Source organism: Collinsella sp. AF25-2LB, assembly GCF_003458415.1.
Taxonomy (GTDB): Bacteria; Actinomycetota; Coriobacteriia; order Coriobacteriales; family Coriobacteriaceae; genus Collinsella.
The window spans coordinates 1-57252 of the sequence record NZ_QRUF01000011.1 but is presented as its reverse complement, the minus strand read 5'-3'; the positions used below and the strand labels follow the sequence as shown (position 1 = coordinate 57252).

At 60.5% G+C, this 57252-nt stretch carries 51 protein-coding genes (1 of these 51 only partly in view); 20 read left to right on the top strand and 31 right to left on the bottom strand.

Annotated features, from left to right (window positions below; genetic code table 11):
* The 3 genes from DWY51_RS06520 to DWY51_RS06510 form a co-directional block, all read right to left on the bottom strand.
* Positions 1 to 119 carry the 5' portion of a hypothetical protein gene (locus DWY51_RS06520; RefSeq protein WP_226790497.1) on the bottom strand. Its footprint begins 76 nt before the window's first position, so only the first 119 of its 195 coding nucleotides appear in the window; its start codon is at positions 117 to 119; the stop codon falls past the left edge of the window.
* 131 nt (positions 120 to 250) lie between these two features.
* Positions 251 to 2878: an ATP-dependent chaperone ClpB gene (gene clpB / locus DWY51_RS06515; protein ID WP_117770270.1), complete on the bottom strand. Its 2628-nt coding sequence runs from the start codon at positions 2876 to 2878 to the stop codon at positions 251 to 253.
* A gap of 183 nt (positions 2879 to 3061) precedes the next feature.
* Positions 3062 to 3733 carry a hypothetical protein gene (locus tag DWY51_RS06510; RefSeq protein WP_147333364.1) on the bottom strand — a complete coding sequence of 224 codons (672 nt, stop codon included), beginning with the start codon at positions 3731 to 3733 and terminating at the stop codon, positions 3062 to 3064.
* Positions 3734 to 3967: 234 nt separating this feature from the next.
* Here DWY51_RS06510 and DWY51_RS06505 point away from each other — a divergent pair, with 234 nt between their 5' ends.
* Complete coding sequence (locus DWY51_RS06505; protein WP_117770268.1) at positions 3968 to 4636, top strand: hypothetical protein; 669 nt, start codon at positions 3968 to 3970, stop codon at positions 4634 to 4636.
* A gap of 540 nt (positions 4637 to 5176) precedes the next feature.
* Positions 5177 to 5824 carry a hypothetical protein gene (locus DWY51_RS06500; RefSeq protein WP_117770267.1) on the top strand — a complete coding sequence of 216 codons (648 nt, stop codon included), beginning with the start codon at positions 5177 to 5179 and terminating at the stop codon, positions 5822 to 5824.
* 412 nt (positions 5825 to 6236) lie between these two features.
* Here DWY51_RS06500 and DWY51_RS06495 read toward each other — a convergent pair whose 3' ends face one another.
* The 5 genes from DWY51_RS06495 to dnaK form a co-directional block, all read right to left on the bottom strand.
* On the bottom strand, positions 6237 to 8537 hold the full coding sequence (locus tag DWY51_RS06495) for a hydratase (RefSeq protein ID WP_117770266.1): 2301 nt from the start codon (positions 8535 to 8537) through the stop codon (positions 6237 to 6239).
* A 380-nt stretch (positions 8538 to 8917) separates the two neighbouring features.
* Positions 8918 to 9334, bottom strand: a complete 417-nt coding sequence (locus DWY51_RS06490) for a heat shock protein transcriptional repressor HspR (protein WP_006235210.1) — start codon at positions 9332 to 9334, stop codon at positions 8918 to 8920.
* A 72-nt stretch (positions 9335 to 9406) separates the two neighbouring features.
* The gene (locus tag DWY51_RS06485; RefSeq protein ID WP_117770265.1) at positions 9407 to 10372 is read right to left on the bottom strand and encodes a DnaJ C-terminal domain-containing protein; all 966 of its coding nucleotides are present in this window, start codon (positions 10370 to 10372) and stop codon (positions 9407 to 9409) included.
* Between the two features lie 107 nt (positions 10373 to 10479).
* Positions 10480 to 11322, bottom strand: coding sequence for a nucleotide exchange factor GrpE (locus DWY51_RS06480; RefSeq protein ID WP_117770264.1), 843 nt, complete (start codon positions 11320 to 11322; stop codon positions 10480 to 10482).
* A gap of 2 nt (positions 11323 to 11324) precedes the next feature.
* Complete coding sequence (gene dnaK / locus DWY51_RS06475; protein ID WP_117770263.1) at positions 11325 to 13217, bottom strand: molecular chaperone DnaK; 1893 nt, start codon at positions 13215 to 13217, stop codon at positions 11325 to 11327.
* Between the two features lie 657 nt (positions 13218 to 13874).
* On the opposite strand from dnaK, the gene DWY51_RS06470 reads away from it, so the two are divergent.
* Positions 13875 to 14060, top strand: a complete 186-nt coding sequence (locus tag DWY51_RS06470; protein WP_006235216.1) for a DUF362 domain-containing protein — start codon at positions 13875 to 13877, stop codon at positions 14058 to 14060.
* Positions 14061 to 14146: 86 nt separating this feature from the next.
* On the opposite strand, the gene DWY51_RS06465 is transcribed toward DWY51_RS06470, so the two are convergent.
* Genes DWY51_RS06465 through nadA form a run of 4 tightly spaced genes read right to left on the bottom strand, consistent with a single transcriptional unit; the run spans position 14147 to position 18013 of the window.
* Positions 14147 to 14692, bottom strand: a complete 546-nt coding sequence (locus DWY51_RS06465) for a transcription repressor NadR (RefSeq protein WP_117770262.1) — start codon at positions 14690 to 14692, stop codon at positions 14147 to 14149.
* Complete coding sequence (gene nadC / locus DWY51_RS06460; RefSeq protein WP_117770261.1) at positions 14692 to 15552, bottom strand: carboxylating nicotinate-nucleotide diphosphorylase; 861 nt, start codon at positions 15550 to 15552, stop codon at positions 14692 to 14694. The genes DWY51_RS06465 and nadC overlap by 1 nt, the downstream gene beginning before the upstream one ends.
* Before the next feature lie 3 nt (positions 15553 to 15555).
* On the bottom strand, positions 15556 to 16959 hold the full coding sequence (locus DWY51_RS06455) for an FAD-binding protein (protein WP_199579816.1): 1404 nt from the start codon (positions 16957 to 16959) through the stop codon (positions 15556 to 15558).
* A gap of 28 nt (positions 16960 to 16987) precedes the next feature.
* The gene (nadA, locus tag DWY51_RS06450; RefSeq protein ID WP_117770260.1) at positions 16988 to 18013 is read right to left on the bottom strand and encodes a quinolinate synthase NadA; all 1026 of its coding nucleotides are present in this window, start codon (positions 18011 to 18013) and stop codon (positions 16988 to 16990) included.
* Between the two features lie 293 nt (positions 18014 to 18306).
* Between nadA and DWY51_RS06445 the strand changes: the two genes are divergently transcribed.
* Positions 18307 to 19029: a LytTR family DNA-binding domain-containing protein gene (locus tag DWY51_RS06445; RefSeq protein ID WP_117770259.1), complete on the top strand. Its 723-nt coding sequence runs from the start codon at positions 18307 to 18309 to the stop codon at positions 19027 to 19029.
* Positions 19029 to 20306, top strand: coding sequence for a GHKL domain-containing protein (locus tag DWY51_RS06440; protein ID WP_117770258.1), 1278 nt, complete (start codon positions 19029 to 19031; stop codon positions 20304 to 20306). The genes DWY51_RS06445 and DWY51_RS06440 overlap by 1 nt, the downstream gene beginning before the upstream one ends.
* A 74-nt stretch (positions 20307 to 20380) precedes the next feature.
* Here the strand turns inward: DWY51_RS06440 and DWY51_RS06435 are convergent, their stop codons facing one another.
* Positions 20381 to 20956 carry a hypothetical protein gene (locus tag DWY51_RS06435; RefSeq protein ID WP_055285316.1) on the bottom strand — a complete coding sequence of 192 codons (576 nt, stop codon included), beginning with the start codon at positions 20954 to 20956 and terminating at the stop codon, positions 20381 to 20383.
* Between the two features lie 136 nt (positions 20957 to 21092).
* Between DWY51_RS06435 and trxA the strand changes: the two genes are divergently transcribed.
* The 7 genes from trxA (at position 21093) to hypE (ending at position 27488) form a co-directional block, all read left to right on the top strand.
* A complete protein-coding gene (gene trxA, locus DWY51_RS06430) occupies positions 21093 to 21413 on the top strand; it encodes a thioredoxin (RefSeq protein WP_022093990.1) in 321 nt (106 codons plus the stop codon).
* A 221-nt stretch (positions 21414 to 21634) separates the two neighbouring features.
* Positions 21635 to 21883 (top strand): hypothetical protein, encoded by a 249-nt coding sequence (locus DWY51_RS06425; RefSeq protein ID WP_006235225.1) that lies wholly within the window; start codon positions 21635 to 21637, stop codon positions 21881 to 21883.
* 1 nt (position 21884) lies between these two features.
* Positions 21885 to 22397: a nickel-responsive transcriptional regulator NikR gene (gene nikR, locus DWY51_RS06420; protein ID WP_118205863.1), complete on the top strand. Its 513-nt coding sequence runs from the start codon at positions 21885 to 21887 to the stop codon at positions 22395 to 22397.
* A gap of 29 nt (positions 22398 to 22426) precedes the next feature.
* Positions 22427 to 24898 carry a carbamoyltransferase HypF gene (hypF, locus tag DWY51_RS06415; RefSeq protein WP_117770257.1) on the top strand — a complete coding sequence of 824 codons (2472 nt, stop codon included), beginning with the start codon at positions 22427 to 22429 and terminating at the stop codon, positions 24896 to 24898.
* A gap of 134 nt (positions 24899 to 25032) precedes the next feature.
* A complete protein-coding gene (locus DWY51_RS06410) occupies positions 25033 to 25293 on the top strand; it encodes a HypC/HybG/HupF family hydrogenase formation chaperone (RefSeq protein ID WP_055310039.1) in 261 nt (86 codons plus the stop codon).
* A complete protein-coding gene (gene hypD, locus DWY51_RS06405; protein WP_233504644.1) occupies positions 25293 to 26405 on the top strand; it encodes a hydrogenase formation protein HypD in 1113 nt (370 codons plus the stop codon). Before DWY51_RS06410 ends, hypD begins: the two co-directional genes overlap by 1 nt.
* A 48-nt stretch (positions 26406 to 26453) precedes the next feature.
* Positions 26454 to 27488: a hydrogenase expression/formation protein HypE gene (hypE, locus tag DWY51_RS06400; RefSeq protein WP_117770256.1), complete on the top strand. Its 1035-nt coding sequence runs from the start codon at positions 26454 to 26456 to the stop codon at positions 27486 to 27488.
* 122 nt (positions 27489 to 27610) lie between these two features.
* Here the strand turns inward: hypE and DWY51_RS09735 are convergent, their stop codons facing one another.
* The 6 genes from DWY51_RS09735 to DWY51_RS06375 all read right to left on the bottom strand — a co-directional run bounded on the left by DWY51_RS09735 (position 27611) and on the right by DWY51_RS06375 (position 31718).
* Positions 27611 to 27733: a hypothetical protein gene (locus DWY51_RS09735; protein WP_255413495.1), complete on the bottom strand. Its 123-nt coding sequence runs from the start codon at positions 27731 to 27733 to the stop codon at positions 27611 to 27613.
* Between the two features lie 19 nt (positions 27734 to 27752).
* Entirely contained in the window at positions 27753 to 28019 is a 267-nt protein-coding gene (locus tag DWY51_RS06395; protein WP_117583648.1) for an HPr family phosphocarrier protein, read from the bottom strand.
* A gap of 9 nt (positions 28020 to 28028) precedes the next feature.
* Positions 28029 to 29561: a glycoside hydrolase family 1 protein gene (locus DWY51_RS06390; RefSeq protein WP_117770255.1), complete on the bottom strand. Its 1533-nt coding sequence runs from the start codon at positions 29559 to 29561 to the stop codon at positions 28029 to 28031.
* A gap of 89 nt (positions 29562 to 29650) precedes the next feature.
* The gene (locus tag DWY51_RS06385) at positions 29651 to 29983 is read right to left on the bottom strand and encodes a PTS lactose/cellobiose transporter subunit IIA (protein WP_117583650.1); all 333 of its coding nucleotides are present in this window, start codon (positions 29981 to 29983) and stop codon (positions 29651 to 29653) included.
* Complete coding sequence (locus DWY51_RS06380; RefSeq protein WP_117770254.1) at positions 29976 to 31364, bottom strand: PTS sugar transporter subunit IIC; 1389 nt, start codon at positions 31362 to 31364, stop codon at positions 29976 to 29978. The genes DWY51_RS06385 and DWY51_RS06380 overlap by 8 nt, the downstream gene beginning before the upstream one ends.
* Positions 31365 to 31376: 12 nt before the next feature.
* Positions 31377 to 31718: a PTS sugar transporter subunit IIB gene (locus DWY51_RS06375; protein ID WP_117583652.1), complete on the bottom strand. Its 342-nt coding sequence runs from the start codon at positions 31716 to 31718 to the stop codon at positions 31377 to 31379.
* 301 nt (positions 31719 to 32019) lie between these two features.
* Here DWY51_RS06375 and DWY51_RS06365 point away from each other — a divergent pair, with 301 nt between their 5' ends.
* Together DWY51_RS06365 and DWY51_RS06360 are read left to right on the top strand one after the other, a co-directional pair.
* Positions 32020 to 33990, top strand: a complete 1971-nt coding sequence (locus DWY51_RS06365) for a PTS sugar transporter subunit IIA (RefSeq protein WP_158556923.1) — start codon at positions 32020 to 32022, stop codon at positions 33988 to 33990.
* Between the two features lie 182 nt (positions 33991 to 34172).
* Positions 34173 to 34841, top strand: a complete 669-nt coding sequence (locus DWY51_RS06360; protein WP_117770252.1) for an HAD family hydrolase — start codon at positions 34173 to 34175, stop codon at positions 34839 to 34841.
* Positions 34842 to 35150: 309 nt separating this feature from the next.
* Here the strand turns inward: DWY51_RS06360 and DWY51_RS06355 are convergent, their stop codons facing one another.
* A complete protein-coding gene (locus DWY51_RS06355) occupies positions 35151 to 35708 on the bottom strand; it encodes a hypothetical protein (protein ID WP_117770251.1) in 558 nt (185 codons plus the stop codon).
* Between the two features lie 236 nt (positions 35709 to 35944).
* Positions 35945 to 36481: a PTS glucose transporter subunit IIA gene (locus DWY51_RS06350; RefSeq protein WP_117770250.1), complete on the bottom strand. Its 537-nt coding sequence runs from the start codon at positions 36479 to 36481 to the stop codon at positions 35945 to 35947.
* Positions 36482 to 36807: 326 nt separating this feature from the next.
* Here DWY51_RS06350 and DWY51_RS06345 point away from each other — a divergent pair, with 326 nt between their 5' ends.
* Positions 36808 to 37662 (top strand): MurR/RpiR family transcriptional regulator, encoded by an 855-nt coding sequence (locus tag DWY51_RS06345; RefSeq protein ID WP_117770249.1) that lies wholly within the window; start codon positions 36808 to 36810, stop codon positions 37660 to 37662.
* A 516-nt stretch (positions 37663 to 38178) separates the two neighbouring features.
* Here the strand turns inward: DWY51_RS06345 and pyrE are convergent.
* Positions 38179 to 38862, bottom strand: a complete 684-nt coding sequence (pyrE, locus tag DWY51_RS06340) for an orotate phosphoribosyltransferase (protein WP_006236284.1) — start codon at positions 38860 to 38862, stop codon at positions 38179 to 38181.
* A gap of 437 nt (positions 38863 to 39299) precedes the next feature.
* Between pyrE and mgtA the strand changes: the two genes are divergently transcribed.
* On the top strand, positions 39300 to 42068 hold the full coding sequence (gene mgtA, locus DWY51_RS06335) for a magnesium-translocating P-type ATPase (protein ID WP_117770248.1): 2769 nt from the start codon (positions 39300 to 39302) through the stop codon (positions 42066 to 42068).
* 110 nt (positions 42069 to 42178) lie between these two features.
* On the opposite strand, the gene DWY51_RS06330 is transcribed toward mgtA, so the two are convergent.
* A complete protein-coding gene (locus DWY51_RS06330; RefSeq protein ID WP_158556922.1) occupies positions 42179 to 43723 on the bottom strand; it encodes a helix-turn-helix transcriptional regulator in 1545 nt (514 codons plus the stop codon).
* 406 nt (positions 43724 to 44129) lie between these two features.
* On the opposite strand from DWY51_RS06330, the gene DWY51_RS06325 reads away from it, so the two are divergent.
* From DWY51_RS06325 to DWY51_RS06310, 4 genes are all read left to right on the top strand, one after another.
* Entirely contained in the window at positions 44130 to 44867 is a 738-nt protein-coding gene (locus tag DWY51_RS06325) for a DUF4428 domain-containing protein (RefSeq protein WP_117758603.1), read from the top strand.
* A 24-nt stretch (positions 44868 to 44891) separates the two neighbouring features.
* Positions 44892 to 46214, top strand: coding sequence for a hypothetical protein (locus DWY51_RS06320; protein ID WP_117770246.1), 1323 nt, complete (start codon positions 44892 to 44894; stop codon positions 46212 to 46214).
* Between the two features lie 48 nt (positions 46215 to 46262).
* Positions 46263 to 47504: an SPFH domain-containing protein gene (locus DWY51_RS06315; protein WP_117770245.1), complete on the top strand. Its 1242-nt coding sequence runs from the start codon at positions 46263 to 46265 to the stop codon at positions 47502 to 47504.
* Positions 47505 to 47584: 80 nt separating this feature from the next.
* Positions 47585 to 48427 carry a hypothetical protein gene (locus DWY51_RS06310; RefSeq protein ID WP_117770244.1) on the top strand — a complete coding sequence of 281 codons (843 nt, stop codon included), beginning with the start codon at positions 47585 to 47587 and terminating at the stop codon, positions 48425 to 48427.
* A 109-nt stretch (positions 48428 to 48536) separates the two neighbouring features.
* On the opposite strand, the gene DWY51_RS06305 is transcribed toward DWY51_RS06310, so the two are convergent.
* The 8 genes from DWY51_RS06305 to DWY51_RS06270 form a co-directional block, all read right to left on the bottom strand.
* Positions 48537 to 49157, bottom strand: coding sequence for a response regulator transcription factor (locus tag DWY51_RS06305; RefSeq protein ID WP_117758600.1), 621 nt, complete (start codon positions 49155 to 49157; stop codon positions 48537 to 48539).
* Complete coding sequence (locus tag DWY51_RS06300; RefSeq protein ID WP_147333363.1) at positions 49154 to 50647, bottom strand: sensor histidine kinase; 1494 nt, start codon at positions 50645 to 50647, stop codon at positions 49154 to 49156. The genes DWY51_RS06305 and DWY51_RS06300 overlap by 4 nt, the downstream gene beginning before the upstream one ends.
* Positions 50648 to 50649: 2 nt before the next feature.
* Entirely contained in the window at positions 50650 to 52449 is a 1800-nt protein-coding gene (locus tag DWY51_RS06295) for a histidine kinase N-terminal 7TM domain-containing protein (protein WP_158556921.1), read from the bottom strand.
* Between the two features lie 425 nt (positions 52450 to 52874).
* Complete coding sequence (locus tag DWY51_RS06290) at positions 52875 to 54305, bottom strand: 6-phospho-beta-glucosidase (protein WP_117634553.1); 1431 nt, start codon at positions 54303 to 54305, stop codon at positions 52875 to 52877.
* A gap of 344 nt (positions 54306 to 54649) precedes the next feature.
* Positions 54650 to 55294: a DUF4867 family protein gene (locus DWY51_RS06285; protein WP_117770241.1), complete on the bottom strand. Its 645-nt coding sequence runs from the start codon at positions 55292 to 55294 to the stop codon at positions 54650 to 54652.
* A gap of 144 nt (positions 55295 to 55438) precedes the next feature.
* On the bottom strand, positions 55439 to 55927 hold the full coding sequence (locus tag DWY51_RS06280; RefSeq protein WP_117770240.1) for an S-ribosylhomocysteine lyase: 489 nt from the start codon (positions 55925 to 55927) through the stop codon (positions 55439 to 55441).
* Positions 55928 to 56063: 136 nt separating this feature from the next.
* Positions 56064 to 56969, bottom strand: a complete 906-nt coding sequence (locus DWY51_RS06275) for an IS3 family transposase (RefSeq protein ID WP_233504648.1) — start codon at positions 56967 to 56969, stop codon at positions 56064 to 56066.
* Positions 56970 to 56973: 4 nt separating this feature from the next.
* Positions 56974 to 57219 carry a hypothetical protein gene (locus DWY51_RS06270; RefSeq protein ID WP_233504647.1) on the bottom strand — a complete coding sequence of 82 codons (246 nt, stop codon included), beginning with the start codon at positions 57217 to 57219 and terminating at the stop codon, positions 56974 to 56976.
* Between the last annotated feature and the right edge of the window lie 33 nt (positions 57220 to 57252).

The following is a 57252-nucleotide window of genomic DNA, read 5'->3' as shown; positions in this document are numbered from 1 at the left end:
TCCTCGTTCTCGGCACGGATGTAGGGGTCGCGCGGCTTGGGCGCCGGCTTAGGCACAGGCTTGGGTGCGGCGGGTGCGGCATCGGTCGCCGGCGCGCTTGTCTTGATCTCGTCTTTCATCTGCATAGCTCCTCGCATCGCATCCGTTCAATATCATCGATTGTCGCACGAAAAAGGGCGGCGGACCCAATTGGATCCGCCGCCCTTGGCGTTTAGAGACGGCTGGTAGATTTTAAGGCATGGCCCAAAACCTACTCGGCGTCGGGGACCTCGTAGGTGGCCGCCGGCGTGTTGTCGCACACGACGGTAAAGCCGCCGTCCTTGTCGGCATCGACCGTCACCTGATCGCCCTCGCGCACCGTGCCGTCGATGATAGCGGCGGCGATGGCATCCACGACCTCGCGCTGAACCAGGCGCTTGAGCGGACGGGCACCGAACACGGGGTCCAGGCCACCCACGGCGAGCATCTGCTTGGCCGCCGGGGTGATGGCAAGCGTCATGCGCTCCTTGGCCAGGCGTGCGCGAACGTCGGCAAGCTGGATGTCGACAATCTTCTCGATCTGCGCCATGCCGAGCGGATGGAACACCACGATATCGTCGATACGGTTGAGGAACTCGGGGCGGAAGGTCTGAGCCATGGCGGCGTCGACCTGATGGCGCATCTCCTCCTCGTCCTTACCGGACAGATCGGCGATGGCCTTGGAGCCCACGTTGGACGTCATGATGATAATCGTGTTCTTGAAGGACACCTGGCGACCCTGGCCATCGGTCAGACGGCCGTCGTCGAGCACCTGCAGCAGCACGTTGAAGACATCAGGATGAGCCTTCTCCATCTCGTCGAGCAAGATCACGGAGTACGGACGACGGCGCACGGCCTCAGTGAGCTGGCCGCCCTCGTCGTAACCCACGTATCCTGGGGGCGCACCGATCAGACGCTGGACGCTGAACTTCTCCATGTACTCGGACATGTCGATACGCACGAGCGCGCGCTCGTCGTCGAACAGGCACTCGGCAAGTGCCTTGGCGAGCTCGGTCTTGCCCACGCCGGTGGGGCCCAGGAAGAAGAAGCTGCCGATGGGCTTGTCCGGATCGGAGAGGCCCGCACGGCTGCGGCGCACAGCCGCGGCGACGGCGGAGACGGCCTCGTCCTGGCCGATGACGCGCTTATGCAGCTCACCCTCCAGGCCCTTCAGCTTGTCGAGCTCGCCCTGCATCATCTTGGACACGGGCACGCCGGTCCAGGCACTCACGACCTCGGCGATCTCATCGGAGGTCACCTGCTCGTTGAGACCCTCGCCGTCCTTCTGCTTTTGTGCCTCGAGCGCAGCCTCGGAATCCTGAATCTGCTGCTGCAGACCCGGAATCACGGAGTAGCGCAGCTCGGACGCACGGCCCAGGTCGCCGTTGCGCGTCGCGCGCTCCTCTTCGCTTCTGGCCTCGTCGAGCTGTCCCTTAAGCTCCTGCACGTGGTCGATGGCGTTCTTCTGGTTGAGCCAGCCGGCCTTTTGCACGTTGAGCTTTTCTTGGACCTCGGCGATCTCTTGGCGCAGGGCCTCCAGACGCTCCTTGGAGGCGTCGTCGGTCTCCTTCATGAGCGCCTGCTCCTCGATCTGCAGCTGGGTGAGCTGACGCGTGGTGGCGTCAATCTCGACCGGCATGCTGTCGAGTTCCATGCGCAGGCGGCTTGCGGCCTCATCGACCAGGTCGATGGCCTTGTCGGGCAGAAAGCGGTCGGCGATATAGCGATCGGAGAGGTCAGCAGCGGCCACGAGCGCGCTATCGGTGATGTGCACACCGTGGAAGATCTCGTACTTCTCCTTGAGGCCACGCAGGATCGAGATGGTGTCCTCGACGGTAGGCTCGCTCACCATAACGGTCTGGAAACGACGGGCGAGCGCCGCGTCCTTCTCGATGTACTTGCGATACTCGTCGAGCGTGGTCGCGCCGATCGCGTGCAAGTCGCCACGGGCAAGCGCCGGCTTGAGGATGTTGCCGGCGTCCATGGAGCCCTCGGTGGCACCAGCGCCCACGATGGTGTGGAGCTCATCGATGAACAGGATGACCTTGCCTTCGGACTTCTGTACCTCCTTGAGCACAGCCTTCAAGCGGTCCTCGAACTCGCCGCGGTACTTAGCGCCGGCGACCAGCGCGCTCATGTCGAGCTCGATAAGGTCGCGGTCGCGCAGGGTACTCGGCACGTCGCCGGCCACGATACGCTGGGCGATGCCCTCGACGATGGCCGTCTTGCCGACACCCGGCTCGCCGATGAGCACGGGGTTGTTCTTGGTGCGGCGGGACAGGACCTGAATGGTGCGACGGATCTCGTCGGTACGGCCAATGACCGGGTCGAGCTTGCCGGCGCGGGCAAGGTCGCAGATATTGCGGCCGTACTGTTCCAGCGCCTCAAACTGGGTCTTGTCCTCGGCGGACGTCACGCGGTCATCGCCGCGCAGCTCCTCGTAGACCTGCTCGATGCGCTCCTTGGTGACGCCGGCGTCGCGCAGCACACGGCCCGCCTCGCCCTTGTCCTCGGCAAGCGCCATCAGCAGATGCTCGGTCACCACAAAGCTGTCGCCCATCTTGGTGGCCTTCTTCTCGGCCTTCTCGATGACGCGGACGAGCTCGTTGGACAGGCCCATCTGCTGACCCTCGCCCGAAACCTTGGGCGCGCGGTCGACGGCATCCTGCGTGGAGCGTGCGAGCTGGGCCGGATCAGCGCCGATGCGCTCGATGATCACGGAGATATTGCGCTCGCCGGCACCGAGCAGGGCAGACAGCAGGTGAATCGGCTCCACCGCGCCGGCCTGCGCATCGGCAGCCGTGCTCATGGCGGTCTGCAACGCCTCGCGCGACGTCATTGCTAGCTTATCGATTCTCATGGAATCACCTCTCTTGGGGCGGCCGCCCTACGGGGCGGCTTCACGTTGTTTGAGAAGTATTGTTGCCAGCTTTGTGCGATCTTATACATAAATCTAAGTCTCTATATATAAGATTTTCTGAGTGTTCCCACGACATGCAAACCACCACAAAGGGGACAGACACCTTTGTGGTGGTCGCGGTCTCTACTCCTTCGCCGGACCCGTACTTCCCGATTCGACGGTCCAGGGCATCTCATCCTCGAACAGCCATGTACGGGCAGACCCACTATCGCGTGCAGCCTGCGGGTCAGGCAAGCAGGTCTGTTTATAGGCATCTTGGATACACTGGCCCATAAAATCGTTGAGCTCGGTCTGGTCGCCCTCCATGACATAGGCGACATCGCCGTCCATGATGTAGATGCCCGGACCCTCATTGTCCTCGTAGCCCGGATCGTACGAGACATCACATAACTTTGCGCCGTTTGCAGTGTCCAGCTCGATGGAAGAGTGGCATCCGCCAACCATGTCGTTCGCTTTTGCCCGATAGGACGCATATCCATACCAGCGCTTAAAGATTTTGCCCTTGAGCAGCTCGGACGCCCTGTCGATCAGACCAGAATCCGTGGTATAGCGCATAGCCCCAAGCTGAATGCGTGGATAATTACTAATGCCCAGCGCAGCCGGTTGCTCATCAAAATCAACGGTAATGGTCTCAGGCTTGTCGTCGCCGGTCAGAAGTTCGACAGATTGAGTCACAGGCTTGACCACCGGCTCCGTCACCGCAGCAGGTAGAAATGCCATACCGACAGCGCCCGCGCCAACCACAGCGATCGCAAGCGCCAAGACAATCAATCCAATACGGGCAGGACTTCTCACAGCAAAGCACCTCACAATGCAAACCCGCGCCATTTGTCCTAATGATACCGCCGGCTAACACTATCACCAAAAGAAGCCGCGCGCTCCCCACCACCACAAAGGGGACAGGCACCTTTGTGGTGGTTTTCGACGCTAACGGTCGACCATCTCACGCCATGAGATTAAACTTGAATTGTTCTCTGAACATATCCATTTCTGCCTATCCTCAACAGCTCTTTGTCTCGAGGAGCGCATATGAAGCCGTCTCATTCCACCGGTCGCAACGTCATCGCCATTCTCGCCATACCCATCGTGATGCTCTTCCTTATCGTCATCACGCCCTTTTCTTTTGGTATCGCCTCGCCCTTCGATCTTTGCGGGATGATCGACGCCGGCTCGCGTGCCACCTCGCTCTCCTTTGTCTGCCGTGGCGTGTTCTACGAATATGCAATTCCCACCGGAAGTTGGCAGTCCAAGTTACCGTTGCTCGGCAAGGTCGACGGATGCTCTCCTTATTTCTGCCTCGAACCTCAGACAATGAATTATCTGATCGACGACCAGCCCCTTGACTCCATCACCCTCGCCTACGACTACGCACCAAACACCGATGAGCGCCACATGAACCAAGTCCTCGACAAGCTGCTTGGACAGTGCGGGCTCACCGCGGAAGCCGGTCGAACCATCTATAGCAACCAGAAATTAAAGCGAACAGAACTCCGCCGTGTCGGAAAAATCAAAGGGCGAAACGGGGCCGCCTACTGGGATGCCTGGGCAACACGCGACAAGGGCGAATTCGGACACAGCACCTATATGGTCACTGTCTACACCAAAGACGGAATTAAGGACAATGTTGACGATTTCGCGTCATCCAAACTCGGCATCCCCAAAACAACCAAACCCGCCAGCCCAGATGAAATTCTGTAGAGGTGCCCATTAACATGCCGCTCAACGATCACAACAACATCGAGCTCGTCCCCACCGCCACAAAGGTGCCTGTCCCCTTTGTGGCGGTTTTCGACAAAAAGAAGCCGCCCCGATAACAGAGGCGGCATCAAGCAAGCCTATTTATTAGCGTCCCTCAAGACCCAACGAAAACGCAGCGATGGAATCGAGAACCGACAATAGCCCGTTCGCACAGATAGAGGCGGAGATTCAAGGTCAGAGTCCGGCTTAAACGGCTTAGCTATCGCACGTCACAACGTTCTCGTCGTCCTCCCTATCGTATTTATAGTGCTTACTGTGAAAATAGTGAGTTTAGTGAGAATAGTATCGCTCAAGACTCGTGAACTGAATTATTGACCTCTCGCCCAGAATGAGTGGGGCAAATATTCCTATTAGAGGTCAAATCGAAGCCCAATAGGGCCTTTTCGCCCCGTCATTTCGACCGATCGCTTTCTTTTGAATATTGTCGTAAGCTGGTATCACTTATCTTAATGAATGCATACTGTTTGCGAGGTACCCGCCGTGAAACGCTCCACCTATATCGGCCTGCTCGTCTTAGCGTTTGCGATTACCGCAGTCGGCGTAGGAATTATCTATCTCGCATTTCTCCCTGCCTCGGCAACGCAGGCGGCGGTTGAAACCGTAAGCTACCCCATCGAAATCCTCACCGATATCGTCAAACCCGATTCGATCACCGTCGATTTCGACGGTACGCCCGCAGCGCTTGGGGTCAGTAACTATCCCCGAATCGAACTTGGAGCCACGCGCTATACCCAAGATGAGCAGCTTATCGGTAAGGCAACCAGTTTACTCAAAGGCAAGACGTTTAAGCGGTGGTACGGCGCCGCAACATATCGAGCCAAGAACGGCCAAATGGTTGGCGGGTATCATTCGACCCTTGAGCTCGATGCGGCAAACGGGAGCAAATTGTGCAACGTCTCATACGACCCCGGCTGCGTGGACAATGAAGGACCGGGGGTCTATATCTCGGATGGCGACGTAATCTACGTCATGGAGGGCGACCAGACGGCAGTCGTCGATTTTATGGATCGGTGTACCGAGGATGCCTACGAACAAACCTGCGAGCCCGATCCGCAGACAGCGCGCAACAGTGGCTCGGCACGCACTTGGCTATTTGACGATGAAATAACCTGGACCCCATCGAAATAAGGACCCGCCGGGCAGGCACCTTTGTGGTGGTTTCGGCTCCGATGTTCCACTGTCTCGATCTGTAACATCTAGCGGCCCTTTTCGATCCTAGATGTTACAGATTGAGATGAAATGATCGGCGGCGATCGTTTGTCTCAATCTGTAACAACCGCTCGTCAAATAGGGGCCCAGATGTTACAGGTCGAGACAAACGGAACCACCGCAAAGGCGCCTACCCCTTCATGGTGGTTTTCGACAAAAGAAGCCGCCCCGATAACAGAGGCGGCATCAAGCAAGTCTATTTATTAGCGTCCCTCAAGACCCAACGAGAACGCAGAAATGTAGCCCGGGGCTTACCCTTTCCCGAACGCGACCCTCGCGAAGCGCGTGAGCGGGCGGGAAAGGGTAAGCCCCGGGCGGACAATTAAGTGCGTTACTCGGCAGCGGCCTTGAACTTGTTGTAGTTGATCAGGCAGCCGGCCTTGACGATGGCACGCTCCTCTGCCGTCATATCGGCAATGTAGAGCTCAATCTGCTCGACCGTGCCGTCGGCGCGCGCCACGTAGGCGGCGATGTTCTTGAGGTCGCCATCGAGCGCGGCACGGATACCCGGCACAAAGACGTAGTCGCCCACCTCAAAGTTGGGCTCCGTCTCCATCTGGAAGGGCACCATGCCCCAGTTCATCACGTTGGAGCGATAGCGCTTGGTGGCGTACTCGTGGACGATGTTGGCCAGGCCGCCAATTACGCGCTGGCAGCTCGCGGCCTGCTCGCGGGCAGAACCGTCGCCCGGCTTCTTGGCGTAGAGCATGGAGCCATACTCGGTCGCCTTGGCATCGGCCGCGATGCCCGCGCCGGCCAGCGCCTCAAACACGCCGGCAAGCTCGGCATCGAGCGCCGCCAGGTCGCCCGTGGCCTCGCCGGCCACGCGGCGCTTTTCTACCGCGTCAACCTCCTTGGAACGGCCCACGTAGGCCGGGTCGCGGCGGCTCAGCGTAAACTCGGCCAGGCCCAGCGGGTTGGAGCGGAAGGAGCTCGTCTCGCCCGAGGGAATGAGCTCGTCGGTCGTAGTGACCGGGTCCATGATCTTGGAGCAAACCTTGAGCAGGATATCGTCGCCGAGCGGCTCCATCGCGGGCCACGGCTTGATGTTGGGGCCCTCGACCAGCTCGTCGGCGGGCTCAGCCTTGCCAAAGCCCCAGTACACGCGCTTCTTGTAGGGAGCGTCGTCGAAGGTGTACTCGCAGGCCTCGTCCCAAGTCTCCTCGGGTAGGTCGGTCGCCGGCGTCAGGACGCCGCCGTTGGCAGCCGTCGCCGCAATGGAGCGAGCGTCCATCAGAGCCACGGCGCTCAACTGGCCATTGCCCGGCTTGGAGCCCTCACGGTTGGGGAAATTGCGCGTGGTGTGGCGGATGGACAGGCCGTTGTTGGCAGGCGTGTCGCCGGCGCCAAAGCACGGGCCGCAGAACGCCGTGCGCACGATCGCGCCGGCCTCCATAAGGTCGTAAATGTAGCCACGGCGCGTGAGTTCGAGCGCCACGGGCTGGCTCGTGGGATAGACCGACAGCGAGAACTCGCCGCAGCCGGTGTTGGCGCCCTTGAGCACGCGGGCAGCCTGGACCACGGAGTCGTAGTTGCCGCCCGAGCAGCCGGCGATAACGCCCTGCTGCACGCGCAGTTTGCCGTCGACGATCTTGTCGAGCAGGCTAAAGTGTGTCTTGCCCTCGCCGATCTTGGCGGCCTCGAGCTCGACCTCGTGCAGGATGTCCTCGAGGTTCTCGTTGAGCTCGTCGATCTCAAAGCCGTTGGAAGGATGGAACGGCAGCGCGATCATGGGCTTGATGCTCGACAGATCGACCTCGACGCAGCCGTCGTAGTAGGCGACATCGGCGGGCTTGAGCTCGCGGTAGTCGTCGCCGCGGCCGTGCATGGTCAGGAATGCATGCGTGTCCTCGTCAGTGGCCCAGATGCTCGACAGGCAGGTGGTCTCGGTGGTCATGACGTCGACGCCGTTGCGGTAATCGGTCGTCATGCTCGCGATGCCGGGGCCCACAAACTCCATGACCTTGTTCTTGACGTAACCCTTGGCAAAGACAGCGCGGATGATGGCGAGCGCAACGTCGTGCGGGCCGACGCCGGGGCGCGGGGCGCCCGTGAGGTAGATGGCGACAACGCCGGGATAGGCGACGTCGTAGGTGTCGCGCAGCAGTTGCTTTGCCAGCTCGCCGCCGCCCTCGCCCACGGCCATAGTGCCCAGAGCGCCGTAGCGGGTGTGCGAGTCGGAACCCAAGATCATCTTGCCGCAACCGGCAAAGTTCTCGCGCATAAAGGAGTGGATGACGGCGATGTGCGGCGGGACGAAGATGCCGCCGTACTTCTTGGCCGCAGAGAGGCCAAAGACGTGGTCGTCCTCGTTGATGGTGCCGCCCACGGCGCACAGCGAATTATGGCAGTTGGTGAGCACGTAGGGCAGCGGGAACTGCTCCATGCCCGAGGCGCGCGCCGTCTGGATGATGCCGACAAAGGTGATGTCGTGGCTCGCCATGGCGTCGAAGCGAATCTTGAGCGCCTCGGGGTCGCCGGACGTATTGTGTGCCTGAAGGATCGAATACGCGATGGTGCCGCGCTTGGCATCCTCGGGCGTCTGCGTAATGCCGCGCTCAGCGGCCTCGGCTGCAGGCACAACCTCGCTGCCGCCGCGCAGGTAGATGCCGTCCTCGTACAGCTTAACCATACTGTCTCCCACTCTGCCCGAAAGGCTCGGGCGCATAGCATACATTCGTTCAATATCGTGCCATAGAACGGTTGCGAGCGGGTTACGAATCTGCGCGTTCACTTTATCTCAGTAAAGCAAAGGACGAGCCCGGTGTGGGCCGACAGATTTGGCGCAAGAGTGTCCCTTTCGACTAGTCATTTAAGAACGTCCCCAATGACTACCGCATCCGGAGCAAGGCAACGCCGCAGGTAGAGGACGGACAGCGAGCGACGTCCGGAGCGAACAAGTTGGCATGAAAAAGGCAAGGCATAGACCTTCTGGTCATGCCTTGCCCTTTGAATGACAAATTGTCGCTCCGGACGTCGCGCAGCGTCGGCCGTTCGGTAGAACGGCGGAACCTAGAGATCTCCGCCGGCGCCCAGTAGCTTGCGCATGACTTGCTCGGGGTTAACCGAGCCATCGCGCGGGGCCAGGGCGGTGATCTTCTTCTGCATCTTGTACTCGTGCAGCTCATCCTCGAGCTGGCGCACGCGAGCGCGGAGCTTCTCGTTCTCGCGCTCGCGCTCCTCGGCACGCTCCTTCATATCGAGAATGCGCACCACGCCGGCAAGGTTGATACCCTCGTCAGTCAGCTGGTTGATGAGCTCCAGACGCTCGATATCGGCACGCGAATACAGGCGTGTGTTACCGCCCGAGCGCTGGGGGTTCACCAGGCCCTTAGACTCGTAGACGCGCAGAGTCTGCGGATGCATGCCGGTCAGCTCGGCCGCCACGCTGATCATGTACAGCGGTTTGTTCCTATTGTCCTCGGCCATGCTACCTGACCCCTTTCCGTCTCGTTATCGTCCATCATAAGCCCGCGGGCGCGGGCGCGCGCCGCGACCGCCCTAGTACGTCGCCTTGTAACGGTTGACCTTCTCGCGATAGTCGCGCGTGTCGGCCTCGCGCAGCTTGGTCATGGCATCGCGCTCGTCATCGGATAGGTTCGTGGGGACCTGCACCTTGATCTCGACGAGCAGCGCGCCCGTACGGCCACGGTGCTTAACGTCGGGCGCTCCCATCTCCTTAAAGCGGAACTTCTTGCCCGTCTGGGTACCCGCGGGCACTTTCAAACGGACCGTCGCACCGCCGGGCGTGGGCACGTCCACCGTGCAGCCGAGCGCCGCCTCGTAGACCGAGACCGGTACCTCCATGGTCACGTCGGCGCCTTTGCGCCTAAACAGCGGATGCTCCTCCACATGCGTGGTCACGACCAGGTCGCCGCGCTCGCCGCCGGCAACGCCATACTCGCCGCGACGTTTGTAACGCAGCTTGCCGCCGTCGACCGCGCCTGCAGGCACCGAGACCGTAATGGTCTGCTGCTCGCCTGTCGAGGGAATGCGGTAGGTGACCTTGTGCGTCACACCGCGAAACGCGTCCTCGGCCGTCACATCGACGGTCAGCGACAGGTCGCCGCCCTTGCGAGCGCGGCTGCGGCCAGCGCCGGCACCGGCAGCGCCCGCAGCCCCGGCAAAGCCCGAGCCCCAATCGCTGCCCCAGGCGCCGTTGCCGCTAAAGATGCTGTCGAAGATGTCGCCCCAGCCGCTGGCACCAGCGCCGGCACCGTAGCCGCCGCCATACGCGCCGCCCGCGCCCGGCATGCCGCCAAACATGAGCATCTGGTCGTACTCTTTGCGCTTCTTCTCGTCCGAAAGCGTCTCGTAGGCCTCGCTAATCTCCTTGAACTTGGCCTCGTCGCCTCCGGCATCGGGGTGATATTTTTGCGCGAGCTTGCGAAACGCGCTCTTGATCTCTTTGTCGGAGGCGCTCTTGGATACGCCCAGGATGTCATAGAAGGTTTTGCCTGCAGCCATCGTAGCTCCTCTCCTGTTTCATCCGCCGCCCAGCGGGCGGCGGCTCATGCTTTCATATGGCACTAGGCCAGAAAGGGCCCCGGGTGTTGCCCCGGGGCCCTTCTCAATTACTCCTCGGTGCTCTCGGCCGTATCGGCCGTAGCATCCTCGGGCGCCGCTTCGGGCTCCGGTGCGGGGCGCTTCTCGCCACCGTAGGTCACCGTCACCATCGCGGAACGCAGGATGCGATCCGCCATGCGGTAGCCCTTCTGGTACACGTCGTTGACAGTCTCGTCGTACTGCGATGCGTCCTCGACACGCCCCACGGCCTGGTGCTCGAGCGGATCGAACGCCTCGCCCTTGGGGTCGATGGGCTCAACGCCCTCGTGCGCAAACACATCGAGCAGCTTGGCATGCACCGCATCGACGCCATCGACGAACTGCTTAAAGTCGTCGGAAAGCTCCTGGCTACGGGCATGGTCGATCGCGCGCTCGATATCGTCAATCACCGGCAACAGCGCGGTAACAAGCTTCTCGGTCGCGCGCTCGCGCTCGGCGATACGCTCATTGGCGGTGCGGCGACGGAAGTTCTCCCAGTCGGCCTGCAGACGGGCGGTACGCTCGGTGGCGTCCTTTGCCTTGTCCTCGGCGGCCTTCTGAGCCTCTGCCGCAGCATCGAGCTCATTGCGCACGTCGGCAAGCTCTTTCTGAGCCTGCTCGAACTTGAGCTTAAAGTCGTTGTCGGCGGCTTCCTCACCGGCGCGGATAGCGGCTTCCACCATCTCGTCCTCGGTCATCGTCGCCTCCTTGTTGGAATCCTCTACCTGGTTCTCGGCAGCCTCGGCGGCCGGGGCCTCGTTGGCCACGGTATCGTCAACGGCCTCTACGGGAATCTTCACGTCCTTCTCCTCAGAGTCAACGGGGGCGGCGCCAGCGGCGGCCGCCTCCGTGCGAGCTTTACGGGCGGACATGATTACTTGTCCTCGTCGTCCACAACCTCGTAGTCGGCGTCGACAACGTCATCGTCGGCAGGCTGGGCGCCAGCGGCACCGTCGGTCTGCTGCTGAGCGTCGGCGTAGACAACCTGGGCCAGCTCGTAGGCCACGGACTGCAGGGACTCGCCGGCGGCCTTGATAGCCTCGACGTCAGAACCCTCGAGCGCCTTCTTGGCGTCGGCGATAGCGGCCTCGGCCTTGGACTTCACGTCGGCGGAAACCTTGTCGCCCAGCTCGTTGAGGGTCTGCTCGGTGGAGTAGCACAGGCTATCGGTCTGGTTACGGACCTCGACCTCTTCCTTCTGCTTCTTGTCCTCCTCGGCATGAGCCTCGGCGTCCTTGACCATACGATCGACTTCGTCGTCGGACAGGGCGGTGGAGCCGGAGATGGTGATCTGCTGCTCCTTGCCGGTGCCCTTGTCCTTAGCGGAGACCTTGACGATGCCGTTGGCGTCGATGTCGAAGGTGACCTCGATCTGCGGCACGCCGCGACGGGCAGCCGGGATACCGGTCAGCTGGAACTTACCGAGCGACTTGTTGTCGCGGGCAAGCTCGCGCTCGCCCTGGAGCACGTTGATCTCGACGCTGGTCTGGTTGTCGGCAGCGGTGGAGTAGACCTCGGTCTTGGAGGTCGGGATCGTGGTGTTGCGGTCGATCATCTTGGTCATGATGCCGCCCATGGTCTCGACACCCAGCGACAGCGGGGTAACGTCGAGCAGCAGGATGCCCTCGACGTCGCCGGTGAGCACGCCGCCCTGGACGGCAGCGCCGTCGGCAACGACCTCGTCGGGGTTCACGGACATGTTGGGCTGCTTGCCGGTCATGGTCTTGACGAGCTCCTGGACGGCGGGCATACGAGTGGAGCCGCCGACGAGGATGACCTCGGTCAGATCGGAGAGCTTGAGCTTAGCATCGCGCAGGGCGTTGGTGACAGGCTGCTTGCAGCGCTCGAGCAGGTCACGGGTGATCTTCTCGAACTCGGCGCGGGTCAGCGTGTAGTTGAGGTGCAGCGGGCCAGACTGGTTCATGGTGATGAACGGCAGGTTGATGGTGGACTGCTGGGCTGCGGAGAGCTCCTTCTTGGCGTTCTCGGCGGCCTCCTTCAGACGCTGCAGGGCCATGGGGTCCTGACGCAGGTCGACACCGTTCTCCTGCTGGAACTTATCGGCCATCCAATCGATGACACGCTGATCCCAGTCGTCGCCGCCCAGGTGGTTGTCGCCCGAGGTGGACAGAACCTCAAACACGCCGTCGGCGAGGTCGAGGATGGAGACGTCGAAGGTACCGCCGCCCAGGTCGAAGACCAGGATGCGCTGGTCGGTGCCCTGCTTGTCCAGGCCATAGGCAAGAGCAGCAGCAGTCGGCTCGTTGACGATACGCTTGACGTTGAGGCCGGCGATCTTACCGGCGTCCTTGGTGGCCTGACGCTGGGCGTCGTTGAAGTAGGCAGGGACGGTGATGACGGCGTCGGTGACGGTCTCGCCCAGATACTTCTCGGCGTCAGCCTTCATCTTGGCGAGCGTCATGGCGCTCACCTGCTCGGCGGTGTAGTCCTTGCCCTCGATATCGACGACGGCACGGCCACCCTGGCCCTCCTTGACCTCATACGGCACGGTCTTGATCTCGGAGGTGCACTCGGAGTACTTGCGGCCCATGAAGCGCTTGATGGAGAACACGGTGTTCTTGGGGTTGGTGACGGCCTGGTTCTTAGCGGCCTTACCCACAACGCGGTCGCCGTCGGCGCGGAAGCCCACGACGGACGGGGTGGTGCGGTCGCCCTCGGCGTTCACGATAATGGTCGGAGAACCGCCCTCGAGAACGGCCATTGCGGAGTTAGTAGTACCAAGGTCGATACCAAGAATCTTACTCATTAGAAATTCCCTCTCTCTTTTGCGTTCGCGCCGCCTCGACGGTCTGTCGCGCGGCGCTTCGGCTTGTCTTTCAGGATGTAGTGTATCCCCTTATGGGCTGGAATATACAAAATCTAAGTCAATTCATATAAGATTTCTTATTGCCGAGAGTTTAGGTTCGCAAATACGCAGGTAGACGCACTGTTTGAGTTCTCGGCAAATCTATCGAGATCTATGTAGAGATGGCTGAGGTTTGGGTCCGAGGGTGCCTGGGGCTGCCTTGCGGAAAGCTCGTCCCGGTTTGAGCGTGGATTCCGGGACACAGTTTCCTCTTGAAGGCTCAGCCGGAAGCTACATCCCAGTTTGAGCACCGATTCCGGGACGCAGCTTCCGCCGGGCGGTCCAACCGGAAACTGGGGCCCGTTTTTCGGCAAATTTATGGGATGCGCTTTCCGCAAGTGCGCTCAATCGCCCTATATTTCAAGTCACCTATAGCTAACATTTGCGCAGCTCAACGGCCTCACCTGCATATTTTTTAGTAAGCCGTGGCATACTCGGCGAACGGTATGAAGATGCCGGTCAGAGGGTATTGCAAACGGTCGCTCCCGTGGTATGTTTTTGCCCGAATCAAACCGACGCGCATCGCCTGTAGCGTCGGTCAACAGAGAGGAAACTACCATGGCTCATCCCGTAATTGATGCCGACGAGTGCATCGCTTGTGGCGTTTGCGTCGACTCCTGCCCCGCTGGCGTTCTGGAGCTTCAGGACGTCGCCACCGTCGCTGACGAGGATTCCTGCGTCGCCTGTGGCGCTTGCCAGGACGCTTGCCCCGCTGGCGCGATCACCGAGATCGTCGAGGAGTAACAACTCCCCCGCTTGCACACTCACAAGTACACCGTGCACAAAAGGAGGCCTCCGCATCGCCGCGGAGGCCTCCTTTTGCATGTGTTCTAGGACAAATCATCCTCGTAGGGCATTAAATCGGCAAGGTAGCCCTTCTCCTTGAGCATGGCCTCGATCTCGTCGAGGGTTTGCTCATCCTCTGCCGCAATGCGATGGAAGTGATAGCCGCTCGTCACCGTTAATAGTGGAAAGCTCTTGCCGCTCTCGATATCGTGCAGGTAGCGCTCAACATCGCGACGATTGCGAATGTCCAGGTCGGCCGTGATCTTACCGTACACGCGGTGATTGACGATCACGTTGAGCACGGCGCCGCCGGCGTCGACGATACTCGTGAGCTCATCGCCTGCCTGCTCCACGCTGTGGCGAACCTTGACCAAGCGCGTGGGCACGGCGGGGCTGCTGGGGGCCTCCTGCAGCACGTAGCCGCGGTTGGTTGCCACGACATCGTGCCCATCGGCGCGCAACAGGGCAATATCCTGAACCACGACCTGGCGGCTCACGCCAACCTCGCGGGCAAGTGCGCTGCCCGAAACGGGCTCCCTGGCTCCCTCGAGCACGCCCATGATGGCACGACGGCGCTCGCGGGCGTTCATTATTTACCGTCCAGCAGACGCAGGTGCTTAAGCGAGAGGTCGAGAATCGGCGCAGAGTGCGTCAGCGCCCCCGAGCTAATAAAGTCAACGCCCAGGTCGGCGAGTGCACGGATATTGCTGGCGTCCACATTGCCCGAGCACTCGGTCTTGGCGCGACCGGCGATAAGCTCGATAGCGGCGGCCATGTCGTCGTGGGTCATGTTGTCGAGCATGATGATATCGGCACCGGCCTCAACTGCCTCGCGCACCATATCCAGGTTCTCGCACTCAATCTCGACCGTCGTGGTAAACGACGCATGGGCGCGCGCCATCTCGATCGCGCGCGTCACGCCACCGGCTGCATCGATGTGGTTGTCCTTGAGCATGACGGCCGTCGACAGGTTATAGCGGTGGTTGCTGCCACCGCCGATCTCGACTGCTGCCTTCTCGAAGACGCGCATGCCCGGCGTGGTCTTGCGCGTGTCGACGAGCACGGTCTTGGTTCCCTCGAGCGCCGCGGCCATGCTGTGCGTGTAGGTAGCGATGCCGCTCATGCGCTGCAGGTAGTTGAGCGCCACGCGCTCACCCGAAAGCAGCACGCGCGCATCGCCGCGCACCTGACCCACATGGTCGCCGGCGTGCACCTCGTCGCCATCGGCAACGTCGAGCAGCACCGAGCTCTGCGAATCCAGCAGCTCAAAGGTACGGGCAAACACATCCAAGCCGGCGATGATGCCGTCGGCCTTGGCGATAAGCTCCACCGTGGCGGGACGCGCCGTGGGGCACACGCTCGCCGTGCTCACGTCCTCAAACGTAATGTCCTCGCGCAGAGCCTGCAAAATCAGATCATCGACGACGAGCTTCATGGTAATGGGATTCATGGTCTACTCCTCTGCGGCCTGCGTGCCGGCGGCACGGGCCAAATCATCGATTGCAAGGGTATCGGAACTCAGGGCGCGATGGCGTCCATCGAGCGCGGGCTCGCCCGCCTGCTCCACGGCCAGCGACTCGCCGGTGCGCATGTACCACGCGGCGCGACGACCCCAGACCAGCGCCTCGAGCAGACTATTTGATGCAAGGCGATTCTTGCCGTGAACGCCGTTGCAAGCCGTCTCGCCCGCGGCGTAGAGCTCGGGCATCGAAGTGCGGCCGTCCTTATCGACCCATACGCCGCCCATAAAGTAGTGCTGCGTGGGCGTAACGGGGATGGGCTCGTCCAAGATGTCGCGGCCGTCCTCAAGGCAGCGCGCGCGAATGTTGGCAAAGTGCCCAGTCACCACGTCGCGCTCGACGGGGGCAAAGCTCAGCCACTCGTGCTCGGTGCCGTCCTGCTTCATCTGCTCGCGGATGGCGGCAGCGACAACGTCGCGCGGCTGCAACTCGTCGGCAAAACGCTCGCCGGCGGCATTGAGCAGAATCGCGCCCTCACCGCGGCAGCTCTCGCTGATCAGGAACGTACGGCCTGGCTGCGGCGAGAACAGGCCCGTGGGATGGATCTGCACGTAGTCCAGGTGCTCCATCTTAATGCCGTGCTCCTGCGCGATGTAGCAGGCGTCGCCCGTGAGCTGCGGGTAGTTGGTCGAATGGTCGTATACGCCACCGATGCCGCCCGTCGCCCACAGCGTATGGCGGGCATGGATCTTAAACGGCTTACCGACATGCACGCCCTCAGCGGCATTTGCCAGCTCGTCGGCGGGGCGAGCTGAATCGTCCTCGTCCACGGCAACAGCGACGACACCAGTGCACACCGTGGCCCCATCGCGCTCGGCCGTCAGGATGTCGGTCATGGCAACGTGTTCGAGAATCTGCACGTTGTCCAGCTTGCGGACGGCCTGAAGCAGCTTGGTCGTAATCTCCTTGCCCGTAATGTCGGCATGGAAGGCAATGCGCGGACGGCTGTGCGCGCCCTCGCGGGTAAAGTCGAGGCCGCCATCGGCCTTGCGCTCAAAATCCACGCCCATCGCTAGCAGGTCGTTGATGACCGAGCGGCTCGAGCGGATCATGATGTCGACGCTCTCGCGGCGGTTCTCGTAATGGCCGGCGTGCATGGTGTCCTCAAAGAAGGCATCGTAGTCCGAGCCCTCGGGCAGCACGCAGATGCCGCCCTGCGCGAGCATCGAATCGCACTCGTCGACCGCGCCCTTGGAGAGCATGATCACGCGCGTACTCGTCGGCAGGTTGAGCGCCGCGTACAGGCCCGCCACGCCGCAGCCGGCAATGACGACGTCGCACTCCATATCGGGGTATTGCTTGGTTTCCACAGGAATCCTCTCCCTTGAATGTGACATAAGGAATGGTCCCTCATGTCACATTGGCTTAGCGCGCCGCGTACTCGAGCATGCGGTCGAGCGTGAGCTTGGCCTGATCGGCGGCCTCGTCCGACACGCCAATCTGCACCTCGCTCTCGCCCGTCTCCAGGCAGTGCACGAGCTTTTCGAGCGTGATGAGATCCATGTTGACGCAAGTGGGCTGCACCGCAGGGAAGTAGAACTTCTTGCCGGTGCCCTGGCAGCGGCGCTCGAGTTCGTAGAGCACGCCACGGACCGTCACGATGATGAACTCGCTGGCGTCCGACTCCTCGGCATATTTGATGATGCCGGCAGTAGAGCCGATGTAGTCGGCCTCGGCCAGGACGTCGGCCTTGCACTCGGGGTGCGCCAGCACGAGCGCGTCGGGGTGGGCCTCCTGCGCGTCGACGATCTGCTCGACGGTAATGATGTGATGACGCGGGCAGTAGCCGTTGTTGAGGATGACGTGCTTTTGGGGCACCTGCTCGGCCACAAAGCGGCCCAGGTTCTGGTCGGGAATGAACAAGATGTGCTGCTGTGGCAGCTCGGAGACGATCTTGACGGCGTTAGAGCTGGTAACGCACACGTCACTCCAGCTCTTGATTTCGACCGTCGAGTTGACGTAGCAGACGACAGCTAGGTCGTCGCCGTACTCGGCGCGCGCCGCATCGACCGTCTCGCGCTTGACCATGTGCGCCATGGGACAGTCCGCGCCTGGCTCGGGCAACAGCACCGTCTTGGTGGGATTGAGCAGCTTGGCGCTCTCGCCCATAAACTCCACGCCGCACAGCACGATGGTCTGCTGCGGCAGGCTCTTGGCAAGCTTTGCCAGGTAGAAGCTGTCGCCGACGTAATCGGCCACAGCCTGGACCTCGGGCGCCACGTAATAGTGCGCCAGGATCACCGCGTCGCGTTGGGTTTTAAGTTGCCGAATGGCCTCGACGAGCTCTGCGGGCACCAATGCCGCGCGCTCCGTTGCCGTCGTTGCCGATGCCAGGCCGGCCGCGATATCGCGTGCAAGCTCCGACGCATCCATGTTCGCGCTCTGCGCCATCAAGGCCCCTCTCTTTTGGCGAATCTTGGGGCTTTAGTATGACACCTGGCTTTACAGCTGACAAGACAGCTGTAAAGCCAGGTGTAAAGTTGGAATAAAGATTCAATCTTGGGGCGGGTCCATTTTCGAACCGGCAAGCTATGGATAGCCGAGTTCTCGATAGCGCAGGAGGCATCTTTCGCCACCGCAATACCGCTCGGCGCGAGTTGCGCGACGTGGGGCGCAAATGGGACACGCCTCCGCGAGCGGTCCGCACCCAATGTGGCAAAATCGAACTACTAAGGGGGCTCAGAATGCTCAAGATTATTGCCTGCGACGATGATGTCGCTTTTCTAGATAGACTGCACCGGATGATCGACCGTTGGTCGACCGAGACGGGCACGGCGGTCGATGTTGCGCTCGTCACGCGCGGCGAGGACCTGCTGGCCCGCCATGCCGCATCGCGCGCCGACATCATTCTGCTCGACATGATCATGCCGCTCGTCAACGGCATGGACACCGCACGCGAACTGCGCCAGGCCGACACCGCCGTGCGCCTGGTGTTTCTCACCTCGTCGCCCGAGTTCGCACTGGAGTCCTACGAGGTCCGTGCCTTCGACTATCTGCTCAAGCCCGTGACTTACGAACGCCTGGCGCAGTTACTCGACGAGCTTTCGAGCATGCGCCCGGCGGCAACCGACGAGCTCGTGATTAAAACTTCCTTTGGCTACCACGCCCTGCGCCTGTCCGACATCGAATATGCCGAGGCGCGCAACAAGCACGTGGTCTTCCACCTGCGCGACGGACGCGATATCGAGGCACTCGAATCGTTCCGCAGCGTCGAGGACCGTTTGGCGCAAAATGCCACCTTCTTTAAATGCCACCGTAGCTACCAGGTCAACTTGCGCAACATCGACCACTTCGATCGCACGGACATCGTCATGCGCTCCGGCGCGTGCATTCCGCTGTCGCGCAGCTGCAAGCAGGGATTCCAAGACGCCTACTTTGCGGTGCGCTTTGAGGGCGGGAGACACTGATGGTCTCCTCGGTCGAAATGGTCCTTTGGGCAATCCACCACGCCACGACGCTGCTCTTTGGCGTCTTTGCCTCGGCGGCGCTGTGCGGTGTCGAGATCAACCGGCGTCATGCGCTCGAGTTGGTGGGGGTCGGAGCCGCAACCGGATGCGCATTTGGCCTCGCCAATGCCGTCGGCGGAGAGCTTTTTGCCCGTCAGGTCTATCCGCTCGTCGTGCATCTGCCGCTCGTCATCTATTTGTGCGCGCGCTACCGCCTGAGCCCGCTGCTTGCCGTGCTCGGCATTACGAGCGCCTATCTGAGCTGCCAGTTCAGCAATTGGATGGGCATCGCCGCATTTGCCGCAACCGATTCTCAGATCGCGTACTATCTGGCGCGCATCGCGACCACACTCGCCGTCTTTGCCGTCCTGTTGCATTGGGCCGGCGACATCGGTCCACGCTTGGCGATTAAAAGCACCACCGAGCTGGGCATCCTTTTAATCCTGCCGCTCGTCTATTACGTCTTTGACTACGCCACCAACGTCTACACCACGCTGTTCCACTCGGGCTCGGTGGTGACGGTTGAGTTTTTGGCCTTTGCGCTCTGTGCCTTCTATCTTATGTTTCTTGCCGTTTACCTGCGCGAATACGAAGAAAAGGAAACCGCCGAGCGAGAGCGCTGGATGCTCGAAACCCGCGACAGCGCCGCCATTAAAGAGCTCGAGGCCTGGCGTCAATCTGGGCGCGAGCTGTCGATTCTTCGCCACGACATGCGCCACTTCCTACGCGGCCTGGCCGCTTTAATTGAGGAGGGCCACACCGACGAGGCGCTCAAACGCATCGATGAACTCTGCGAAGCCGGCGACCGCACCGCCGTACGCCGCTTCTGCGCCAACGAAACGGTAAACATTGCGCTTTCGTCATTTAACTCGGAAATCAATAGAAACGGCATTACCGCCAACCTGCGCGCCGCCGTGCCCGAAACCATCCATGTAGGTGACGCCGACCTGTTTAGCGTGCTCTCAAATGCCTTGGAAAACGCTATCACCGCCGCAAGCGCCGCACCCCAAGGAAAGCGATTCGTCGACTTTGACCTGCGATTAGAGGACGGCCAGCTGCTGCTGTTAGTTTCCAATACGTTTGACCGCGCGCCGCGCATGGTCGACGGCATGCCCGTGACCCGGCATGCGGGCCACGGCTTTGGCACCAAGAGCATCAAACTTGCCGTGGAGCGCATGAACGGCAACTGTCAGTTCCGCATTAACGGCGATCGGTTTGAGCTGCGCGCTGTGATGTAAGGGCGCGGGCGCGACGGATTTGCGTTCCGCGGGTACGGCTCGCCCGCTCGGGGTCGCTTGTCGACGCGGGCTCGCTACAGCGGGGCGGCCGCCGGAGTCAGCTGCTTGATGTAGGCCCACATGCGCTGCTTAGCGGCCTTGTCGGTGAGTGCCGCCTCAAAGCCGTCGAGCGCGAGCACGCGGCGGCCCTGCACATGGGCGACCAGGCCGGGCTTGAGCATGGCGGTGTCGAAGTCATCGATCGCCACGAGCATATCGGCGTAGGTCTCGCGCATGGCGTCAGCCGCGTTGTTGTCGAGCAGTAGCACTGCCTCGGGGTCCAAAGCCTCAAGCGCCTCGCGGAACAGCTCGCACGGCAGAGTCTCGCCCACCGCGACCGCTCCGTCACCCACGCCGGCGACGCTTGCCAGCACGCAAAAATCCTCGGGCGCGTAGCCGATGGCCCCGAGCGCCTTGCGTAACGCCGCGCCATCCGGGCCGGCAGCAAGCTCGCCACCCGAACGCTCGGCCTCGTCCAAATCGCCTTTGACCAGCACGATCGGCGAGCACGCGTTGCCCGCGATACGCACGCCACGGACCGCAAGCGATGTGAGCTCCTGCTCGGCCGCCTGGGCGATGGCTTCTTTTTTCTGGCTTTGTGACGTGGGCATGCGCTCTCCAATCGTTTGCGTGCCCACCATTATATAAAAGAGCCGCCCGCGAGTGGTTGCTTTGCGGGCGGCTGGGTATAAGCACGGTCGTACTGAGTTTTACGCGGCCGGACCGCGTCGCATTATGGAGGTCACCATGGCTGACATTAATCAGATTACCCCCGAGAACTTCGATTCCATCGTTAACGACAGCCTGCCCGTGCTGGTCGATTTTTGGGCACCGTGGTGCGGGCCCTGTCGATCCCTCTCGCCCATCGTTGACGAGGTTGCCGATGAGCTGGCGGGCAAGCTTGCCGTTGCCAAATGCAACGTCGACGACAACCAGGACCTGGCCATGAAGTATGGCGTCATGAGCATCCCCACGCTGATTGTGTTTAAGAACGGCGAGGAGATTGACCGCTCGGTTGGCGCTCTGCCCAAGGCGAGGCTGCAGGCGCTGCTGGAGAAGCATCTGTAATACGCTTGTTACTTACCCGCCGTCCATGAGCGGTTTTGCACCGCTCGCCGGACTGCCGGGCGCGGCGCGGACGACCACGGATAGTATGGTAGTTACAAACAGCCCCCAGTGAACGGGTGCGGGTCGCACAGACTCGTACCCGTTTTCTTATGCAGCTGCGCGCAGAGCGGGCGTAGTAAAATCTGAACCACTGAACTGCCCCATACAAAAGGAGATTTTCCATGCATGATGTTGGAATGAACATGAGCCAGCTTGCCATGAGCGTCAAACAGGTCGACGACACCATCGAGCTCGCTCATGAGTGGAGCCATCAGCTGCTGCATGCGACCGAGAATTTTGACATGGAGCGCATCGGCGCCAAGCTCGAGGCCGCCATGGCCGCGCTGCACGAGGCGCATGACGCGCTCGAGGGCTACGAGGAAGCCATCGAGGCCGACCACAACTCCGTCGGCTCCGTGAAGCTGGTGTAACGTGGCCGAACATGAGCACGGCTGCGGGTACGAGCACGAGCATCCGCACGGGGCGGACGGCGACGCAGGCTGCCACTGTAGTGGCTCCGGCTCCGAGCTGGTCCGCTTTTCGGTTACCGCACCCGACGACCTGCTGCGCCGTTTTGACGAGCAGATCGCGCGCCGCGGCGACGTGGCCAACCGATCCGAGGCCGTGCGCGACCTGATTCGCGCCTCGATCGCCAAGGAGCAGATGCGCACGCCCGATGAGCACGTTATCGGGTCGCTCACCATGATTTACGACCATCACACCGGCGACCTGACGCGCCGCCTGGACGAGGTGCAGCACGACTACACCGATGAAATCGTATCGACCATGCACGTGCATCTGGATCACCACAACTGCTTGGAGATCCTGGCGCTCAAAGGTCGCGGCGAGCGCGTCTACGAACTAGCCGACCGCCTGCTGGGCCTGCGCGGCGTTAAGCACGGCGAGCTCACGTGCGCCGCCACCAAGCAGAGCCTGGGGCTGTAACAGCACACATTTCAACGAAGGAGGGTCGCATGCGACATGCGCATATCCATGTAACGGGCATTGTGCAGGGCGTCGGCATGCGGCCGTTTGTGTATCGCGAGGCCATGGCGCACGGCATTTGCGGCTGGGTGCTCAACGCGGGCGACGGCGTGCATATCGAGGCGCACGCTCCGGCCGATGCGCTCGATGCTTTTGTTGCCGCGCTTTCTGAGCATGCGCCTGCGGCAGCCCGCGTTGAGCGAGTCGATATTGCGGATTTGGGGCCTGGCGGCTGGAGCGCTGCCAATGAACAGGGCTTTCGCATCGTAGCATCGCAGGACCAGACCGCGCACACGACGCTCGTCTCGCCCGATATCGCCACCTGTGACGATTGCCTGCGCGAGTTGTTCGATCCCGCCGACCGACGCTATCACTACCCCTTTATCAACTGCACTAACTGTGGCCCACGCTTTACCATCATCCGCTCGCTACCTTACGATCGAGCGGCTACCTCGATGGACCGTTTTCCCATGTGTCCCAAGTGCGCCGCGGAGTATGCCGACCCACTCGACCGGCGTTTTCACGCGCAGCCCGATGCCTGCTTTGATTGCGGACCGCATATTACGTGGCGCGAAGCGGGCGTGGGCGATGGGCCGGGCGAAGCCGCCGCGTCGCTGGCCGTCGGCACCACACGCGAGGCCAGCGACGCCATTATCGACCGCTGTGTTGAGCTGCTGGCCAGCGGTGGCATCGTCGCCATCAAGGGCCTGGGCGGATTCCATCTATCCTGTGACGCTGCCAACGAGCAGGCGGTGGCTGAGCTGCGCCGTCGCAAGCGTCGCAGCAATAAGCCGCTTGCCGTCATGGTGCGCAGTCTTGCCGATGCCGGGCGCCTGTGTCATATCGACGATGCTGAACGCAATCTGCTCGCTGGCAGTATCCGCCCAATCGTGCTGCTGCGCCGGCGGGCTGTTTGCGGGAACGACGGCGATTCTTCCGACGCCCTCGTACTCGCACCGTCCGTCGCGCGCGACCTGCCCGAGCTTGGCGTTATGCTCCCCTATACGCCGCTTCAACATCTGTTGCTTGCCGTGGCAGAAGCCTGCGGTATGCACGCGCTCGTCATGACCAGCGGCAACCTGAGCGAAGAGCCCATCGAGACCGATGACGATCTTGCCTGGGAGCGCCTCGTTGCCGCCGGCATTGCCGACGCGCTGCTCGGCAACGATCGAGCGATTCTCTCGCGCTATGACGATTCCGTGGTGCGCGTGGTCAACGGCGCCGTTATGCCCGTTCGCCGCGCTCGCGGATATGCACCCCAGCCGCTGCCGTTGCCGGCGCTCGACCGCGCTCCGTCCTGCGTGCTCGCCTGCGGGCCACAACAAAAGGCCACGATTGCGCTCACGCGTGAAGGGACGAACGGCGAGGCGACCTGTTTTGTGTCGCAGCATATCGGCGATGTTGAAAACGGCGGGACCTTCGATGCCTGGAACGCTGCGCGCACGCGCTTGGAAGATCTCTTTGATTTGGCGCCCGCCGCCTTGGCTTGCGATGTACACCCCAGTTATCTATCGGGCCAGTGGGCGCGCGAGCAGGCGCGAAAATGCAATCTGCCGCTCGTCGAGGTGCAGCACCATCATGCGCATATCGCGAGCGTAATGGCCGAAGCCATCGCCGCGGGCCAGCTTACAACCGACGCGCGCGTCCTTGGCATCGCCTTTGACGGCACCGGCGCCGGCACCGATGGGACCATTTGGGGCGGCGAGTTTCTTGTTGCCAGCCTTGGCGGCTTTGAGCGCACCGCGCATTTGCGCACCTGGGCGCTCCCCGGTGGGGCGGCCTCCGTGCGCGACGCCCGCCGCAACGCCTTTGCCCTGCTCAGTGAGCTCGGCCTGCTCGAGCACCCAGGTGCCGCTCGGCTTTTGGGCAGCCTCGACGAGCAAACGCGCAGCGTGACAGCCACCATGATCGAGCGCGGCATCAACAGCCCGCGTACCAGCAGCATGGGGCGTCTCTTTGATGCCGCGGCAGCAATTCTGGACATCTGCGACAAGGCAACCTACGAGGGCGAACCCGCCATCGAGCTCGAAGCCGCCGCCTGGCGCGCGCTCGACAGCGAAGGCGTCCATTTTCCCGACGACAATGCCGGCTATTCCACATCTGACCCATCGCGGCTGGACGGCCCCGATGTTCTGGACCAGAAAGCGCTCTTTGAGGCACTTTTGGGAGGAATTGAAGCCGGAGCGCCCGCCGACAGGCTCGCACTCGATTTCCATGTCGCCGTCGCGCGCTCCTCGGCGCGCATCGCCAGCGATATCTGCGTGCACGAGGGCATCGACACCGTCGCGCTCTCGGGCGGCGTGTTCATGAACCGACTTCTGCTTCAGCTTCTCACCCGCGAGCTCAAAAGCGCAGGCTTTACTGTCCTTGTCCCCCACACCGTACCCGTCAATGACGGCTGCATCGCCTACGGTCAGGCAGCAGTCGCACGCACTCGTCTTGCGCAGATTGCATCACAGTAGCTCGCCCTCGCACGCCGCCGCGCCCAGCCGTCTCACAGGCGTAACGCGTTTGCCCGCGAACCCCGCGAGCGCTACCATCAACTGATGGATTATTGAGCGCCCGTCCAGCGCAAAGCGTATAAAAGGGGAACAATATGTGCCTTGCCGTTCCCGGTAAAGTAGTCAAACGCGACGACGACCTCAAGGCCACCGTCGACATGATGGGCATCGAGCGCCCCGTGTCGCTGCGACTCGTGCCGACGGCGCAGGTTGGCGACTATATTCTCGTACACGCCGGCTTTGGCATCCAGATTGTCGACGAGCAGGAAGCACAGGAAACGCTCGAGCTTGTTAATGCCATGTCCGAGCTGGTCGAAGAAGACCAGCTGACCACCAACCCGGCGGAGGCTTACTAGTGGCGCCCGAGCAGCCGGCGCGCTCCGGTATCGATTTCTCGGCATTCCGCGATCCCAAGCTGGCTCGCGAGCTCATCGAGCGCATTCATGAGCTTGTCGGCGACCGCACCATCAACCTTATGGAAGTCTGCGGCACGCATACCGTGAGCATCGGACGCTATGGCTTTCGCTCCATTATGCCGGCCGGGCTCAAGCTGCTGAGCGGCCCGGGCTGCCCCGTCTGCGTCACCGCCAACCGCGACATCGACCACGCAATCGCGCTCGCCAACATAGACGGCGCCATCATCACCACCTTTGGCGACATGATGCGCGTGCCCGGATCATCCACCTCGCTCGCTGCGCAAAAGGCGGCGGGGCGCGATATCCGCATCGTCTATTCCCCGCTCGACGCGCTCGACATTGCCGAGCAAAACCCTGATCGCCCGGTCATTTTTATGGGCGTGGGCTTTGAGACTACGACGCCCACCATCGCCGCCGCCATCTTGGAGGCCGAGGCGCGCGGGCTTTTGAACTTCTCGGTCTATTGCGCCCACAAGACCACGCCGCCGGCGTTGCGCGCCATCGCCAACGACCCCGAGACCACCATCGACGGCTTTATCCTACCGGGCCACGTCGCCACCATCACGGGCTTGGCGCCCTTTAGCTTTTTGGTCGACGAATTCAATACCCCGGGCGTGGTCACGGGATTTGAACCGGTCGATATCCTGCAGGGCATCTGCATGCTGGTCCAGATGGTTGTCGAGGACAGGCCGGCGATTGACAACGCCTACCGCCGTGGCGTCAACGCAGACGGCAATCCCGTGGCGCGCCAGCTGGTCGAGCAGGTGTTTGAACCATGCGACACCACGTGGCGCGGTCTGGGGCCGATTGCCAACTCGGGCCTTTCCATCCGCCCCGAGTTCTTGCGTTTTGATGCCCGCGCTCGCTTTGACGTGCCCGTTGAGGCGACGGTCGAGCCGCGTGGATGCCGCTGCGGCGACGTGCTGCGCGGGGCCATTACGCCGAGCAGCTGCCCGCTCTTTGGCCGCACCTGCACGCCCGAGCACCCCGTCGGCCCGTGCATGGTGAGCTCCGAGGGCAGCTGCGCGGCGTACTACCGCTACCGTAACTAGTCCGGACGCACCCGCACACTGGCACCACCCACGATTGGAGTTTTCGATATGTCCCATAGCGTTACCGATAGCACCGTCCTGCTGGGCCACGGCTCCGGCGGCCAGATGATGAAACGCATCATCGATGAGGTCTTTTTGGATGCCTTTGGGTCGCCCGAGCTGCTCGAAGGCAACGACGCCGGCGTCGCCACGCTGCCCGCGAGCGGGCGCATCGCCATGTCGACCGACAGCTTTGTAGTCTCGCCGCAGTTCTTCCCCGGTGGCAACATCGGCCGCCTCGCCGTGTGCGGAACCGTCAACGACGTCGCGACCTCGGGCGCCAACGTGCGCTACCTATCGTGCGGCTTCATCCTCGAAGAGGGCTATCCCATGGATAAGCTCCACCAGATTGTGCAGACGATGGCCAAAACGGCGCACGAAGCGGGCGTGTCCATAATCACGGGCGACACTAAGGTGGTCGAGCGCGGCGGGGCCGACGGCGTCTATATCAATACCGCCGGTGTGGGCGAGGTACCCGCGGGCGTGGCGCTCAGTGGCGCAAACTGCCGGCCCGGCGACGTCATCCTGGTGTCGGGCACACTGGGCGACCACGGCATCGCCATCATGAGCCAGCGCGAGGGCTTGGCGTTTTCGAGCACGATCGAAAGCGATGCCGCACCGCTCAACCACCTGATTGCCGACGTTCTGGCCGCAGCGCCCGGCACGCGTTGCTTTCGCGACCCCACGCGCGGTGGCCTGGCCTCGACGCTCAACGAGTTTGCGCAGGCCAGCGGCGTTGCCATGGAGGTCGACGAGGATGCCGTGCCCGTGCGTCCCGACGTGCAGGCCGCCTGCGAGATGCTCGGCTACGATGTGCTGCAGGTGGCAAACGAGGGCAAGATGGTTGCCGTCGTGCCGGCCGAGCAGGCCGATGCGGCTCTAACCGCCATGCGCGCCGCCCACTACGGCGAAAACGCCGCCATCATCGGTCGCGTGCTGCCACTTGCCGAGGGCGCCCGTCCCGCCGTGCGTGTGCGCACCGGCTGGGGCTCGACCCGCATCCTCGACATGCTCGTGGGAGAGCAGCTGCCGAGAATTTGCTAACGACGGCATCCGTGCGCCACCGCGCTTTGAACAATGCGCTTTTGATCGCTCAGCACAAGAGACCCCCACGACCGAGTTGAATCGGTCGCGGGGGTCCTTGCATTTGCGAGCTTTGCCGTTATCTACACTCGGAACTTTGGATACGTCAGCAGTACGAGCGAGACGCTCACGCCCAGCTGTATGAGAATCTGGCGAACGTCGCCGATGCCTCCAAGCGCCATGATAGGCAGCAAGGTAACGAGCATCGACGTGGCTTTTGCCCGCCTACTCCCCGCAGCCGCTCTCGATTAGCGCCACGAGGGCATCGACGGCGGCCGCCTCGTCGGCGCCGTCGGCTGCAATCTCAATCTCGCAACCACAGGCCATTCCCAGGCTCATAACCATCAGGATCGACTTGGCGTCTTTGGCGTCTCCGCCCACCTTACCAACGGTGATCGAGCTCTCGTACTTGCTCGCCTCCTGCACAAACAGCGATGCAGGGCGCGCGTGGATGCCGCTCGGATTCTTGACGACCGTCGTCTTGGAAACCATCTCTACTCCTTACTCCACCACGATGTTATCGGTTGCGGTGTCGGCGCCGTTGCTGGCGATGAGTTTCTTGTAGTAGAAATAGGACTTCTTTCGCCCCAACGCCATGCTTCCATTGCCAAAATCGTCAACATCGACCGAAACAAAGCCGTATCGTTTGCTTACCTCGGAAGTTCCGGAACTTACCAGATCAATCGGACCCCACCACGCATAACCAAATACATCCACACCATCCTTAATTGCTTCAGCGAGCTGCTCGACATGGCGCTTCATATAGTCGATACGATAGTCGTCCTCGACATGTCCATTCTCGTCGAGCTCATCTATGGCTCCAAGACCGTTCTCAGAGATAAAAATAGGCAAATGGTAACGATCGTAAATATGATTAAGAGTGATACGGAAACCAATGGGGTCGATAGGCCATCCCCATTCCGACGCCTCAAGATAGGGATTTTTAATTGCCGTAACCAAAGAGCCCGAGGGCTTGGGGACCGGCTCACCCTTATAGCGCATGATGTAGGTCATGTAGTAACTGATCGTTACGAAATCGACAGTACCCGACTTGAGCACCCCAGCATCACCCGGCTGCATATCAATATGAATATCGTTCTCATCAAAGAAACGATCCATGTAATACGGGTATTCGCCTTTAGCCTGGACGTCACTGTAGAACCAGTTGAAGTGGTCTTCGAACAGAACCTGGAGCTGATCTTCGGGCTTGGGGGTCTCAGCATAGTTCTCGAGTCGGCAGAGCATGTTTCCGATCTTTGCATCCGGATCAATTTCGTGGCACTTCATAACGGCCTTGGCGCTCGCAACAAATTGATTATGGGAAACCTGATACTTAAGCTCCCAATTGTCGCGATACGGATTCTCCGGAGTCTTAGAATCCTCTTCGCTCATAATGACGCCACTGCAGGTGAAAGGATTGGTAAGAACATTGTTGATTTCGTTGAACGTAAGCCAGTATTTAACTTTCCCCTTGTAACGCCTAAAGCAAGTCTCCGCATAACGCTCAAATGCTTCGACAGTGTGGCGGCTTTTGAAACCACCGTATGCTTCGGCAAGATGAAGCGGGGTATCGAAGTGGCACAGCGTCACCATTGGCTCCATACCGAGCTTGTGGCATTCATCAAACACGCGGTCATAAAAAGCCAAACCGACCTCGTTTGGCTGAGCATCGTCACCGTTGGGGAAAATGCGGCTCCAGCTGATCGACATGCGGAAAACCTTAAATCCCATACCCGCAATCTCGGCCAGTTGCTCCTTATAGCGATGATAAAAATCGATTCCCCGACGCTTGGGAAGATTGTATTGCTCGGGATGTAGCTTCATTTGCTCCAACATCTCGGCGGTAACGGAATTATGCGGGAGAGGCTGACCTTCATATCCACGATTCGCCTCGCGAGAAATAAACGGAGCGAAATCAGAGGTTGCAAGCCCGCGACCCCCCTCATCAAACGCACCCTCAATCTGATTTGCAGCCGTTGCTCCTCCCCAGAGGAAGCCATCAGGAAATGCGCTCTGCTTCTTAACAGTATCCATAAATCTAGTTCCTTAAAGATGGAGTTCTTAAAAATAGAGGGAGACCTTTGTCGCAATCTCCCTCGCGTCAACCAATTGGAAGATTCGAATTACTGACCGGCGCGGATAGCCAGTGCGCGCACAATCGGCATCATCTTTTTAACCATATGAAGTTCAGCACTAATGGTCATGAGAGTGTCCTGAGCATGCGTAAAAAGCAACGAGTACTCGACTTCCTCACCTGCCGCTTGGGCTTGAATCGTGGCAGTCTGCACTTTATGCGCGGTCAGAATCTTTGCATCCGCTTGGGCAAGGTGCTCCTCTGCCGCATCAAAATCAAACTCCGCCAAGCTATCCAACGCCTGGTCAATACAAGTCCTACCGTCACCAGTATTTAAAATGACTTCCATAGCCACAGCGCTGATGTCAATTGCGTCACTCATCGTTCGCTCCCGTCGTTGTAGAATCTGCAGCTGCCAGCACAACTTTTTCGGATGGACCATTCTCAGAAGCAGTCTCGGAAATGTTTGCAGCCTTCCTTGCCTCACGAGCGACACGTTTTGCCGCCTTCTTCGCAGCGCGCTCAGCCTCGCTTTTCTGCTCGTCCTCTGCGGCATGTTTGTCGAAAACCTTAAAGAAGGGATACCAAATGATTGCCGCAAGAATCAGGTTCACCACGACAAGCACCACGTTGCGAAAATCTCCGTTGGAAAGGAAGTAAGCCGAAACCGCGTTGGGAAGGAAGTTCATCGCAAACATCTGGGTATGGAGACTTGCCCAGTCGAACTGCAGCCACAGATAGGCATTTGCGGGCAGAATGATAGCTTGAAGAATAACCGGGATGAACAGATAGGGATTATTAACGATAGTGGAAAAAACCAGAGGCTCATTGATATTAAAGAGGGACGGCACGAACGTCGCCTTACCGAGCGTGCGGTTCTTTTTGGATTTCGAGAACAGCATCATAAACGCCAGAGGCAAAGTGTTGAGCTCTCCGCCAATCATGTAGTAGCGCGAAAGGCCATACGCATTGATGTTGGTCGGCGTAGCCCCCGCGGCAACTGCAGCCATATTCTCAGCCATACCACCCTGGGTGATCGGAAGCGTCACCGAAATAAACGCCCAGCCCGAAACACCAAAGAAGTAGAACACGTCCATCACCAAAGCCATAAACACAACGCCGGGGAGAGACTGGCCAAAACTGGTAACGGGTGAAAGAATCAGCGCAATTACGGTAAAGACATCAATTCGAACAAGAAACGTCAGCAGAAACGCAATTGTAAGGCTCAGCAAAATTGGGATAATGCTGTCGAACCAGCTTTTAACAAAATCAGGGATAACCGATTCTTCACCGAAGAAGCTATGATGCGCTGCGAACTTGTAGATTGCACCGACCGTGATACCCACTGCCATAGCCGCAAACATGCCGCTCGAGCCGAACTTCCACATCTCGAAGGCCATGCCCTCATCGACCGTCTGGGGATTCATGCACAGCATAAAAGCGCCGACGCCGGTAAAGCCAGCGATCAGGGCCCTACCTTTATCGTCCTCCTTGACACAGACGCTGTGAGGAATGATAAAAGCGATGAACATTCCTACGAGACCAAACGAGTAGGTATTAAGCGCTGACAGGTCAGGTAGAGCGGGCACAAAATTACGAACCACATTAAAAAGGCTCGGAATTGCCGAGACCATTGTAAACGGAACGATATACAAAACGGCATTGGCAACGATTCCAAACCAATAGCTCGACGTAAGCTTATTGACAACGGGGACAACGTTCTTTTCGATGCTCCCTTGGACTTTTTCCATCACATTAGACATATCAAGCACACCCTATTCGCCATCAAAATCTATGTCGAGAAGATCGTAGGCATCTTCGAGAATCCCCTCGCCATCAAGCGACGCATAATAATCAGGGTCGATTGACATTACCTTTACACCGTAAGGCTCAAGCATTTTTTGCGTCGCCGGAACCTCGGCGGCAAAATGCGGCCCCAAGAGGAGGGCATCGATCTTATCGGCATAGTCCATAATTTCAGATTTGCTGACCGCATTGATGGTGCAGTCAAGGCCCTTGGACTTTGCGACCCTGCGCATGCCCGCCGCCATAAAGCCGGTCGAGGCACCGATGCCGCAAGCGAGGAGAATACGGACGGTGCCGTTCTCGTCTGCCATGGGGTACTCCTTTCCCAATAAGCGGGCCCAAGGCAGCTCCGATGCCGCCGCAGTCCCCGCCATGTTCTTGAGCGTCCGTGTCGACCCGGCCGCCCTTGACCGTGACCGCACTATACGCGGCAGAGGGTTCTTGCCGCCAACCGTCTTTTTGCCGCATGGCGGCAAGGCGGCAGATTTTCCGCTTGCGCGGCAAGCCGGGCGGTTTTCCGCTTGGGCGGCAAATTGAAAAAGACGCCCCGTCTTTCCCTGAGATACCATGGGGCGGTACACCCTATCTGCCGATCATCTCTGGGAGAAAACCATGTCGAGCGCCAAGCAGAACCGCATCAACCGCATGATCAATGTGCTCGAAAACAGCAGCTCCTGGATATCTTCCTCTATGCTCGCCAGCTTGTTGGGCGCAAGCGAGCGCAGCATCCGCAACTATGTTGCCGAGGTCAACGAGGCCGGTACACGACATATCGAATCATCTAAAGAGGGGTATCGTCTTGCTGCAACAACGTCGGCCGCCGGCAATGCCCCGGCCTCCCTCCTCGGCAACGCCGATATCGTCCCCGCTGGCAGCGATTCGCGGCGCGACTTCACCATCTCGCGCCTTGTGAACGCGCGCGACGGACTCTCCGTCTTCGATGTGTCCGACGAGCTCTTTATCAGCGAAAGCACGTTTCAGAGTTCCGTGATGCCGCAGGCGCGGGCGCTCGTGCGACAGTTTGACCTCAATATCGAGACACATGACTACCGCATGACGCTCACGGGGCGTGAGGCCGACAAGCGCAAACTTCTCGGCCACATAGCCACGCACAACTCCTATGGCTACTTCACCTCGACCAAGACGCTCGAGAACATGTTTCCCGGCTTTGATGTGCAAGGAATCCTCTCGAGCCTGGTCGAGATTTGTCAGCGCTCGGACCTGTTTATCAACAACTACGCGTTCTCCAACCTGCTCATGCACCTGCTGGTGATCATTATCAGGCTCACCTCGAACAACGAGCTCAGCGAGGTGGACGGCCCCATCGACGGAGACGGCCTGGTGGCGCAGCTTGGGCAGCGTGAGCAGATTGTGCGCTGCGCCCAGTGCATCGCCGCCTACTTTGAGAAGGAGTTTGGCTGCGCCGTCCCGCGTGCCGATTTTCAGCAGATCCTGCTGCTTCTGGCGCTTTCCGTCGAGCGCTGCGATTTTGGCGACCTCAACCGCGAGAAGCTCGCAAGCATCATCGACCGCGATTTTATGGACATGGTCCTGGGGATTCTCGACGAGTGTGGCGAGCGCTACAACCTGCCGCGCTTTATCGACGAGCCTATGCGCTTGCAGCTCGTCCTGCATATGTTTAACGCCTACCAGCGCGCCGTCTACCACGTAAGCTACCCCAACCCGCTCGCCGCGCAAATCAAAAGCGAACACGCACCGGTCTACGACATGGCGGTCTATATCGCCCACCGTTTCTCGACCGCCATGAATGTTGAGGTAGGCGAGAACGAAATCGCGTTTATCGCCTTTCACATCGGCGCCTACTTTGAGAAGTTCTCTGCGCCCGACGGTGCCATCACCTGCACGGTGATTATCGAGGAGTATCACGATTTTGCACGCAGGCTCGTCGACGACCTCAAGTCCGAGTTTGGCGACGACATAAGTGTTGTTGCCGTGATGAGCTGTGATGGCTACCTGGCCGATCCTCCCGAGAGCGATGTGGTGATTGCAACGATCGACGTGCCGGTTTGCGGCGGCAGCACCAAGATCTTGATTGGGCCAATCCTCACTAAGCAAAACGTGCGAAAGATCCGCGACCGGCTTTGCGCTATCCAAGAGCAACGGCGGCGCCTCTATGCCCAGGGCCTTTTGGGGCGCCTGCTACAGCCGGGGCTGTTTATGCGCAACGTAGACGCAAACGACGCCACAAGCTGCATCGACCGAATGGGAGAGCTTTTGGCCGCTCAGGGGCTCGCAACGCCCGAGTATATCGCTGACGTGCATCTGCGCGAGAGTGTCTCGTCGACGGCGTTTACCGACAGCCTTGCCATGCCTCACGCGATCTCGGTATATCCCGAGCGCTCGTTTATCGCCGTGGCCCACAATGACGCCTCGATTCCCTGGGGACGCCACGACGTGCGGTTTGTGCTGCTTATAGGCATCGCGCAGGAAGACATGGGGCTCTTTAGAGATGTGCTCGACCTGATTATCGAGGTGTTCTCCTCGGTAGAGACAACGATGAGGCTCATGCAGACCGACACGTTCGAGGAGTTTCTGGCTGCGCTTACGCATGATATCGGGTAGAGGGCTCGACCCGCATTCTCGACATGCTCGTGGGAAAGCAGCTGTCGAGAATTTGCTAGGGCGGAATCGCATGATTGGCGCGATGTCACCTGATATCCCTGGAGATGTTCAGATTCCAAGCACGCCCAACGCATAAGCCCAGTATTATGAGGTGCGTTTTAAACCCAACGACGGGAGCTTTCATGGCAGCAGCCTTTTCCCATGTGATCTTTGATCTGGACGGCACCATCCTCAACACGCTCGAGGACCTGGCGGCCGCCGGCAACCATACCTGCGAGACGCACGGCTGGCCTACGTTTGCCGTCGACGAGTACCGCTACAAGGTGGGAAACGGCATGCTCAAGCTGGTTGAGCGCTTTATGCCCGCCGAGTATGCGGGCGACGGCCGCATGTTTGAGCAGACGCTTGCCGAGTTTAGGGCTTACTACGGCGAGCACAAGGAGGACCACACCGCCCCCTATGCCGGCACAATCGAGATGCTCGACCGCCTGCGTGCCGCGGGCGTGCAGCTTGCCGTGCTCACCAACAAGGACCACGTCTCGGCCGCTCCGCTTATCGAGAAGTATTTTGGTTCCGAGCGCTTTGCGCTGGTGCAGGGCCGCGTCGATGCGTTTCCCCCCAAGCCCGAGGCGCCAGTTACGCTGCATGTGATGGAAGAGCTGGGCGCCGACCCAACGACCACGCTCTACGTAGGCGATTCCAATGTCGATATCCTGACCGGCCACAACGCCGGCCTTAAGAGCGCGGGCGTCAGCTGGGGCTTCCGCGGCCGCGCAGAGCTGGAAGCCGCCGGCGCCGACTACGTGGTGGACACCCAGGCAGAGCTCACGGCGCTGATTCTGGGCGAGTAACGCTGGTGCTGCTCAACCCAGCCGCCGCAATACCGTTGCGCGGAAAGTAGTCGTTGGGGACGTTCTTAAACGACTAGTCAAACAAGAACGTCACCAACGACTAGTCATTTAAGAACATCCCCAATGACTGCCATGGCAACGCCGATGTTTTGGCAACGACAGCGAGCGGTCACCAGAGCGAACAAATTGGCATGAAAAGAGGGCGGCATTGACCTTCTGGTCATGCCGTCCTCTTTGAATGACAAGTTGTCGCTCTGGTGACCGCGCAGCGTCGAGCAGTTGCGGCGTTTGGTAAAACGCCGCAACGAACTAGCTCAGCATTGCATCCATCATCTCGGAGTTGACGGAGTCGTCGGCAGACCACTCGCCGTCGTCGTTGCAGGTGTACTTGAAGATAACCGTGGTCTTCCTGGGCTCGGTGGCCTTGGTCACATCGACCATAACCTGACCGGCCATCTTATACAGCTCGTCATCGGAAGGAACCGCATCAAGCGCGGCGACCTTCTCCTGATACTGGGTGGAGAAGTCCTCGACGATCTTGTTCATGGACTTGCAGGTGATGGAGACCTCGGCGGTCGCGACACCCTTGTCCTCGTCGACCGTCACGTCGCCGATCTTGTAGTCAAAGCCTTCGAGATAGGTCTTGGCATACTCCTTGGGATCGATACCCAGCTGCTCGAACTCGTCGCCCGAAGCCTCCTCCAGACCAGAGAGGAAGTCGTCGCCACCGTTCTTGACCTCGTCAAACTGCGTCGTAAGATCCTCGGTGATGAGTTCCTCAACCGAAGGGCCTCCGCAACCGGAAAGCACGACCACGCATGCAACCAAGACGGCCATGAGGGGCGCAAGCAGCAGCTTCTTTTTCATGTTGTTCCTCCCAATGAGCGGCACCGCGCTTCCCGGACGCGGCACACGTTGTAATAAGTAAGCCCATACTATCCACTTATGAACACCCTCGGCAACGCGAAGGCGCGGTCGGTTCGTTTTAGCGTCCGAACGGTTTGCAAACCCGCCAAACGTGCAATAAAACGCTTCCCCGCGGTGCAATAAAAAAGGTGGCCGGAAAACCCGACCACCCTTGCACATCCTTTGGATGCCGCAGTTTACTTGCGGACGACCTTGACGATGGCGTCACCGGCGGCGACGGCAGACTCGGCCTCGACGGCGAGCTCGACGTCAGCAAACTCGGCGGTGTTGGACACGGCCACGACGACGCAGTCCTTGTAACCGGCGGCAGCGATCTTGGCGCGGTCGATCTTGAGTATGGGCTGGCCGGCCTTCACGACGTCGTCAGCCTTGACGAAGCCCTCGAAGCCGTCACCGTTCATGTTGACGGTATCGACACCAACGTGCACCAGAACCTCGATGCCGCTATCGGACTGCAGGCCCACGGCGTGACCCATGGTGACGGTCACCTTACCGTCGCAGGGAGCGTAGACCAGATCATCCTCGGGCCACACGGCACAGCCCTTGCCCAGAACCTCGCCACCAAAGACGGGATCGGGCACGTCGGCCATCTTGATGACCTTGCCCTTGACGGGCGAGGACAGCACGTCGGCGCCGGCAGAAGCAGAGATGGAGGCCGGGGCAGCGGCAGCCGCGGGCTCAGCCTTCTTCTTGAACATGTCAAACAGACCCATACGTTTTCTCCTCTTGATTAAGCGCAACGTTATGCGCATCCCTATGGTGATTATAGTGCTAAATGACCAAAATACTAAGGCGAGGGCTCGAATCGCAAGCCCTTCCCGGTAGTGCTCGTGGGATGAGCATCTCCTTTGCATCGCGGGTCGATAAGCCGAGTATCGCCTGCGCACGGGACGAGCAGAAGCGGGCGCACCAAGCCAGATACTTCTTTTCGCTCTCGAGTCCTGCCGCCGCCCCGTCCCTGACACTTCCTGATACCGACCGAAACGTGCCAAAATAAACCCATCCCTTTTTGGTAGGTTTGGCGAGTGTGGGAGTTCGCATGGATATCAAACGCAAGATCACCGAGGCGCAGGGCCTCACCCCCACCGAGCAACAACTCGGCATTGCAGCCCTTGCCATCGGCGAGGACATCCGCGGGCTTTCTATTAAGGAATTTGCCGCGCGCACCAACGTTTCTGTTGCGAGCGTGCACCGTTTTTGCAAAAAGCTCGGCCTCGAGGGCTTCAAAGATCTCAAGGTCGAGCTTATTCGCTTAGCAAGCGAGGCGGGAAACCGGCGCGACGTGGATATCAACTTTCCCTTCGATGCCACTTCCACGCCTGCGCAGGTTATGGAGCGCATGGAGGGGCTCTACCAGACCACGCTGGCCGAAACGCAGGAGCTGCTAGACCCCACGCAGCTCGACCACGCCGCCAAGCTCATCGCGAACGCCCGACAGGTCGACATCTACACGGGCTCGCACAACCTCTATCCAGCGGGAATGTTCCGCGACCGCCTGCTCTCCGCCGGCAAGAGCGCCACATGCTACGGCAACATCGAGGCACAGGTGCGCACGGCGCTTACCTCGGATTCAGACCGCGCGGCAATCGTTATCTCCTACAGCGGCCTTGCGCCCAACCTCAAGAAAATCTTGCCGATCCTCAGCAGCCGGCATGTCCCGGTCATCATCATCGGCACGCCCTACTGCGCGCGCATTCACCCCGGCTTTGCCGCCTACCTTACGGTGAGCGATCACGAGAGCATGACGCACCGCATCACGCAGTTCGCAAGCCACATCGCCGTGCAATACGTGCTCGATTCGCTCTACAGCAGCTACTTCGCCAAAGACTACGCCCGCTGCGCCGAATTCCTGGAGCGCTCGTTCCCCTACACCCGCCTGCCCGGGCTCAAGTAGTCATTTAAGAACGTCCTCAATGACTAATGGCCGACCTAATAACGACTTCTCGTCATTAGGTCGGCCATTTCAGCTCTAATAACTATTTATTCCGTAAACTCGTTATTAGAATCTGGCACAGGAGGCCAGGCTCACATGTGGCACCACAGCGGAAAACAGCTTGCCCCTGCGCCAACCGAATGAGCGTTGATTTTCGGACACCTATCCAACGAGCGTGGATAATCTCCCACTTTGAGGCCGTCACCGAGCCAAAACCGGGAGATTATCCACGCTCGTTTCTGACTAGTCATTGGGGACGTTCTTAAACGACTAGTCAAACAAGAACGTCCCCAATGATTACCACGGCAACACCGATGTTTTGGCAACGCCAGCGAGCGAGCCGCATTTGAGGCAAGGTGACGTGAAACGAAAGGGCGCTGACCTTTCGGTCGTGCCCTTGAAGTTGAACGTCAGATTGTCCAAATGCGGCCCGCGCAGCGTCGAGCCGTTACGCGATTTGGTAAAACCGCGTAACTACTACTCCCGAGCTCCGTACTGCTCGTAGTAGGCGTCGATGGCGGTCTTGAGCTCGTCATCGATGACAACCTTGCCGTCGATCTCGTGGTTGTAGAGGGTCTCGACGACCTCGGCCATGGAAACGATGCTCGCGACGGGGAAACCGTACTTTGCCTCGATCTCCTTCTGAGCGGTGGTCACGCCGCCCTTGCCGACCTCCATGCGGTTGAGGGACACGATCAGGCCCTTGATCTCGACATCGGCAGCAGCCTTGACCTTGGGATAGGTCTCGTCGATGGACTTGCCGCTGGTGGTGACGTCCTCGACCATGACCACGCGGTCGCCATCCTGGGGCTCATAGCCCAGCAGGTTGCCCTTGTCGGCGCCGTGGTCCTTGGCCTCCTTGCGGTCGCAGCAGTACTTGACCTCCTTGCCGTACAGCTCGTGGTAGGCAATCGCGGTCACGACGGCCAGGGGAATACCCTTGTAGGCCGGTCCAAACAGCACATCAAAGTCATCGCCAAAGTTATCGTGAATGGCCTGGGCGTAATACTCGCCCAGCTTCTTGAGCTGGTAGCCCGTCACGTAAGCGCCGGCGTTCATAAAGAACGGGGACTGACGGCCGCTCTTGAGCGTAAAGCTGCCGAACTTAAGGACGTCGGACTCGACCATAAACTTGATGAACTCTTGCTTGTAAGCCTCCATGCGGGCTCCTCTCGTAATCGCGTACGTGCCCTCCAGTTTAGCGCAGGCGAAGCGTCGATGCGGGCGCGCTTTGAGGCCACGGCATTCTGTAAAGGCTTTGTCAGGGGCAATGGTTTTCCAAACAAAGGGGTTGACACGGCAAACCCCCTCATCAAAAATACGGGCGGATTAAAACGGGTACGAGATACCCAAAGCGCGCCGCGCCCGGCCTTAGGGAGGTGTGCCATGGAAGGCAGTCATAGTCGAAAAACCTGCATGTCGCCCTCGGCACGCCACGAGGATTCCGTATTCGCATAAGCGTCACGAACCGATCGTCAAAACCGCCACAAAGGTGCCTGTCCCCTTTGTGGCGGTTCGCGAGCTTGACGTGAGCGACATCTAGGTTTTTTGAAGCAAATACGACACGTACGCTAACTCCCTTCAACAAGGAGGACCCTATGCTGATGCTCAAAACCGCTACGGTACTCGAAGCCATCTCCAAGCACCGCCGCACGGCGCGCCCTGCCGCCCACGCCGGCCTGTCCAAGAACACCATATTCGCCGCCACCCATTGTGCTGAGGACACTCTCGTACTGCTTGACGCCACGGCAAACGGCCTCACCGCCGAGCGGGCAACCGAGCGCCTGGACGCCTCCGGCCCCAACACCATCGAGGCGCCGACCAAGACACTCGCCCGCCGTATCGCCGACGCCTTTGTCGATCCCTTCGCCGGCATCCTCGCCGCGCTCGCGCTGGTCTCGCTCTACATCGACGTGCTCGCCGTGCCCGAGCCCCAGCGCGATCCCTCCACGGTCATCGTCATCGGCATCATGCTGCTGGTATCGGGCGGCATGAAGTTTATCCAGGAAGCCCGCAGCGGCAATGCCGCCGAGGCCCTCAAGGACCTGGTCTCCAACACCTGCTGCGCCCTGCGCGACGGCGAGCGCCTCGAGATTCCCTTTGACGAGCTCGTCCCCGGCGATGTGATCTGCCTCTCTGCCGGCGATATGGTGCCGGCCGATGCCCGCATCATCACCGCGCGCGACCTGTTTGTGATCGAGTCCGCACTCACCGGCGAGAGCGAGGCCGTCGAGAAGACCGCTGCCATCACCGTCGTCGAGGGCGCCGACAGCTCCGCGCTGCCGCTCTCTGCCTGCAAGAACATCGTCTTTACCGGCACCTCCGTGCAAAACGGCACTGCCATGGCGCTTGTCGTTGCCACCGGCTCGGACACCTACCTGGGCGGCATCGCCAAGATGCTCAACGGGCACGGCGAGAAAAGCGCGTTTGACCGCGGCGTGTCGAGCGTCTCCATGCTGCTCGTACGCCTCATGCTCGTTATGGCGCCAGCCGTCTTTGCCATCAACGCCGCCACCAAGGGCAACGTCATCGACGCGCTGCTGTTCGCCACGAGCGTGGCCGTGGGCATCACGCCGCAGATGCTTCCCGTCATCGTGACCACGAGCCTGTCACAGGGCGCCAAGGACCTCGCTCGTCGCCAGGTTATCGTCAAGGAGCTGCCGGCAATCCAAAACCTGGGCGCCATGGACGTCCTGTGCTGCGACAAGACCGGCACCCTCACCGAAGACCGCATCGTACTCGAGCGCTACCTCAACACCGATGGCAACGAGGACGCGCGCGTGCTGCGCCATGCGTTTTTGAACAGCTTCTTCCAGACCGGCCTGAAGAACCTTATCGACCTGGCCGTCATCGACCGTGCCGACGTGACGCCCTCGGCTGTCGCACCCGATTCCATGCTGGGCCAGAGCCTGCGCGACCGCTATACCAAGGTCGACGAGGTGCCCTTCGATTTCTCGCGCCGTCGTCTGAGCGTAGTTGTCGCCGACGCCCAAGGCAAAACCCAGATGGTCACCAAGGGAGCTGCCGAGGAAATGCTCGAGATCTGCTCCTTTGTCGAGGTCGATGGTGCCGCCCAGCCGCTTACCAAAGATAAGCTCGCCCAGATTCGCAAGCAGGTAGCCGGGCTCAACGCCGAGGGCCTGCGCGTGATTGCCGTGGCGCAGAAAACCAATCCGCGATGCGTGGGCGAGTTTGGCATCGCCGACGAGTGCGACATGGTGCTGATGGGCTTTTTGGCCTTCCTCGATCCGCCCAAAGCAAGTGCCACGGGCGCCGTCGCCACCCTCGAGGCCAAGGGCGTCGCCGTTAAGGTCCTGACCGGCGACAATGACCGTGTCGCCACCACCGTCTGCGAGCAGATCGGCATCGACGCGAGCAACGTCTTGCTGGGCTCCGAGATCGATGCGCTCGACGACGCCGAGCTTGCCGAGCGCGCTGAGAACACCCACCTCTTCGCCAAGCTCTCGCCGCTGCAGAAGGCGCGCCTGGTGCGCGTCATGCGCGAGCTGCTCGGCCACACCGTGGGCTTTATGGGCGACGGCATCAACGACGCCGCCGCCATGCGCGCGAGCGACTGCGGCATCTCGGTCGACTCCGCCGTCGACATTGCCAAGGAATCCGCCAATATCATCTTGCTCCAGAAGGACCTGGGCGTGCTCGAGCGCGGCATCATCGAAGGCCGCCGCACCTACGGCAACCTGCTCAAGTACCTCAAGACCACGGTGAGCTCAAACTTTGGTAACGTGCTGTCCGTGACCGTCGCGAGCCTGTTCTTGCCGTTTTTGCCCATGAGCGCCCTGCAGCTGGTGCTGCTATCGCTGGTCTACGAGATCGTGTGCATCGCGCTGCCGTGGGACACCGTCGACGACGCCTGGACCGCCCGCCCGCGCGCCTGGAACGCCGCGTCCATCAAGGGCTTTATGCTCGAGTTGGGCCCTGTGAGCTCGCTGTTTGACATTGTGACCTTCGCCGCGCTCTTCTTTGTGGTGTGCCCCGCCGCCGTGGGCGCAAGCTGGTCCGAGCTTGCCGCCGCGGGCGACGTCGCGGGTATGGCGACCTTTGCGGCGCTCTTCCAGAGTGGCTGGTTTGTCGAGTCCATGTGGTCGCAGACGCTCGTGATCCACATGCTGCGCTCCCCGCGCCTGCCGAGCGCGCGCGACCACGCCGCGCCCGCGCTGTGCGTTCTCACCGTGCTGGGCCTGGCGCTCGTCACTTGGCTGCCGGCAAGCCCCATCGCCGATGCACTCGGCCTCATGACGCTACCAGCGAGCTTTTTCGCGCTGCTCATCGGCATCGTTTCCGCCTATATCGCGCTCACCCAACTGGCCAAGCGCCGCTACATCGCCCGCCACGGCGAACTGCTGTAACTCCACAGGCGCTCCCGTCAAAACCACCACAAAGGTGCCTGTCCCCTTTGTGGTGGTTCGCGCTGGCAGTGGCTGCCCAAAACAGCTAAAAAAGCCCCGTCCCAAATGGGCTAGTCCTTGGGCGCCCAGGACCAGAAAAAGTTGATGAGGGCCACACGTGAGGAGGCGCCGGTCTTTTTGTTGATCGAGGCGATATGACGGTAAAGCGTGGAGCGCGAAAGGAAGAGCGTTGCGGCGATGTCTTGAACACTCTCGCGCGATGCGACCAAGGCCTCCAAAATATCGCGCTCGCGCTGCGTAAGCTCAAAGGCGACGGCGAAGGTATCGAGACGCTCGTCGAGTGTGGACTCCGGCACCTCTGCGGGGGCGGGCTCGCTCTGGGCGGATACGGGATCCGTGCCAAGGTCGCTAGCAGCAAACGCCAGGTCGCCGCGCACTTCAACGTCATAGACCTGATGCCCAGACTGTCCCAGCAGCGAGATCGCAATGCCCACAAGCAGTACAAGCCCCACGCCCACTGCCAACAGCACGTTCTGGCTCGAGACAATCGCCACCGCCGGTGCCGTCACGAGCATCGCGCAAACGTTATTGATGACGCAGCCCATGCACGGCCACAGATACGACCAATGCGCATACACCGAAATGGCGGCAAACTTCGCCGTGAAAAACACCACGAAGAAGCCCGCACCCAGATAGAAGATAACGGTGGCGGCAAGTATGTTGGCGCCGTTGGCATCGGTGATAAGCACAGCGAATGAGAGCGTGGACAACATGGCGGCGCAGGTCATGATGATGTTCATACACGAGCGCCCGCGCAGGTCAAATAGGGCGCCGGCGAGCAGAGCGCTCACGCCCATCAGCAAGCGCGACCAATCGCCCAAGTCAACGGACCCGGCGGCGTGCGAGATCGTGAGCCCCGCATTGAGGGCGGCAAACACCCCGGTAAGGCAGGCGGTTGCAATCGTCAGACGCACCACGGCGCGCCGAAAAGCCGCCGTTGACTCGGGATCGTTTTGCCATTTGGCGCCAAACTCCGATGCATCCACCGAAAGCTCGGAGATATCGGGTTCAGGCCCAAACTCAGATTCGCCGCGCAGCTTGGCACGGCGGACGCCGTGGAGGAGCGCCACCTGCGCGACCGCACAGGCAACAAAAACAAACTGCTGCGGAATCCCCGCGGGTATCACCATGTGGCTGAACACCTGAAGCAGGACGCCCAGAGCATATGAAAGCGCCGCCGCGCGCGCCAAGTACGGCGTCCGCGCAAAGCGCCGCGCAAAGTTGGCGTGAGCGGTCGATCCGCAGTAGCCCAGCGTGCAACACGCCATCAAACCGCCGGCAATTACCACCTCAAACCGAACCGCCATAATCATCAGCAGCAATGCCGACACCAGCAGCACGCCCGTGATGTCGCTCGTCGTATCGATCGCGCGGGGGCGGCGATAGTACAGAATAGGACGCACAAAAAAGCCGATTACGCTCGCACCGACGATGAGGGTCTCGTAGGTAGCAACCTCGCTCGGCGGCACAAACTCGGCCACGCGCATGTCGAAGAGGTACTCGCCAGCCAAAAACGTAAAATAGAACAGCGCCAGGCATATAATCTCCCGAATGCCCCAACGCAAATACGCTGTTGTGTCTCCCACACCTTTCATGAATACCCCCCCCCCCCGCAGTCGCTTAATGGCCTGCAAACTCATTCTATTAGAGAACCAGTCCTAATATCGAACCTATCCTCAAAATGTCGCTAATTTGACCCCAACAGCCCACGGCGTAAACCGATTTTGAGCCGCAAGGCCCAGAAGGGGCGCGCACGGCTTGCAGCTCGGCAAGGAGTGTCCCCAACTGCCACTCATTTAAGTCTGTCCCCAATGAGTGCCTTCGACAAAGAGTGTCCCCCGCGACCAGTCGTTTAAGAACGTCCCCGATGACTACCCGCAGATGAAAATGGGCCATGTGTCCCAGTTGTGGAGACTCGTTGAGCCGTCTGGGTATCGTGAAAGGCTGCGCACTCCCCCATCATCAAAAGTGACACACGCTACCAGTTGATGGGAGGCAGCCATGGGCTTCTTTGACAAGATGTTCGAGAAGAAAGAGTGCGCGATTTGCGGTACCGAGCTGGGACTTCTAGGTAAGACAAAAATCAATGAAGGCTACCTGTGCAAAGAGTGCGCCGGCAAGCTCTCCCCCTACTTTCACGGCTATCGCTCCAGCACCGCGGACGATATCCGTGAGCAACTCGCCTACCGCGAGGCCAACGCCGAGCGCCTGGCGTCGTTCAACCCCACGCGCACGCTTTCTGCCGGGCGCACCAACATCATGCTCGATGAGGACGCGGGCCTGCTGATCATCACCTCGCAGAGCCGCTGGCGCGACGCCAATCCCGACATCATCGAGTTCTCGCAGGTACTCGGCTGCGATATGGATATCGACGAGCATCGCACCGAGATCTATCGCGAGACCGAGGACGGCGAGCGCGAGAGCTACAACCCGCCGCGCTACGACCTGGATTACGACTTTAATCTGACCATTCACGTCAACACGCCGTACTTTACCGAGATCAACCTGCGCGTAAACGACTCCACCATCGATCAGCGCGGCTCCATCGAATACCGCGAGGCCAAGCGCCAGGCAACCGAGGTCCGCGACGCGCTGGTGCAGCTGCGCCAGGAGACACGCGACAGCGTCGTGGCCGCCAAGGCCCCCAAGACCGCGGTGACCTGCCCCTTCTGCGGAGCCACCACCATTCCCGATGCCAGTGGGCGCTGCGAATACTGCGGCGGCGCCATCGGCGCATAGCCTCCGGCACGGAAAGGACCGATCATGGCCTTCGAGAGCGTCAACTATCAGTGCCCCGCGTGTGGCGGCCCCCTTCACTTTGCCAGTGCCGAGCAAAAGCTCGTCTGCGACTACTGCGATTCGCGTTTTGAAGTCGAAGAAGTCGAGGCCCTCTATCGCGAGCGCCAGGACAAGGCAGATGCCAAAGCCGATGCGGCAGCCGCAACGCCCAAGCCCGTCGCCGACGACGCGGTGCAGGAGCTCGCCCAAAACGCCGGCTACATCTGCTCGTCGTGCGGCGCCGAGCTCGTGTCCGACGGCACCGTCGCCGTCACCACCTGCCCGTGCTGCGGCAACTCTGCCGTGGCGCCCGGCCAGCTCTCGGGCGACTTCTCGCCCGACCTGGTGATTCCGTTTAAGCTCGGGCGCGACGACGTCACGGCCGCACTCAAGGAACACTACAAGGGCAAAATCTTGCTGCCCAAGAGCTTTGTCACCGGCAACCACATCGACGAGGTCCAAGGTGTCTACGTGCCGTTTTGGCTCTACGGCGCCCGCGTTGACGGCGAAGTGTACTTTGACGCGACCAACGAGACCGTGACCGAGGAATCCGACCGCACCGTCACGACCACCGACCACTACGACGCCTATCGCAAGGGCAATATCTCGTTTAAGCGCGTGCCCGTCGACGGATCGTCCAAGATGCCCGACGGCCACATGGACGCCATCGAGCCGTTTGACTACGACGCGCTGCGTCCGTTCTCGGTCGCATATATGCCCGGCTACATCGCCAACCGTTACGACGAGGACTGCGAGACCTGCAAGGCGCGCGCCGAGCGCCGTATGGAGGAGAGCACGATCTCGGCCCTGCGCGAGACCGTCGTCGACGAATATGACGATGCCACGGTCGAAAGCAAGCAGCTCGACTACACCTGGGAAGACAGCGACTACGCCCTGTTCCCCGTCTGGATGCTCTCCACCTCGTGGAACGGCAAGAGCTACCTGTTTGCCATGAACGGCCAAACCGGCCGCTTGGTCGGCGAGCTCCCCTGCTCCAAGCCCAAGCTCGCTATTGCCTCGGTGCTGTTCTTTGTGATCGGATTTATCCTCTCCCAGATTCTCTTTATGGGTGAGAACGCCTTCGATCCGGATTACCTCGCCTTTGATATCGAGGGCATCCTCATCAACATCGTCGCGCCGCTGATCATCGTGATTATCGGAGACGTGCTACTGGTAGGCCAGCTCAAGACGGCCAACGAGGCCACCCACGCCGACGAGTACTGCGGCGAGCTCGACCTGACCGAGAAGCACGACACCTTCAACCACACCGAGACCACCGTTGTCATGAAAGACGACAAGGACGACTAAGCAATCCGACCAATACCACCCGGCCTTTGACGAGAAAGGAAGATCACCATGGGACTCTTGAAAGCTGGATTGGGAGCTGCCGGCGGCGTCATGGCCGACCAGTGGAAGGAATTCATCTACTGCGAATCGATGCCTGCTGACGTCTTGGCCTGCAAGGGCAGCAAACGCACCGGTGGCCGCAGCTCCAACACGCGCGGCGAGGACAACGTCATCTCCAACGGCTCGGTCATCGCCGTCAACGACGGCCAGGGCATGCTCGTGGTGCAAAACGGCAAGATCATCGAAGTCGCGCTGGAGCCTGGTGAGTTCGTCTTCGATACCGGCAGCGAGCCGAGCGTCTTTAGCGGCAACCTGGGCGATTCCATCAAGGAGACCTTCGCCAATATCGGCAGCCGCTTTACCTTTGGCGGCGACGCGGGCAAGGACCAGCGCGTCTACTTCATCAACACCAAGGAGATCATCGGCAACAAGTACGGCACCGCCTCACCTGTGCCCTTCCGCGTGGTCGATAACAACATTGGCCTGGACGTCGACATCTCCGTGCGTTGCAACGGCGAGTATTCGTACCGCATCACCAACCCGCTGCTGTTCTACACCAGCGTATGCGGCAACGTGACCGATAGCTACACGCGCGACAAGATCGACAGCCAGCTTAAGTCCGAGCTTCTCACCGCCCTGCAGCCCGCCTTCGCCAAGATCTCGGAGATGGGCATCCGCTACAGCGCCATCCCCGGCCACACCACCGAGCTCGCTCGTGCGCTCAACGAGGTCCTCTCTGCCGACTGGCGCGACCTGCGTGGTGTCGAGATCGTGAGCTTTGGCGTCAACTCCATCGCAGCCTCGCAAGAAGACGAGCAGATGATCAAGGACCTGCAGAAGGCCGCCGTCATGCGCGATCCCACTATGGCGGCAGCCAACATTGCCAGCGCCCAGAGCGACGCAATGCGCGCGGCAGCCGCCAATCCCAACGGCGCGATGGCAGGCTTTATGGGCATGGGCATGGCAGGTGGCATGGGCGGCATGAACGCCAGCCAGCTGTTCGCCGCCGGCCAGGCACAGCAGCAGGCCGTCCCGCAGCCGGCTCCGGCACCCGCTCCCGCACCGGCTCCTGCCGCTGCTCCCGCGGCCGGCACATGGACCTGCAGCTGCGGCGCCACCAACACCGGCAAGTTCTGCTCCGAGTGTGGCAGTCCCGCACCCGCCCCGGCACCGGCCAAGTGGTTCTGCCCCAACTGCGGCAGCGAAAACGGCGGCAAGTTCTGCAGCAACTGCGGAACGCCCAGGCCCTAGCCCCTCTATCTGGTAATTGGCGGGGGATCCGCCACCCCCGCATTTGCTTCTATGGGTTTCGTTCGATAAAGGAGGACACCATGAAGACAACGTTCAAAAAGTCCGTACTCGCATTTCTGACATGCGTCCTTGCGCTCGCCTTTGCCCTGACGGGCTGCAGCGGCGGCGGCAAAGACCCCAAGGCCAACTTCGTCGGCAGCTGGGAACTCTCGGGTGGAACCATGGAGGGCGAAGAGCTGACCGATGAGTACATGAAGATGCTCGAGGATTGGGGTGTGCACTGCGTCCTGATTCTCGATGAGGACGGTACAGGTGCCCTCGACCTGTTCCTTGAAGTCGTCGACCTTAAATGGGAGGCAAAAGACGCCACCACCGTAACCATCACCGCCGAAGACGAGTCGCATGACATGAAGCTCAAGGACGGCAAGCTCATCCTCGAAGAGGATGACGGCAATCTTGTCTTTACCAAGTCCGACAAGGACCTGTCCGGCACGGTGAAGAAGGATCGCGAGGCGGCCGAGAAGGAAGAAGAGATCGACGAGGCCGTCGAAGACGACGACGTCCAGAAGATTGAAATCTCCCCCGCCGTCACCGTTGCCGATGACGACCTGTGCACCATTACCATCACCGAGAAGTTCAAGGACGAGTGGGGCGACATCGGTTTTGTCGTCAACATCACCAACAAGAGCGACAAGGACCTGACCTTCTACGCCCCCAGCGGCAAGACCAACGTCAACGGCACCATGAAGGAACCCTGGTTCTCGGCTCACCTGATGCCCGGCACCAACGCCACTGAGGAATTCACGTTCTCGAACGGCACGCTCGATAGCCTTGACGACCTGGTCAACACGACCATCGGCATCGACGCCTACCTGACCGATTCCTACGAGGACGTCGCCTCCTACAGCGCAACCATCGCGTAGCGGTAGACCACGACAGCCGCGGATTGGCGGACACATCCGCGCACACCAGACGGGGCCGCAGGAGATGATCCTGCGGCCCCGTCGCTTTTATGCCGATGCGCAACGAGCGCTAGCGCTCTATGTTGGGAACGATGCTGCCCTCGGTCACCGCATGTACGGCCAGACGCATGATGTTGTCGTAGCCGGTCTTGCTCAGGATCTCCGAGATGCGGCGCTTGATGGTGCCCTCGCTCATAAACAGCTCGGCCGCAATCTCGCGGCGGCTTTTACCCTCGCAGGCAAGGCGCAAGATCGACAGCTCGACATCGTCGAGGGCCGCCGTGCCCGAGAAGATGCTCTCGGGCGGCTTGGGAAACGTGCAGTAACCCGCCAGCGTGGAGCGCATCACGGCGAACAGCTCGTCGATACCGACGTTCTTGTACACAAAGCTGTCGACGCCCGCCTCGCGGGCCTGATCGACAAAGGTGATCTCGGGCATGCCTGTCATGATAATGATGCGACACTCGGGCAGCTGCTCCTTGATGCGTGCCGCCGCCACGATGCCGTTTGAATCGTGCTCGGTGCACACGTCCATCAGTATCATGTCCGGGCGCTCCTTGAGCGCGACACCCAAGGCCTCGGAGGCATCGGCGATCGCGGCAACGACGGTCATATCGGGCTGGTCGCCAACGGAGCGCGCCAGGCTCTCGCGCAGGATGGCCTGATCTTCGACAATTAACACGCGGATCATGAGTTTCTCCTTTGGGACGTGTCGTTGGCGTTAAGCGGAATGGATACCGTAAGCGTAAAGGGCGGGGTGGCGTGGACCTCTAGGCTGCCACCCAGATCTTGCGCGACATGCCTCATACCTGGGATACCCGTTCCCTCGCGATACGATACGGGGGCCGGGGACCCGTCGTTAGAAATCGTCATGTGCGCGACGGCGTCAGCATCCGTCCTCTCCTGCCACAAGCGCACATGGACCCGATGCGCCTGCGCATGCTTGGTGGCGTTGGTCGAGGCCTCGCGGATAATCTGCAAAAAGGCGGCGGCGACACGCGCGTCCTCAGGCAGCGCACCCTCAACATCGATCTGCACGCTCACCAGGCCAAAAGCATGGACGATATCGCCCAGTTGCTCTGCCGGTTCGGTGTCGCCCCCGCTGCGCAGATCGGCAGCGATTGAGCGCAGCAGCGGGTCGATCTGCTCGAGCGACTCGTCGTCCAAGCGCCCCTCCTCCAAATAGCGATGAAGGATTGATAGGCGCTGGCCGATCACATCGTGAACGCGGGTGCGCATGCGCAGATAGGCCGCATTGTCGGCAACTTTTTTGACTTCTTCGATCTGGGCCTGGAGCTCTTGGCCCGCAAGCTCAAGCAGGTGATTGGCCTGCGCCAGGCGGTCATGCGCATGCGCATACTCTGTCACGTCCAGACCGATTATGCGCTCGAACGAACGGCCCGAGACCATAACGTCATCGCACACAAACAGGCGAATCTCGGCGGGAGAAACCTCGACCACCGCACGCGCCTCACCAAAGCGGTCCAGGTTGATCCGCACGCGGTTCTTACCGCCTTCGGGCATTTGCATGCTGAGCTTGCGCAGGTCGTTCCATGTACCGCTCATATCGCCTAGGTCGGTGGGCATATGAAGCTCCGCCAGGTTTTTGCGCATGCAGCGGTTCATGAGCAGTGGACGGCCCCTCGAGTCCAGATACAGGATGCCCACGGGAATCACGTTGATGGTTTCAATCGTCGAGAACGCGGTGATATCCTCTTGGCGGTTACGGACGTCCATCAAGAGCGCCGCGACGGAACGGAACAGGAAGAACGCTCCCTCTGCGATAAGGACAACGGCCCATACCGAGCCCATGGCAAAAACCACCGGCGGTGTCACGGCGCCAACAAGCAGCAGCTCGGCCAGCATGACAGGGCGACGATAGCGCACCATAAGGACCACGCCATAGGCAAAGATCGCGGCATTGAGCCACAGCACTCCGCCCATTGCCCTGGCGCAAACGTCAAGCGGCGCCACCAGATACGAGCCAGACGACGCGAATAAGATGAGCGCCGAAATCATCAGGTGAAGCACAAGGCTCGTCTCGTAGGCGCAAATCACCTTACGGTTATAGGACGAGCGGCGCGATGCGATGAGCGGGACGTGGATCATCTGCAGACACGCAGCCAGGGCAAAGACAACATCGAGCGCAACGATTTGGGGAAGGATGAACGAAATCTGCATCGTCACTCACCCGCCCTCGGCATCAAGACGATCATGCGCAGCTGGCCGGGCTCGCCCTCAAGGCGGTATGCCACGTTGCGCCCTTGCAGAGCGCTTTCGAGCTCTTGCGCAGCGGGCGTCTGCGAAAGATCTTCATCATCGTTGGAAAAAAGCGTGGCGCGCAGCTCGACACTGCACCGGTCATGGTCGCCCAAGTGATACATAAGCGCCGGATGGTCGGTGGTGTAGGCAAAAAACGCAAAGTCATACACGCAGTCGTACAGGGCGCTTACCGTACTGGCGTGCATCGGGCGCCGTATGGCGATAATCGAGGCGCAATCGACATCGATGGTGCGTAGGTCACTTGCAAGCTCGTTGGCGATGAGCTGAATGCGGTCGCGGTCAAAACCGCTCTCCCCGTGCTGTGCCAACGTGAGCGACCCCTTGCGTTTGCAATAGGCGACGAGCATCTTGGCGCGCTGCAGCATGCGGTAACGCTCGTGCGAAGATGCCTCATCGGTCAACGGCGGCAGCGAGCTCAGCAGGTCGTACATCCCTTCGAGCGCACGGGCAAGCGCTTGGTCCACGTCTTGGACCAGTAAGGTCTCGGCCTCTTGGTCTGCCAAATGTGTCTTAAGGTCGTAGTCGGCGGCAAGCAGCTCATTTTGGCGTTGCAGCTCCATGCGACGATGCGCCAGTTCGCGATTGAGTTCGTTGAGCTCCGAGACGTCCTGGGCAAGGAGAGCCGATCCACCCAGCAGCGGAAAGGCGCGATACATTACATCGGGATCGGACGCCACGGCAAAGGCGTGAGCGTGCCCGTGCTCTTGGACCCGCAACTCCTCACGCACGCCTACCGGCATTGGCTTTGACACCGGCGTGACATAGACTTCCTGCAGGTCACGCGTTAGAACTTTGAGGTCAAGCGGCAAGGTGCCGAAAATACCGGCGATATCGTGGTACGACGGGATGACACCGCAATCGAGACAGATTTCCATCGCCACCACGCACAGGACGCAGTAGACAAGTGAAAAATTAAGCCTCCATGCCCAGGGCACACGCAGCGCATATGAAATGGCAAAGAACGCGCCGCCCAATAGGACAAGCGCGGCCGTGCCCGAGAAACGCTGAATACGAAAAGACGAGGACCGTCCTACCAAGATAAAAAAGGCAACGAAGTTAAAGGCTGTCCATACCAGAACGGTACCGTAGCCCCAACCATATGTGTAATCGTTGCTCCAGGTTCCACTCGATCGATCGAAATGGAAGACCTGCTGATGAACATCGTTAGTAAGCACAAAGCCGATAAGCAGGACAGCCATGACCCACAAAACGGTGCGGTACCGACGCCCCATACGATGCTGTTCCAAACCCGCGAGGCGCAGACCGCACAGCTGGTAGACCAGCGGAATGAGCGTCATGGGCACGTAGTACAGGTACCACAGCACGGTGGCATAGAACGGCGTGAACGACTTATATTTGAGGATGACCTCGATCATCCACAGGGCACAAATGGCGGCGATGGCAACAAGGCGGCGGCGCAAGACGTAGTCCAAGCAGCGTAGGTACGCCAACACACCCCAGATTGAAAATGCAATTGCGGCGACAAGCAGCGGGAGAGAGCTCGAGTGGACGAGCGCATCCACGACCTCTTCGGACACCTCGCTATAGGCGGGCACGGCGTTAGAAAGTTTGGGGTCGAAGGCGAACAGCGCCGGCAAGACTGCCAAAACCATGAGGAACAGCGCGGTGATGGCGCCGGCGATAACAAAGACGCGGTGGCGATACACGCCATGCGATATGCCAACAAGGAATCGCGGCATGGCGAAGAGCCTGCCGCCCCTAAGATCCGCCACGGGCGCGGATCGGGCGGTCGCGTGGCCGATATGTCGCTCGCGGGTACCCATAGTGCTTTTAGTGTACCGACAGGCGGGCCCAAAAAGCGGGCCACATGTCCCAAAATCCGCCGACGGCGAGGGACGTCGCCAGCGACTAGTCGTTTAAGAACGTCCCCAATGACTAAGACAAAACGAGCGAGGATTTTTGGACGCCCAAATGGCGAGAGTGGATAATCTCCCACTTTGAGCCCACAAACAGGCTAAAAACGGGAGATTATCCACTCTCATTCTGCGGGCACTCATTTAAGTACGTCCCCAATGAGTGCTTTCACTTCTTTTAACAAAACGCCCGGCGGGCATTAACTGCTCGCCGGGCGTTTTGGTTAGGAGGCTATGGTTGTTGGGAAGCCTTAGGCCAGGTCCTCGCCGTTCGTCTCGATGACGTGTTTGTACCAGTCGAAGCTCTTCTTTTTGGAACGCTTGAGGGTTCCGTTGCCCGCATCATCGCGGTCGACATAGATAAAGCCGTAGCGCTTGGACATCTCGCCCGTGCCGGCAGACACCAGGTCGATCGGGCCCCAGGTGGTGTAGCCCAGCAGGTCAACGCCGTCCTCGGTCACCGCATCGCGCATCGCGGCGATATGCTGGCGCAGGTAGTCGATACGGTAGTCGTCGTTGATGGAGCCATCCTCCTCGACAACATCCTTGGCGCCCAGACCGTTCTCGACCACAAACAGCGGCTTCTGATAACGGTCGTACAGGTCGTTGAGGGTGATGCGGAAGCCCAGCGGATCGATGGCCCAGCCCCACTGGCTCTCCTGCAGGTAGGGGTTCTTGGCGCCGGCGAAGGCGTTGCCCTGGGTGCGCTCGACATCGGGGTTATCGGCACCGGCGGAGCAACGGGTGCTGTAATAGCTAAAGCTGATGAAGTCGACGGTGTTGGCGGCCAGGATCTCGCGGTCCTCATCCGTCATGCCCACATCGATGCCCAGACGCTCGAGCTTCTTGACGGCATAGGCCGGGTAGTAGCCGCGGCTCTGAACGTCGACGAAGAAATAGTTGCTCTGGTTGTCAATCTGCGCCTGGCGCACATCGCCCGGACGGCAGCTGTAGGGGTAGTAGCTACCTGCGGCAAGCATGCAACCGATCTTGACCTCAGGGTCGATCTCGTGAGCGATCTTGGTTGCCCAAGCGCTAGCGACGAGCTCGTTGTGGGCGGCCAGGTACTCGACGGCCTCCTTGTTCTCGCCCTCCTCAAAGACCAGACCGGCACCCATAAACGGCAGGTGCAAGATCATATTGATCTCGTTGAAGGTAAGCCAGTACTTTACCAGGCCCTTGTAGCGGGTGAAGATCGTGGTCGCGAGGTTCTTGTAGAAGTCGATGAGCTTGCGGTTGCGCCAGCCGCCGTACTCCTTGATAAGGTGAATCGGGCAGTCGAAGTGCGTGATGGTCACGAGCGGCTCGATGCCGTGCGCCTGACACTCGCGGAACACGTCCTCGTAGAAGGCCAGGCCGGCCTCGTTGGGCTCAGTCTCGTCGCCGTTGGGGAAGATACGGGTCCAGGCCAGGCTCATGCGGAAGGTCTTAAAGCCCATCTCGGCAAAGAGGGCGATGTCCTCCTTGTAGTGGTGATAGAAATCGATGCCGGTCTGCGCGGGGTAGTAATAGCCGTCCTCGAAGTCGAGCATCTTGCGCTGGCCGGAGACCACCGCATAGCGCTCGGGGCCGTGCGGCGCCACGTCCACGTTGGCCAGGCCGCGGCCATCCACGTCGTAAGCGCCCTCGCACTGGTTGGCAGCCGTCGCGCCGCCCCACAGGAAGTCTTTACGGAAAGCCATGCATCAATCCTTTCACACGCTGTTTGTCGTGGTTTCAGTATCCCCGTAAGCAGCGCGCTACTCAACGGCAACGACGCAGGCCGACACTTCTTTTCGCACACGGCGGCCCGGCAGCCGCCCCTGCCTGACACTTTCTGATACCGCCGCCCCACACCACCACAAAGGGAACAGGCACCTTTGTGGTGGTTGGGGACGGTTTGTCTCGATCTGTAACAGGTAGGCAGCCAAAACCGGGCTTGGTGTTACAGATCGAGATTTTCGGGCAGCCCCCCGCAGTTTGTCTAAATCTGTAACAGGTAGAGACGATTTAGCCCGCTAGATGTTACAAATCGAGACGGAAGATGCTAGTCACAGGTGATGTCGAGGTTCTTGCCGACGAGGCCCACGTAGCCGCCCTCGGCAGCCTTGGGACTATCTGCGTGGCAGAGGACCCACTTGTCAGCCTTCCAGTAGCAGTAGCTGTCGCCGACCGCGGGCACGTCGGCTGCGGCCTCGGGGCGCGGACCATTGGTGCCGGCGGGCAACGCAACCATTACCTGGAAGCCGCCGTCGTCGACCATGCATGGCGTGTAGTGGAGCGTGGTGTTGAAGACTTCGACGACCGTACCCGCCGGCACGCGGAACGCCTTGACGCACGCGGTGTCGAGCTTGCCGTCCTCGATCTCCCAGCGATGCGCCACGAGCAGGATAAAGTCGCGGGCGCCCAGGTTAAACTCGCTGGCGCGGTGATACTCCAGGCAGTTGAGGCGTGTGTTGTGGCCGTTGCACCAGCCGAGCTGGAAGGGGCGGCCGCCAAACATGAGAAAGCCCAGTTTGTCGGCATCCTTGACGCCCTCGAGCTCCGGCGCACTTGCTACGTACTTGCTGCCCTCGGGAATGGGCGTGGCAGAGAGCACCTCGAGCACGGGCGACGTGAGCTCGGACGGAACGTCATCCCAAACGTTGCCATAGGATTTGAACTCGGGATCGTTGACAGAATAGATGTGCATGTTCGCTCCTGTTCGTAAATGTGACTATACGAACATTCTAGAACAAACATGAGCGATTTTGAACGCTCGTCCCGACCACTCAACAAAAAGGCGCCCCCGCATAAGCGAAGGCGCCCAATGCGCGCGCTTTGGGCGATAAAGCCCTTACGCCTGCTGATAATGCAGGTGCTTCTCATCGATATCGGCCAGGTCACGGTCGAGATAGCGGCGTGCGAGCCAGTTTGCCATGGGGAGGTTCTGGTCCAGATAGTTACCGCACTCCTCGGGAGCGGCACCGGGGACATCGCCCTCAAAGCCGGCGACAAACTCGAACAGCTCACGCACGAGCGGCAGGATCTCCTCGCTCGTCACCTCGCCAAACACGACGAGGTAAAAGCCCGTGCGGCAGCCCATGGGACCAAAGTAGACAATGCGGCTCGACCACTCGGCATGGTTGCGAAGGAACGTCGCGCCCAGGTGCTCGATGGTGTGGCACTCGGCCGTGTTCATGACCGGCTCCTTGTTGGGCGTGGTCAGGCGCAGGTCAAACGTGGTGACGGCGGCGCCGGTCGCCGGATCGCGGTCGATGCGGCTCACGTACACGCCGGGCTCAAGCAGCAGATGGTCAACGGAAAAACTCGCGATACGCTCCATGGCAGATCCTCTCGATAGTCAATTTAGGACGGGGCTCTTTTAGCTGGTTGGAATGGTCGCACCAATCATACCAGTCAAAAAAGCCCCGTCCCAAATGTGAACTGCGCCCCAATTCTTGGACGGGCTAATAAGCGGCCTACGCCGCACATAGGGACTGATTCCGGAATTCCTCCGGGGTCAGTCCCTTCAGTTTAACCTGCCTCCTTCTCGTGTTCCAATGGATGATGTATTCGTCCAGGTCTCTCTTGAAGTCTTCGAAGCAAGGCCATTTTCTTCCGCGAAAGAACTCGTCCTTCATATGGCCGAACACCTGCTCCGTCGCGCCGTTGTCGATGCAGTTGCCCTTCCGGGACATGCTCTGCACCACGCCGGCCTCCTCCAGCCGCTTGCACCACCCGGCCTGCTGGTACTGCCAGCCCATGTCCGAGTGCAGGACCGGCCTGGAGCCCTCGGGCATCTTGGACACGAGCTGGTCGAGCAGCTCGTGCTGCTGGGCCATGTTGGGATGCAGCGACGTGGACCAGGCGACGATCTCCTTGCTGCCGAAATCGTAGACCGGCGCGAAGTAGGCCTTGCCCCAGGGCTGCTTGAACTCGGTGACGTCGGTGCCCATCTTCTCCCACGGCCCGTCGGCGGCGAAGTCCCTGCCGATGACGTTCTCGAAGGTCTTTCCGACCTTGCCCCTGTACGAGTTGTACCTGTGGTAGTCGGTCTCGCGGCGGATCCCGCAGCTGATGCCCATCTCGCGCATCATCTTCAGCGTCGTCTTGTCGGCTATGCGCACGCCCTGCTCGGCGCGCAGGCACATGGCGATCTGCCTGTGGCCGCACCCGTTGGCGGTGCGCGAGAATATCTCGGCGGCGGCCTCCCAGAGCTCGGGCCTGGTGGGAGCCTTCGGGTGCGACAGCGCGTAGTAGTAGCTCGACCTCGCCAGGCCGGCGCACTCGAGCAGGTCGGCGAGGGGATATTGCCCTGAAAGCCCGCTCACGACCGCGGCCTTTTCGCCGTTCGAGAGCGTTTCTCCGCCTTCAGGGCGATCGATTTTTTTAGGTAGGCGTTCTCCGCCTCGAGCCTCTTGATCCTGCGCTCGAGCTCTTGCTCGCGCGTCGTCTCCCCGGACGGGGAGCCGGACCCCCTCGGCCTCCCCCTGCGTTCTCCGCCTCGAGCCTCTTGATCCTGCGCTCGAGCTCCTGCTCGCGCGTCGTCTCCCCGGACGGGGAGACGGACCCCCTCGGCCTCCCCTTTGGCTTTGGCCTGAGCGCCTCCGGGCCCTCCTCCCTGTACGCCTTCAGCCATTTCTTGAAAGGGCTTGGCGAGGCTATCCC

Excerpts from the sequence above, each read along its gene's own strand:
- DWY51_RS06290 (WP_117634553.1), bottom strand. The coding sequence starts at position 54,305 with ATGGCTTTCCGTAAAGACTTCCTGTGGGGCGGCGCGACGGCTGCCAAC.
- DWY51_RS06505 (WP_117770268.1), top strand. The coding sequence starts at position 3,968 with ATGAAGCCGTCTCATTCCACCGGTCGCAACGTCATCGCCATTCTCGCC.
- DWY51_RS06375 (WP_117583652.1), bottom strand. The coding sequence starts at position 31,718 with ATGGCAGACGAGAACGGCACCGTCCGTATTCTCCTCGCTTGCGGCATC.
- DWY51_RS06330 (WP_158556922.1), bottom strand. The coding sequence starts at position 43,723 with ATGAAAGGTGTGGGAGACACAACAGCGTATTTGCGTTGGGGCATTCGG.
- DWY51_RS06300 (WP_147333363.1), bottom strand. The coding sequence starts at position 50,647 with ATGCAGATTTCGTTCATCCTTCCCCAAATCGTTGCGCTCGATGTTGTC.
- DWY51_RS06380 (WP_117770254.1), bottom strand. The coding sequence starts at position 31,364 with ATGTCTAATGTGATGGAAAAAGTCCAAGGGAGCATCGAAAAGAACGTT.
- DWY51_RS09735 (WP_255413495.1), bottom strand. The coding sequence starts at position 27,733 with ATGCTCGTTACCTTGCTGCCTATCATGGCGCTTGGAGGCATCGGCGAC.
- DWY51_RS06320 (WP_117770246.1), top strand. The coding sequence starts at position 44,892 with ATGGCCTTCGAGAGCGTCAACTATCAGTGCCCCGCGTGTGGCGGCCCC.
- mgtA (WP_117770248.1), top strand. The coding sequence starts at position 39,300 with ATGCTGATGCTCAAAACCGCTACGGTACTCGAAGCCATCTCCAAGCAC.
- DWY51_RS06480 (WP_117770264.1), bottom strand. The coding sequence starts at position 11,322 with ATGTCCGCCCGTAAAGCTCGCACGGAGGCGGCCGCCGCTGGCGCCGCC.
- DWY51_RS06455 (WP_199579816.1), bottom strand. The coding sequence starts at position 16,959 with ATGTCACATTCAAGGGAGAGGATTCCTGTGGAAACCAAGCAATACCCC.
- DWY51_RS06365 (WP_158556923.1), top strand. The coding sequence starts at position 32,020 with ATGTCGAGCGCCAAGCAGAACCGCATCAACCGCATGATCAATGTGCTC.
- nadC (WP_117770261.1), bottom strand. The coding sequence starts at position 15,552 with ATGAATCCCATTACCATGAAGCTCGTCGTCGATGATCTGATTTTGCAG.
- pyrE (WP_006236284.1), bottom strand. The coding sequence starts at position 38,862 with ATGGAGGCTTACAAGCAAGAGTTCATCAAGTTTATGGTCGAGTCCGAC.
- DWY51_RS06425 (WP_006235225.1), top strand. The coding sequence starts at position 21,635 with ATGCATGATGTTGGAATGAACATGAGCCAGCTTGCCATGAGCGTCAAA.
- DWY51_RS06310 (WP_117770244.1), top strand. The coding sequence starts at position 47,585 with ATGAAGACAACGTTCAAAAAGTCCGTACTCGCATTTCTGACATGCGTC.
- DWY51_RS06280 (WP_117770240.1), bottom strand. The coding sequence starts at position 55,927 with ATGGAGCGTATCGCGAGTTTTTCCGTTGACCATCTGCTGCTTGAGCCC.
- DWY51_RS06295 (WP_158556921.1), bottom strand. The coding sequence starts at position 52,449 with ATGCCGCGATTCCTTGTTGGCATATCGCATGGCGTGTATCGCCACCGC.
- DWY51_RS06470 (WP_006235216.1), top strand. The coding sequence starts at position 13,875 with ATGGCTCATCCCGTAATTGATGCCGACGAGTGCATCGCTTGTGGCGTT.
- DWY51_RS06435 (WP_055285316.1), bottom strand. The coding sequence starts at position 20,956 with ATGCCCACGTCACAAAGCCAGAAAAAAGAAGCCATCGCCCAGGCGGCC.
- clpB (WP_117770270.1), bottom strand. The coding sequence starts at position 2,878 with ATGAGAATCGATAAGCTAGCAATGACGTCGCGCGAGGCGTTGCAGACC.
- DWY51_RS06465 (WP_117770262.1), bottom strand. The coding sequence starts at position 14,692 with ATGAACGCCCGCGAGCGCCGTCGTGCCATCATGGGCGTGCTCGAGGGA.
- DWY51_RS06395 (WP_117583648.1), bottom strand. The coding sequence starts at position 28,019 with ATGGTTTCCAAGACGACGGTCGTCAAGAATCCGAGCGGCATCCACGCG.
- DWY51_RS06440 (WP_117770258.1), top strand. The coding sequence starts at position 19,029 with ATGGTCTCCTCGGTCGAAATGGTCCTTTGGGCAATCCACCACGCCACG.
- DWY51_RS06390 (WP_117770255.1), bottom strand. The coding sequence starts at position 29,561 with ATGGATACTGTTAAGAAGCAGAGCGCATTTCCTGATGGCTTCCTCTGG.
- DWY51_RS06325 (WP_117758603.1), top strand. The coding sequence starts at position 44,130 with ATGGGCTTCTTTGACAAGATGTTCGAGAAGAAAGAGTGCGCGATTTGC.
- dnaK (WP_117770263.1), bottom strand. The coding sequence starts at position 13,217 with ATGAGTAAGATTCTTGGTATCGACCTTGGTACTACTAACTCCGCAATG.
- nadA (WP_117770260.1), bottom strand. The coding sequence starts at position 18,013 with ATGGCGCAGAGCGCGAACATGGATGCGTCGGAGCTTGCACGCGATATC.
- DWY51_RS06350 (WP_117770250.1), bottom strand. The coding sequence starts at position 36,481 with ATGGGTCTGTTTGACATGTTCAAGAAGAAGGCTGAGCCCGCGGCTGCC.
- DWY51_RS06485 (WP_117770265.1), bottom strand. The coding sequence starts at position 10,372 with ATGGCTGCAGGCAAAACCTTCTATGACATCCTGGGCGTATCCAAGAGC.
- hypF (WP_117770257.1), top strand. The coding sequence starts at position 22,427 with ATGCGACATGCGCATATCCATGTAACGGGCATTGTGCAGGGCGTCGGC.
- DWY51_RS06490 (WP_006235210.1), bottom strand. The coding sequence starts at position 9,334 with ATGGCCGAGGACAATAGGAACAAACCGCTGTACATGATCAGCGTGGCG.
- DWY51_RS06385 (WP_117583650.1), bottom strand. The coding sequence starts at position 29,983 with ATGAGTGACGCAATTGACATCAGCGCTGTGGCTATGGAAGTCATTTTA.
- trxA (WP_022093990.1), top strand. The coding sequence starts at position 21,093 with ATGGCTGACATTAATCAGATTACCCCCGAGAACTTCGATTCCATCGTT.
- DWY51_RS06305 (WP_117758600.1), bottom strand. The coding sequence starts at position 49,157 with ATGATCCGCGTGTTAATTGTCGAAGATCAGGCCATCCTGCGCGAGAGC.
- DWY51_RS06355 (WP_117770251.1), bottom strand. The coding sequence starts at position 35,708 with ATGAAAAAGAAGCTGCTGCTTGCGCCCCTCATGGCCGTCTTGGTTGCA.
- DWY51_RS06345 (WP_117770249.1), top strand. The coding sequence starts at position 36,808 with ATGGATATCAAACGCAAGATCACCGAGGCGCAGGGCCTCACCCCCACC.
- DWY51_RS06495 (WP_117770266.1), bottom strand. The coding sequence starts at position 8,537 with ATGGTTAAGCTGTACGAGGACGGCATCTACCTGCGCGGCGGCAGCGAG.
- hypE (WP_117770256.1), top strand. The coding sequence starts at position 26,454 with ATGTCCCATAGCGTTACCGATAGCACCGTCCTGCTGGGCCACGGCTCC.
- DWY51_RS06315 (WP_117770245.1), top strand. The coding sequence starts at position 46,263 with ATGGGACTCTTGAAAGCTGGATTGGGAGCTGCCGGCGGCGTCATGGCC.
- DWY51_RS06360 (WP_117770252.1), top strand. The coding sequence starts at position 34,173 with ATGGCAGCAGCCTTTTCCCATGTGATCTTTGATCTGGACGGCACCATC.
- DWY51_RS06285 (WP_117770241.1), bottom strand. The coding sequence starts at position 55,294 with ATGCACATCTATTCTGTCAACGATCCCGAGTTCAAATCCTATGGCAAC.
- DWY51_RS06445 (WP_117770259.1), top strand. The coding sequence starts at position 18,307 with ATGCTCAAGATTATTGCCTGCGACGATGATGTCGCTTTTCTAGATAGA.
- DWY51_RS06410 (WP_055310039.1), top strand. The coding sequence starts at position 25,033 with ATGTGCCTTGCCGTTCCCGGTAAAGTAGTCAAACGCGACGACGACCTC.